General features: G+C 63.0%; 42 protein-coding genes and 3 pseudogenes. 15 read left to right on the top strand and 30 right to left on the bottom strand.

Going from position 1 to position 53,226, the window contains the following annotated elements; all coding sequences use genetic code 11:
• The first annotated feature begins 325 nt into the window (after window positions 1–325).
• Entirely contained in the window at window positions 326–1,357 is a 1,032-nt protein-coding gene (locus tag AABB87_RS22475) for an integron integrase (RefSeq protein ID WP_341973556.1), read from the top strand.
• A gap of 635 nt (window positions 1,358–1,992) precedes the next feature.
• Here AABB87_RS22475 and AABB87_RS22470 read toward each other — a convergent pair.
• Entirely contained in the window at window positions 1,993–2,913 is a 921-nt protein-coding gene (locus AABB87_RS22470) for a LysR family transcriptional regulator (protein WP_341973551.1), read from the bottom strand.
• A gap of 186 nt (window positions 2,914–3,099) precedes the next feature.
• Between AABB87_RS22470 and AABB87_RS22465 the strand changes: the two genes are divergently transcribed.
• Window positions 3,100–4,134, top strand: coding sequence for a zinc-dependent alcohol dehydrogenase family protein (locus AABB87_RS22465; protein WP_341973555.1), 1,035 nt, complete (start codon window positions 3,100–3,102; stop codon window positions 4,132–4,134).
• A gap of 190 nt (window positions 4,135–4,324) precedes the next feature.
• Here the strand turns inward: AABB87_RS22465 and AABB87_RS22460 are convergent, their stop codons facing one another.
• The 5 genes from AABB87_RS22460 to AABB87_RS22440 all read right to left on the bottom strand — a co-directional run bounded on the left by AABB87_RS22460 (window position 4,325) and on the right by AABB87_RS22440 (window position 9,109).
• Entirely contained in the window at window positions 4,325–5,851 is a 1,527-nt protein-coding gene (locus AABB87_RS22460; RefSeq protein ID WP_341973550.1) for a methyl-accepting chemotaxis protein, read from the bottom strand.
• Window positions 5,852–6,057: 206 nt separating this feature from the next.
• Window positions 6,058–6,330, bottom strand: a complete 273-nt coding sequence (locus tag AABB87_RS22455) for a hypothetical protein (protein WP_341973549.1) — start codon at window positions 6,328–6,330, stop codon at window positions 6,058–6,060.
• Window positions 6,331–6,708: 378 nt separating this feature from the next.
• Entirely contained in the window at window positions 6,709–7,707 is a 999-nt protein-coding gene (locus tag AABB87_RS22450) for a PEP-CTERM sorting domain-containing protein (RefSeq protein WP_341973547.1), read from the bottom strand.
• Window positions 7,708–8,179: 472 nt separating this feature from the next.
• Window positions 8,180–8,608: a hydroxyisourate hydrolase gene (uraH, locus tag AABB87_RS22445; protein ID WP_341973546.1), complete on the bottom strand. Its 429-nt coding sequence runs from the start codon at window positions 8,606–8,608 to the stop codon at window positions 8,180–8,182.
• 27 nt (window positions 8,609–8,635) lie between these two features.
• Complete coding sequence (locus tag AABB87_RS22440; RefSeq protein ID WP_341973545.1) at window positions 8,636–9,109, bottom strand: heme-binding protein; 474 nt, start codon at window positions 9,107–9,109, stop codon at window positions 8,636–8,638.
• Between the two features lie 116 nt (window positions 9,110–9,225).
• Between AABB87_RS22440 and AABB87_RS22435 the strand changes: the two genes are divergently transcribed.
• From AABB87_RS22435 to AABB87_RS22425, 3 genes are read left to right on the top strand one after another with little or no spacing between them, the layout of a single operon-like run.
• The gene (locus AABB87_RS22435) at window positions 9,226–9,906 is read left to right on the top strand and encodes a heavy metal response regulator transcription factor (RefSeq protein ID WP_341973554.1); all 681 of its coding nucleotides are present in this window, start codon (window positions 9,226–9,228) and stop codon (window positions 9,904–9,906) included.
• Complete coding sequence (locus AABB87_RS22430) at window positions 9,903–11,354, top strand: heavy metal sensor histidine kinase (RefSeq protein ID WP_341973544.1); 1,452 nt, start codon at window positions 9,903–9,905, stop codon at window positions 11,352–11,354. Before AABB87_RS22435 ends, AABB87_RS22430 begins: the two co-directional genes overlap by 4 nt.
• Before the next feature lie 41 nt (window positions 11,355–11,395).
• On the top strand, window positions 11,396–12,382 hold the full coding sequence (locus tag AABB87_RS22425) for a LysR substrate-binding domain-containing protein (RefSeq protein ID WP_341973543.1): 987 nt from the start codon (window positions 11,396–11,398) through the stop codon (window positions 12,380–12,382).
• A 203-nt stretch (window positions 12,383–12,585) separates the two neighbouring features.
• Here AABB87_RS22425 and AABB87_RS22420 read toward each other — a convergent pair whose 3' ends face one another.
• The 18 genes from AABB87_RS22420 to gcvPA all read right to left on the bottom strand — a co-directional run bounded on the left by AABB87_RS22420 (window position 12,586) and on the right by gcvPA (window position 35,761).
• Complete coding sequence (locus AABB87_RS22420) at window positions 12,586–12,972, bottom strand: hypothetical protein (protein ID WP_341973542.1); 387 nt, start codon at window positions 12,970–12,972, stop codon at window positions 12,586–12,588.
• Window positions 12,973–12,987: 15 nt separating this feature from the next.
• Window positions 12,988–15,549: a TonB-dependent siderophore receptor gene (locus AABB87_RS22415; protein ID WP_341973541.1), complete on the bottom strand. Its 2,562-nt coding sequence runs from the start codon at window positions 15,547–15,549 to the stop codon at window positions 12,988–12,990.
• Window positions 15,550–15,889: 340 nt separating this feature from the next.
• Complete coding sequence (gene glk / locus AABB87_RS22410; RefSeq protein WP_341973540.1) at window positions 15,890–16,906, bottom strand: glucokinase; 1,017 nt, start codon at window positions 16,904–16,906, stop codon at window positions 15,890–15,892.
• The gene (locus AABB87_RS22405) at window positions 16,903–18,072 is read right to left on the bottom strand and encodes a Gfo/Idh/MocA family protein (RefSeq protein ID WP_341973539.1); all 1,170 of its coding nucleotides are present in this window, start codon (window positions 18,070–18,072) and stop codon (window positions 16,903–16,905) included. The genes glk and AABB87_RS22405 overlap by 4 nt, the downstream gene beginning before the upstream one ends.
• Window positions 18,069–19,160 (bottom strand): sugar phosphate isomerase/epimerase family protein, encoded by a 1,092-nt coding sequence (locus tag AABB87_RS22400; protein ID WP_341973553.1) that lies wholly within the window; start codon window positions 19,158–19,160, stop codon window positions 18,069–18,071. Before AABB87_RS22400 ends, AABB87_RS22405 begins: the two co-directional genes overlap by 4 nt.
• A gap of 11 nt (window positions 19,161–19,171) precedes the next feature.
• Entirely contained in the window at window positions 19,172–20,245 is a 1,074-nt protein-coding gene (locus AABB87_RS22395) for a LacI family transcriptional regulator (RefSeq protein WP_341973538.1), read from the bottom strand.
• Complete coding sequence (locus AABB87_RS22390) at window positions 20,235–21,980, bottom strand: amylo-alpha-1,6-glucosidase (RefSeq protein WP_341973537.1); 1,746 nt, start codon at window positions 21,978–21,980, stop codon at window positions 20,235–20,237. The genes AABB87_RS22395 and AABB87_RS22390 overlap by 11 nt, the downstream gene beginning before the upstream one ends.
• Before the next feature lie 5 nt (window positions 21,981–21,985).
• Window positions 21,986–22,822 carry a carbohydrate ABC transporter permease gene (locus tag AABB87_RS22385; protein WP_341973536.1) on the bottom strand — a complete coding sequence of 279 codons (837 nt, stop codon included), beginning with the start codon at window positions 22,820–22,822 and terminating at the stop codon, window positions 21,986–21,988.
• Entirely contained in the window at window positions 22,819–23,835 is a 1,017-nt protein-coding gene (locus AABB87_RS22380) for a carbohydrate ABC transporter permease (protein WP_341973535.1), read from the bottom strand. Before AABB87_RS22380 ends, AABB87_RS22385 begins: the two co-directional genes overlap by 4 nt.
• A 22-nt stretch (window positions 23,836–23,857) precedes the next feature.
• Window positions 23,858–25,150, bottom strand: a complete 1,293-nt coding sequence (locus AABB87_RS22375; RefSeq protein WP_341973534.1) for an ABC transporter substrate-binding protein — start codon at window positions 25,148–25,150, stop codon at window positions 23,858–23,860.
• Entirely contained in the window at window positions 25,147–26,283 is a 1,137-nt protein-coding gene (locus AABB87_RS22370) for an ABC transporter ATP-binding protein (protein ID WP_341973533.1), read from the bottom strand. Before AABB87_RS22370 ends, AABB87_RS22375 begins: the two co-directional genes overlap by 4 nt.
• A gap of 29 nt (window positions 26,284–26,312) precedes the next feature.
• Window positions 26,313–27,098, bottom strand: coding sequence for a sugar phosphate isomerase/epimerase family protein (locus AABB87_RS22365; RefSeq protein WP_341973532.1), 786 nt, complete (start codon window positions 27,096–27,098; stop codon window positions 26,313–26,315).
• Window positions 27,095–28,264, bottom strand: a complete 1,170-nt coding sequence (locus AABB87_RS22360; RefSeq protein ID WP_341973531.1) for a Gfo/Idh/MocA family protein — start codon at window positions 28,262–28,264, stop codon at window positions 27,095–27,097. The genes AABB87_RS22365 and AABB87_RS22360 overlap by 4 nt, the downstream gene beginning before the upstream one ends.
• Window positions 28,261–30,303 (bottom strand): aldo/keto reductase, encoded by a 2,043-nt coding sequence (locus AABB87_RS22355; RefSeq protein WP_341973530.1) that lies wholly within the window; start codon window positions 30,301–30,303, stop codon window positions 28,261–28,263. Before AABB87_RS22355 ends, AABB87_RS22360 begins: the two co-directional genes overlap by 4 nt.
• 473 nt (window positions 30,304–30,776) lie before the next feature.
• Complete coding sequence (locus tag AABB87_RS22350; RefSeq protein WP_341973529.1) at window positions 30,777–31,574, bottom strand: SDR family NAD(P)-dependent oxidoreductase; 798 nt, start codon at window positions 31,572–31,574, stop codon at window positions 30,777–30,779.
• Window positions 31,575–31,615: 41 nt separating this feature from the next.
• The gene (locus tag AABB87_RS22345) at window positions 31,616–32,731 is read right to left on the bottom strand and encodes an ATP-NAD kinase family protein (protein WP_341973528.1); all 1,116 of its coding nucleotides are present in this window, start codon (window positions 32,729–32,731) and stop codon (window positions 31,616–31,618) included.
• A gap of 1 nt (window position 32,732) precedes the next feature.
• Window positions 32,733–34,325, bottom strand: a complete 1,593-nt coding sequence (gene gcvPB / locus AABB87_RS22340; RefSeq protein WP_341973527.1) for an aminomethyl-transferring glycine dehydrogenase subunit GcvPB — start codon at window positions 34,323–34,325, stop codon at window positions 32,733–32,735.
• 35 nt (window positions 34,326–34,360) lie between these two features.
• Window positions 34,361–35,761 (bottom strand): aminomethyl-transferring glycine dehydrogenase subunit GcvPA, encoded by a 1,401-nt coding sequence (gene gcvPA, locus AABB87_RS22335; RefSeq protein ID WP_341973526.1) that lies wholly within the window; start codon window positions 35,759–35,761, stop codon window positions 34,361–34,363.
• Between the two features lie 571 nt (window positions 35,762–36,332).
• Between gcvPA and AABB87_RS22330 the strand changes: the two genes are divergently transcribed.
• Entirely contained in the window at window positions 36,333–36,596 is a 264-nt protein-coding gene (locus tag AABB87_RS22330) for a hypothetical protein (RefSeq protein ID WP_341973525.1), read from the top strand.
• Window positions 36,597–37,236: 640 nt separating this feature from the next.
• On the opposite strand, the gene AABB87_RS22325 is transcribed toward AABB87_RS22330, so the two are convergent.
• Window positions 37,237–38,010, bottom strand: coding sequence for an SGNH/GDSL hydrolase family protein (locus AABB87_RS22325; protein WP_341973524.1), 774 nt, complete (start codon window positions 38,008–38,010; stop codon window positions 37,237–37,239).
• A gap of 600 nt (window positions 38,011–38,610) precedes the next feature.
• The gene (locus tag AABB87_RS22320) at window positions 38,611–39,000 is read right to left on the bottom strand and encodes a bacteriocin (RefSeq protein ID WP_341973523.1); all 390 of its coding nucleotides are present in this window, start codon (window positions 38,998–39,000) and stop codon (window positions 38,611–38,613) included.
• Between the two features lie 622 nt (window positions 39,001–39,622).
• Here AABB87_RS22320 and AABB87_RS22315 point away from each other — a divergent pair.
• Together AABB87_RS22315 and AABB87_RS22310 are read left to right on the top strand one after the other, a co-directional pair.
• A complete protein-coding gene (locus AABB87_RS22315) occupies window positions 39,623–41,008 on the top strand; it encodes a sensor histidine kinase (protein ID WP_341973522.1) in 1,386 nt (461 codons plus the stop codon).
• The gene (locus AABB87_RS22310) at window positions 41,005–43,431 is read left to right on the top strand and encodes a two-component system response regulator (RefSeq protein WP_341973521.1); all 2,427 of its coding nucleotides are present in this window, start codon (window positions 41,005–41,007) and stop codon (window positions 43,429–43,431) included. The genes AABB87_RS22315 and AABB87_RS22310 overlap by 4 nt, the downstream gene beginning before the upstream one ends.
• Before the next feature lie 723 nt (window positions 43,432–44,154).
• Here AABB87_RS22310 and AABB87_RS22305 read toward each other — a convergent pair.
• The gene (locus AABB87_RS22305; protein WP_341973520.1) at window positions 44,155–46,191 is read right to left on the bottom strand and encodes a hypothetical protein; all 2,037 of its coding nucleotides are present in this window, start codon (window positions 46,189–46,191) and stop codon (window positions 44,155–44,157) included.
• A 329-nt stretch (window positions 46,192–46,520) separates the two neighbouring features.
• On the opposite strand from AABB87_RS22305, the pseudogene AABB87_RS22300 reads away from it, so the two are divergent.
• The 4 genes and pseudogenes from AABB87_RS22300 to AABB87_RS22285 all read left to right on the top strand — a co-directional run.
• A pseudogene (locus AABB87_RS22300) lies at window positions 46,521–46,910 on the top strand (tyrosine-type recombinase/integrase); the annotation flags it as partial.
• A gap of 470 nt (window positions 46,911–47,380) precedes the next feature.
• On the top strand, window positions 47,381–47,641 hold the full coding sequence (locus AABB87_RS22295; RefSeq protein WP_341973519.1) for a TIGR03643 family protein: 261 nt from the start codon (window positions 47,381–47,383) through the stop codon (window positions 47,639–47,641).
• The gene (locus tag AABB87_RS22290) at window positions 47,641–49,209 is read left to right on the top strand and encodes a deoxyribodipyrimidine photo-lyase (protein WP_341973518.1); all 1,569 of its coding nucleotides are present in this window, start codon (window positions 47,641–47,643) and stop codon (window positions 49,207–49,209) included. The genes AABB87_RS22295 and AABB87_RS22290 overlap by 1 nt, the downstream gene beginning before the upstream one ends.
• Before the next feature lie 204 nt (window positions 49,210–49,413).
• The gene (locus AABB87_RS22285) at window positions 49,414–50,322 is read left to right on the top strand and encodes a GGDEF domain-containing protein (RefSeq protein ID WP_341973517.1); all 909 of its coding nucleotides are present in this window, start codon (window positions 49,414–49,416) and stop codon (window positions 50,320–50,322) included.
• A gap of 3 nt (window positions 50,323–50,325) precedes the next feature.
• On the opposite strand, the gene AABB87_RS22280 is transcribed toward AABB87_RS22285, so the two are convergent.
• The gene (locus AABB87_RS22280) at window positions 50,326–51,156 is read right to left on the bottom strand and encodes a sensor histidine kinase (RefSeq protein WP_341973515.1); all 831 of its coding nucleotides are present in this window, start codon (window positions 51,154–51,156) and stop codon (window positions 50,326–50,328) included.
• Here AABB87_RS22280 and AABB87_RS23145 point away from each other — a divergent pair.
• From AABB87_RS23145 to AABB87_RS22265, 3 genes are all read left to right on the top strand, one after another.
• Entirely contained in the window at window positions 51,118–51,684 is a 567-nt protein-coding gene (locus tag AABB87_RS23145; protein ID WP_445944902.1) for a YhjD/YihY/BrkB family envelope integrity protein, read from the top strand. The two genes, AABB87_RS22280 and AABB87_RS23145, sit on opposite strands and share 39 nt — an antisense overlap.
• A 228-nt stretch (window positions 51,685–51,912) precedes the next feature.
• The gene (locus tag AABB87_RS22270) at window positions 51,913–52,122 is read left to right on the top strand and encodes a hypothetical protein (protein ID WP_341973552.1); all 210 of its coding nucleotides are present in this window, start codon (window positions 51,913–51,915) and stop codon (window positions 52,120–52,122) included.
• Between the two features lie 111 nt (window positions 52,123–52,233).
• Window positions 52,234–52,584, top strand: a complete 351-nt coding sequence (locus AABB87_RS22265) for an RNA recognition motif domain-containing protein (protein ID WP_341973513.1) — start codon at window positions 52,234–52,236, stop codon at window positions 52,582–52,584.
• A gap of 150 nt (window positions 52,585–52,734) precedes the next feature.
• Here AABB87_RS22265 and AABB87_RS22260 read toward each other — a convergent pair.
• Together AABB87_RS22260 and AABB87_RS22255 are read right to left on the bottom strand one after the other, a co-directional pair.
• Window positions 52,735–53,034 (bottom strand): annotated as a pseudogene (locus AABB87_RS22260) (DDE-type integrase/transposase/recombinase); the annotation flags it as partial.
• 9 nt (window positions 53,035–53,043) lie between these two features.
• Window positions 53,044–53,226, bottom strand: a pseudogene (locus AABB87_RS22255) (agmatine deiminase family protein); the annotation flags it as partial.

Raw genomic sequence — 53,226 nt, 5'->3', positions numbered from 1 at the left:
CGACACTTCTGCCCATGAAAAACGCGGTGACCGCAGCCAGCGCAGTCACCGCGTCAGCGGTTTAGTTCAACTTGGATATATGGAGACAGCAGTGACGCATAACTTAGCTCCCTGTCTCCATAACATGTCCGATGTGACTAGGCTGGAAGCGGCTTGAAGCTTGGCGTTGCGCGGCATATGCTGTACAAAACAACAGCATTAAATAACAGGCAAAAACCTCACTCAGATTCTGAGCTGCATTTCTGGCTGGATTGCTCAGTAGCAACCCACATCGGGGCAGCTTTGTGCATTGGAGATGCACATGCGAGACCCGTCTATCGCACCAATGGGGGAAGTCAGGCGCAAGGCGCTTCGCCCCGAAGTTGTTTCAGCGACCCTGCCTGCGTTGAAGGCGCCGCGGCTGTTGGATCAGCTTCGCGAGCGCATCCGGTTCCTGCACTACAGCCGCAGCACCGAGGACGCCTACGTGTTCTGGGTGCGAGCCTTCATTCGACATCACGGGCTACGCCATCCTCGGGACCTTGATGGTGCTGCCGTTGAATCCTTCCTGACCTGGTTGGCCAGCGAACGCCAAGTGGCACCGGCAACGCACAGGCAGGCCTTGTCAGCCCTGCTGTTCCTCTACGGCAAAGTGTTGGGTGTGCAACTACCCTGGATGGCTGAGATCGGACGTCCGCGACCGCAGCGGCGCTTGCCAGTGGTGATGTCGCGCGACGAGGTCGTCAACGTCCTGTCGAGCCTCGACGTGGAGTGGCGACTCTTCGGGCAATTGCTGTATGGCACAGGCATGCGAATCACCGAGGGCCTGCGCCTGCGTGTCAAGGACGTGGACTTTTCACACGGAGCGATCATCGTTCGCGAGGGCAAGGGCAGTAAGGATCGGGTCGTGATGTTGCCGGAGTCGCTGGTGCCGGGCTTGCGTGAGCAAATGCTGAAGTCTCACGCCGCGTGGCTGCAGGATCAACAGGACGGGCGAGGTGGCGTCGAGATGCCGGACGCCCTGGACAGAAAGTACCCGCGTGCGGGGTCGACTTGGGCATGGTTTTGGGTGTTTCCGCAAGACCATCATTCGACGGACCCACGCAGCGGAGTTGTTCGGCGCCATCACATGTATGACCAGACCTTCCAGCGCGCCTTCAAACGTGCAGCCAAGGCTGCAGGTGTGACTAAGCCGGTCTCTCCGCACACGCTGCGGCACTCATTTGCGACACACCTGCTTCAGTCCGGCTACGACATCCGAACGGTCCAAGAGTTGCTTGGCCATTCGGATGTCGCCACGACCATGATCTACACCCATGTGCTGAAGCTTGGCGGTGGCGCGGTCAAGAGCCCCATAGATTCGATGCGTTTCGATTGAGTGCGTTCTGCTGGCCCGAAAACAGACGGTGGGCAATGACTGCTAACGGCCGTGGCTCAGGGGCAAGGTGCGCGGTCGGGCGACTGCTACGGGCACCAAGCTGCCGAAGGCCCGCCGGCTTGCACCCCGATGGACGGTTCAGTGCCCGGTCCCGCCACTCGGAATTGGCAGTTCGGTCTCGATAAGCAGAGCCCAAGCCTTTCGCCCATGCCGTTTTTTTTCACCCCTTCATTCAGGCCAAAAGACGTCAAAGCGCAAAGAACCGAGCCTGGCTGGCGGGGTCAGATGGGCTGAAAGAGTCGACCTCTGCGGCCTTGGCAGAGCCTAGCTCCGATTTCGAAAGGGGATTTGGGGCTGGCCCCGAGCCCGACGCACCGAACAGCACGGCCATCTCGCAGTTTCACACTTGCAAGTAAACATCGCCCAAACCCGGTGCCTTGGCCGTGCCAAAAGTCTTGCACAGGCCTTGCACCCCGATCACCGGGGGATTCTCTGGAGGGCTCATCGCCAGGCTCCAAAGTCAAGCCTAAATCATCTAAATGACATGTGACGACGCGGCGATGCTGAAGTGACAATGGCGCGCCCTCGGCGGGGTCAGGCCTTGCCTGCGGCCGGGAAGAAGCGCGCCGATTGGCCTACAAAGGCTGCTCGAGTTCACCCATCATGCGCGGGATGCCGGCCACCAGCGCATCGATGGCGACGCGCGTTTTTGAGGGCAGATAGCGCGACTGCGGCCAGACCGCGTGGATCTCAGGGGCTAACACATCGCTGCTGCCCAGCACCGGTTTCAGTTCACCGGCGCGCGCATGTTTGGCCATCAGCCAGCAAGGCAACCAAGCCAGCCCAACGCCGGCCACCGCCGCATCGGCGACGGCCTGGATATCGTCGAGGATCAGGCGCACCCGTGGCTGCGGCTTGAACACCTGACCCGCTTCATCGCGAATGCGCCAGGGGCTGGCTTGGCCGTTGCGGCCATAGGCAATACCGGCATGCAGGGCCAAGTCGGCCGCACTGGCTGGCGCGCCATGCTGCTGCAGATAGGTCGGCGCCGCGCAGATCGCCATGTTTTGGGTCGCCAGCCGGCGCGCCACCAGGGTGGCGCTGTCCGGCGGCGGGCCGATGCGCACGGCCAGATCAAAGCCCTCTTCGACCAGATCGACATTGCGGTCATTGAAGGACATCTCCAGGCTCAGCTGCGGGTGTTGCTCGGTTAGCTGCATGAGCAGCGGCGCGACGCAGTGGCGCCCGAACAGCACCGGGGTGGTCACGCGCAATCGGCCGATCGGCTCGGCTTTGCCGCTGTCGAGTGCAGCGCTGCCGGCATCCAACTCTGCCAAGGCGCGCACGCAGCGCTCGTAATAGGCCTGGCCATCGTCGGTCAAGCTCTGGCTGCGCGTGGTGCGCAGAAACAGGCGCACGCCCAGGCGCTGCTCCAGCCGGGCGATGCTCTTGCCCACTGCCGAGCGGCTCAGGCCCAAACGCTGGGCCGCCAGCGCAAAGCTGCCTGCCTCCACCGCTTCCACAAAGGAGGCGATGCCATTCAATCGATCGCTCATGCTGGCTTCTCATCCGCTCAATTGGTTCCAAAGAGGCTACTCAGATGTTATCAAAATGCGCCACTAACGACATTTTGGAAACCATAAGATGGCCATCAGCGTGATGAAGCGGGCTCAAGCGCAAGCGCCTCGACCCCACGGATCGCGATCAATCATGCAAATGAAACGTCTAAAAAGGATTTGATGATGCAAGCCTATCGAGTCAACCCCGGCCAACAAATTGCCGGCCTGGAACGAGTTGAAGTCGCCGATGCAGCGGGTGCGGCGCATTCGACGCTAGGCCCGTTTGAAGTGCGTGTGCGCGTGCATGCGGTGTCGCTGAACTACCGCGATCTGATGGTGGTGAAGGGGCAGTACCGCGCCGTCAAGCCGGGCGCCGTCGTGCCTGCCTCGGATGGAGCAGGCGAGGTAATTGCCGTCGGCGCGGCGGTCAAACGCTTTGCGCTCGGCGACCGGGTTTTGGCGTCCTTCTTCCCCAATTGGACGCAGGGCGGGCCGACACCTGAGAACACCGGCGGCGCGCTCGGCGGGGAAAGCGACGGCATGTTGGCCGAACAAGTAACGCTGAACGAGGCGGCGCTGGTGGCCATACCCGCCCACCTCAGCTATGCAGAGGCCGCCACCCTGCCCTGCGCCGGCGTGACCGCCTGGAATGCCTTGTTCGTCGAGGGCAGCCTCAAGCCGGGCGACACGGTCTTGCTACTGGGCACTGGTGGCGTGTCTATCTGGGCCTTGCAACTGGCTAAGGCGGCCGGCCTGCGGGTGCTGATCACCTCCTCCAGCGACACCAAACTGGCCCGCGCCCGCACCCTCGGTGCGGACGAAACGATCAACTACCGCAGCCAGCCCGAGTGGCAAGAAGAAGTGCTGCGCCTGACCGAGGGTCGCGGTGTGGACCTGGTGCTGGAGGTCGGCGGCAAGGACACCCTGGCTCGCTCCCTGGCCAGCGCGCGCATGGGCGGAACGGTCGCCATCATCGGCGGTGTCAGCGGCTTTGACGGACAGATCAACCCTGCGCTGCTGATCGGCGGTGCCAAGCGCCTGGTCGGCGTTTTTGTCGGCAGCCGCACGATGCTGGAAGACCTTGCCCGCTTCAGCGCCAACGCCAAGATCAAGCCGGTGGTCGACCGCAGCTTTGGCTTTGAGCAGGCCCGCGAAGCCTTCGAGTTGATGGAACAGGCCGGGCATTTCGGCAAGATCGTCATCAACGTGACGGCCTGAGCGGCTGAGAAAAGCTCTGGCCGCACAGGCCCGCGGCGACCTCAGCACAGGGTCATTCATCGTCTACAGCGTCAAACGCAATAGCGCCGGACTGCTCGCTTTGGTGCAGGTCGATCAAGGGGCGCCCGACTGAGGGGCTTTGTAGATCCTGGCAGAGGTACTGCCAGGGCCCTGTCTGCTCTTGCGGATCTCAGCCGCGCAACTTAAACGCGGCCACCGAATCCACCATCTGCGACGCCTGCTCACGCAGGCTTTGTGCGGCCGCTGCGGACTCCTCCACAAGCGCCGCATTTTGCTGCGTCATCTTGTCCAACTCATTGACCGCCTGTCCGATTTCCCCCAGCGTCAAGGCCTGCGCCGACGTGGAACTGGAGATCTCGGCGACGATTTGCGTCACCCGCTGCACGCTTTGCACCACTTCGCCAATCGTGTTGCCGGTGTCTTGCACCAGCTTGGCGCCGCTCTCGACCTTGTCCACCGAGGTGGAGATCAGGGTCTTGATTTCACGCGCCGCCTGCGCGCTGCGCTGCGCCAGCGAGCGCACTTCGCTGGCCACGACCGCAAAACCACGCCCCTGCTCGCCGGCTCGTGCCGCTTCCACCGCCGCATTCAGCGCCAGGATATTGGTCTGGAAAGCAATGCCGTCGATCACGCCGATGATGTCGGAGATCTTGTTGGACGAGGCTTGAATCTCGTTCATCGTCTCCACCACTCGGCTGACCATCGCGCCGCCCCGGTCAGCGACGACCGAGGCCGTTTGCGCCAAGCCATCGGCCTGACGCGCCGCTTCGGCATTGCTGCGCACACCCTCGCTGAGCTGCTGCATGGCGGCGCCCGTCTGCTCTAGGCTGCTGGCGGCCTGCTCGGTGCGGTTGGACAGATCCATATTGCCGGTGGCGATCTCGGCCGAGGCAATACGGACCTGCTCGGCAGCACTGCGCACACCCGAAATGGTGCCAGACAGCTGCCGCTGCATCTGCTGCAAGGACTGCGTCAAATCGGCCATCTCGTCGCGGCCGACAACATCTACCTCCTGCGTCAAATCACCATCGGCAATGCGTTCGGTCAAGGCCTGCGCCCGCTTAACCGGCTCGATCACCGAGCGGGTGATGGCCAGCGCAATGCCGATGCCAATCAAACTGGCCACGCCCGCCAAGACCAGCGCCAAAGTGACAGTGGCGCGGGCCTTTTCGCTCGCCTCTTGACGGGCCGCTTGCAGACGTTGGCTCTTGTGTTCAGCATATTCTTCGATGGCATCGATATAGGTATCCATCGCCGGAATCAACTCTGCAGCCACCCGAGCACGAATATCAACACCTTCTTTCTTTGACTTGACCAAGTCATCCCGCACCGCTTGGTACTGCTTGCGGGTCTGTGCGATTTTTTCGCTCAAGCGATCGCTCTCCGGCGTTTTGCTGAGCTTGTCTAACGCTTCTTGCGTTTTGTCGATTCGGGCCGACGTTTCCTTGGACTTGCGGGTGAAGGCCTTGGCAAAGTCTTCATCGTCGATCACAAACGTGACGATACGTCGTTGAATATTCGCTTCCGACATGCCGGCCCATTGCCGCGCCAGAGCCAAGCCATTTGAGTCCACATCGACCAAATGCTCAATGCTCGCGTTGAGTTGCTGCACCCGCAACATGCCCACCACCGAGCCAGTCAAGAGCAAGACCATCACAACGGCAAAACCAGCCAGCACGCGTGAGCGCAATTTCATATTTGGAATCATCATCTTCACGCTCTCAAAAAAATACTCAAACAAGAACCCGTCGGGCCGGACAAGGCCGGACCAACTCCGACGGTACTGCCGCCAAATTTTCGAGGATTCGTCAGACAGCCATCGCCTGAGCAAGCATTCGATCAACGTACTGTTTGGCGGTTCTTGGGGTTCTGGCGCTTCGACTCATCCGTCTGTTGATCGGCTTATTTGAACGCGGTGTCAGGATTGGGCACCGAGCCGGGGTCAAACCGAGTGACGCCTATGTTCAACGCAATGCCGAATTGCTCACGCAAGCCGCGCACGCCGGCGTGCAGTGCCGAAATATGTGCTTCGACCATGCGGAGCTCGGAACTACCGAGCAAATACACAAACCCGTCACCCGCCCAGGCGAAAGGCTTAAGCGCCCACGGCCGCCTGCAGCACCTGCCCGCAGGCCTGCAACACAAGAGCGCCTGCATCATGGTCGTGTCGATCATTGATCGCTTTTGAAATGGTCCACGTCCACGTAAAGCGGCGCGCCCGAGGCGCTCTGCAGCAAGTTCTCCAATTGCTCGAACAAGGCGCGCCGATTAACCAGTCCGGTCCAACACGCTACCCAGCAGATAAAGGACCACACACGGCTCATCGAGCCCCCCTGCCCGATCGAGGCTTCGAGCCAGGCGGGTGTTCATCACCTTGAGCAAGCTAGCAATGCTGGCCCGCAGGAAAACTGGCGCGGTGGAAAGCTGAATTGCGTGCGAAATCAGCGCTGCACTAGGGTCAATCAAAGGGCCATGGCGGTGCCTGGCATTCTGGGATTGGGGCATTTTGTTTCGCCCTGCCCCAGCAGGCCCAGCCTTTGCAGGCTCAGGGGCTCAGCCTCGCCTTCTACGCGCGACGGCCACCACGCTTAGACCGGCCGCCAGTAGCAGCGCGCTGGTCGGCTCGGGCACGGCAGACAAGGTCTGAGCTTCAAACACCTGCGAGGCGCCAGAGCCGACGCTGAAGGTCTCAACTCTCAGCGATTGCGAGAAATCGGCAAAGCCGCCGTTCTCGGCGCCGTTGAAGAGGTAGACCGACAGGAAGTAGAAGTACTTGCCGCACATGGGCGACACCAGGGTTTCGCAGCTGATCTGCGTGGGGTCGGCAGTCACGCGCAGCACGGTGTCCACGGTCTTGGCGGTGTCCACGACCGTGGCCTGCGCGCCAAAGGTCGCGAGATTGCGCTGGTTGGTGACCGGCATGCTCTGCAGCTCGGCCAGCAGCGCCGCGCCTTCGGCGCCAGGGTTCAGGCCTGCGCCGCTTGCGAGATTGTTGTAGTCCGCCGTCGTGCCATTGCTGATGGAGCCCAGCGCGAGCGCAGCCACGGCGGCACCCGAAGGTTCGGCACCCAGGCCGCGTGAGCCTGTCGCGCCGAGACGGCCGCTGAGGTGGATGTCGAAGCTCACCGGCAGGTTGCTCGAGGAATAGCCCCAGTACCAGACCTGGGCCTGTGCCACAGCGGCAGTGAGCGTGCTGCTGGGGTCCAAGCGGTCGATGGCACTTGCGGCGGCGCCCACGCCGTCGATGTGGGTCAGCCCAAGCGCAGACGCTGTTCTGCCTCCCGCCATGAGCATGCTCTCGGCTCGCAGATCAAGCTGGGCCGGGTTGGGGACAGCATGGAACTGCTGCTGGGTGTCGTAGATCGAATTGATTGCTGTGCCGGCGGTGGCTAGGTTGCTGCCCAGATACCAACCATCAGGTACCGCTCCGGTGGCCAGGTAGGGCGCGAAGCTGCCCGGCAGAAATCCCGGCACGCTGACTTGAGCAGAGGCGGGCGAAGCGCTGTACAAAGCAGCGAGGGCCAGGGCCGAGAGGTGCCAAGAACGAAGCATGGAGCGATTCCTGTTGAACTGATCTGGGGCGGGATTCTAGGAGCCGAGTTGGCTCGACCTCCTCACTTCACGCTCTCAATCTAGGGGGAGGCAGGCCCTGGGCACCACCGAAGGGTGGACCATCCTGTCGTTCATGGAGATCCCTCTGGGAGGCCTCGACGCGAAGACGCCCAAGGCGGCGATTGAGCAAGGCCTCACGGCGCGCGTGCTTGACCTGGCTGCAGCGGAAGGCACCTGAGGCAGCCGCATGAAACGCCCCGACGTTCGATCTCCTCGCGCACTCGGCGCTCTTGCGCATCCAACGCAGCCGCGCACGCGCCGCACCGTTCGGATCGGCAAGCTGTTGCTCCCTCCCTCGACACTCCTGAACGGCCGCTTTGATGTTGCCGGCCTGCTGCCCCGCCACTTCATGGTTCGCGGGCTTTGCTGCGGCTGAGGTCCGCAAAGTGTGACGACCCGGGCTGCCGTGGCTTCAGTTGCCGCGATAGGTGGAGAAGCCGAAGGGGCTCAAGAGCAACGGTACGTGATAGTGCTGCTTCGCGCTTTCGACCCGGAACACCACCGGGATCTCCGGGAAGAAGCTGGGCTGTTTCTGTCGTGCGTAAAACTCGCCAGTTCGAAAGACCACGCGGTAGTCACCTGCGGCCCATTCTTTCAGCGCAGTAGCGGGCACCAGCGCGCGAATGCGGCCCTGCTCGTCCGTGGTGCCACTGCCCAGCGGCTGCCAGTTGCCGCCGGCAGCACGGCGCTCAAGATCAACTTGGATGCCCGGGCTTGGCTGGCCAGTCTGCAGGTCGAGCACATGGACGCTCAGGGGGTTCGGATCGGCCGCCTGCGCGGCTTGAGTAACACCAGCCATGGCGGCGACGAAGAGAACTGAGGCGATGAGTTGAGGGCGCATATCGAGACTCCAGGGTTGAATGAATAGTCAGGGTTGAGCGGCAAAGATGGCGGCCGCAGTGCCGGCGCAGGCATCGTCGTTCTCCGGCCCGCCACCTCCAGCGACGCCGAGAGCGCCGACCACGGCATCCCCGCGCTTCAGCGGCACGCCGCCGCCCAAAAGCAGCAGCTCGGGCAGGTACTGCAGCGCGGCGGTGTCGGGCTGGCTGCGGGCCTGTCGGCCCAGGGCCAAGGTGGACTGGCGTGTCGACAATGCCGTGAAGGCTTTGCGCCGGGCCGCCTCCAGGTTGTGTGGGCCGACGGCGGGGCTACGGGACAGCATCAGCGTCTGGCCGCTGGCATCGACCACGGCCACCGCGATCTCGCGGCCCAAGCCCTTGCAAGCAGAGCGGGCCGACTCGGCCAGGGTCTCGGCGGCGCGAAGACTGAGCGCACTGTCGGCGTGGGCGCTGCCCGCTAGCAGCCCGGCAAGCAGCAGAAAAGAGGCATAGTTTGAAGGCATGCCGAGACTGTAGAAAGCTCGCGCAGCCGCAACGCTGACCATTCGATGACATCTTTGCCATCGATGTGTGCACGGTCCTCAGGCATTCTTATGACTTGGATGACAAGGAAGCCAAGATGCGCATTCTGGTGGTGGAAGACGAGGCCCGGGCCGGCGAATACCTGAAGCAAGGCCTGGGCGAGGCCGGCTTCGTGGTGGATGTGGCCGCAGATGGCCACACCGGCCTGCACCTGGCCGTGGAGCAGGCCTACGACCTGATCGTTTTGGACGTGATGCTGCCGGGGCTGGATGGTTGGACGGTTCTGCGCCGCTTGCGGCAAACCGCTGCGGGGCGCCAAGTGCCGGTGCTGTTTCTCAGTGCCCGCGACGCGCTGGCTGACCGTGTCCACGGCCTCGAATTGGGCGCCGATGACTACCTCGTCAAGCCCTTCGCTTTTGCCGAGCTGCTGGCCCGCATACGCACGCTCTTGCGCCGCGGGCCTCAGCGCGAAGACGATGTGCTGGACCTGGACGATCTGCGCCTGAATGTGCCGGCGCGCACGGTCACCCGCGCCGGGCACCGCCTGACTCTGAGCGCCCGAGAGTTCAATCTGCTGCACTTGCTGCTGCGGCGCCAGGGCGAGGTGCTGTCGCGCAGCGAGATCGCCTCGCAGGTGTGGGACATGAACTTCGACAGCGACACCAATGTCGTCGATGTGGCGATGCGCCGCCTACGCCTACGCATCAACGACCCGGTGCCCGGCCGTTTGATCCACGCCGTGCGCGGCATGGGCTATATTTGCGAGCTGCGGGAATGAGGCTGCCGCAATCTCTGGGTTGGCGGCTTGGGCTGTCCGGCGCACTCGTGGCGGCCCTCGCCAGCGCCTTGCTGGGGGGCTATTTGTACAGCTCCTTTGAGCAACAGCTCTTGCGCCGCGACGATGTTCAGCTGCTGGGCAAGCTGCGGCAACTGCGACAGCTGCTCGGCCACAGCGGCACGCCCGAACTTTTGGTCTCGCAGGCGGACTACCTCCGAGACACCATGAGCGGCGAGAGCAATGCCTTGATCGAGATTTATGCCGAGCCGTCTGGAGGTGGCCGCCTACTTCTGGCCATCAACCCGACTGGCCTGAGCCTGCCTCGGCAGCCCGCCCTGCCGCTCAACCAAGAAGCCGGCTTGCAGCACCTCACGCACTGGACTACGCCAGAAGGCGTCCCCGCTGCGGCCTTGAATGCCTTGGCGCATTTGGGGGCTAGCGAGGTCGAGATTCGGCTGGCACGGCTTTACCCCGAGCGCCGAGCGCTGCTGGCCGACTACCGCTTACGCATTGCGGCGGCCAGCCTGGCTGCAGGCGGTCTTGCCGCCGTGTTGGTCTTGGCCTTGATCTGGCACGGCCTGTCTCCCCTGCGCAGGCTCCATGCGCAGACGGTTGCAATCGGCCCTCACAGCCTGGCGCTGCGCCTGAATGCGCAGGACGTTCCCATCGAGCTTCGGCCCTTCGTGGAGGAACTCAACGCGATGCTGACCCGGTTGGAGCAAGGCTATGGGCGGCTGAACCAGTTCGCCGCCGACTTGGCGCATGAACTGCGCACCCCGCTGGCCACACTGACCGGGCAAAGCCAGGTGATGCTGAGCCGTCCGCGAACAGAAGCCGACTATGCCCACTTGCTGGAGTCGCAGTTGCAAGAGCTGGAGCGATTGAACCGCATGGTCGACAGCCTGTTGTTCCTGGCGCGCAGCGAGCATCAGGCGCTGGCTGGCGCGTTGCAATGCCAGACCTTGTCGGCCGCCGAAGAGTTGGCCCGCCAAGCAGACTATTTCGCCGATCTTGCCGAAGAGCGTGGCCTGAGTTTGCGCTGTGAGGGAGACGCGCCGCTCTGGGCCGAGCCCATTTTGCTGCGGCGCGCACTGGCCAACCTGATTTCCAATGCGCTGCGGCATGCAAGGCCAGGCAGTGTCGTGGCGCTGACAGCGCGAACGGAACAGGAGAGCGGCCTGAGCTGCGCGGTGCTGGAGGTCGTCAATGACGGCGAGCCTCTGCAGCCTGAGGTACTGCCCCGCTTGTTTGATCGCTTCTACCGTACCGACCAATCCCGCCACCGCGATGCCGGCGGCAGTGGGCTGGGTTTAGCGATCGTTCGGGCCATCATGGAGATTCATGGCGGTAGCGCGGAGGTTCGCCAATCGCCGGGCCAAGGCATCAGCTTTGCACTGCGATTTCCAAGCTCTTCACATACAAGAAGTAGCCAAGGTCTTACGCAATAGCGGCGCAGTGCCTCGGCGCCCAGCGCGCGTTTCAAGGGGCTATGGCGCCTTTGTCGCCGCGAACCAAAGACAAGCGCCACGCTCAAGAGAAAGCCATGGTCAATGCATTAGCATCTCCGCCCATGCGCCGAAATCTTGCCCATCATCTCAATGGCCTACGGTTTTTTGAGGCAGCCGCGAGACACTTATCTTTTACCCGTGCGGCTGAAGAGTTATGCGTGACGCAGGCAGCCGTCAGCCATCAGGTGCGAGCCTTGGAAGAGGCGCTGTCTCTCTTACTCTTTGAGCGGCGGCCGCGGCAGGTCAACTTGAGCCCTGCGGGAGCACGTTTGCTCGCGGTCTTGTCCAGCAGCTTTGATCATATTGAGTCAGTGCTCAATGAGCTGAAGCGTCAAGGCAGCAGCAGCTTGCAACTCGCAGTGACGCCATCTTTTTCGAGTCGCTGGCTGATGCCTCGCTTGCCGGTGTTCTGGGATGCACACCCGGACATCGAGCTTCATCTGCACCACACTGCGCAGGCCGACGCACTCACGCGCGGGGCCGCAGACGCCGCCATCATCTGGACCAGCCTCAACCCCGAGAAGCCTGGTCGCCTTTGGGCCAGGCGCCTTTTCGGCACGGCCTTGAGCCCGGTGTGCGCCCCTGGTTTGGCACTGCCCGAGGCGCCCTTGATAGACGCATATTCCTTGCGCAATTACCCCTTGCTGCATGAAGACAGCTTTGAAGACTGGCAGCGCTGGATGACTGCGGCGGGCGTTAGCGACGCACAGGTACAGCATGGCCCCGTCATCGACGACAGCAATGCGCTGCTGCTTGCAGCCATGGGTGGCCGCGGCGTGGCCTTGGGTCGCCTCGCCCTATTGGCGGATGATTTGCGCAGCGGTCGCCTGATTCGACCGTTCGAGTGCAGCATCGAAGCCGATGGCGCCTATTGGCTGATCACTTCACCGGCCACGGCCGAGCAGACTCGCTTCAAGGCGCTGGCGGCCTTTCTTGAGGCCGAAGCGCGGGCGCTGGCCAAGGACTGAAGGCGCAAAGTAGCTATAGACAAGTTCTATCGCAGCGTCAACAAGCCTTGGCCCGGTTGAACGCCCCGGCGCCAGAACTGCCAAACTTGCCCGCATGCTCGGCGCTCTGAGATACAGCGGGCAAACAAAGGATCTAGGCAGAGAGCTTGCCTAGGCCTCGCCGGCACCCGCCAGCGAGGCCTAGGGGCAAAAGGCCGCCTCGTTCAACCCTCAGCCTTGAAGCCAAAGGCCCGCTCATGCACATAGACCAGCTTGCAGTCTTGCAGGTACTGCGCGTCATGGATGCGCCCTGCGCTCACATAGCCCGTCTCGCCCGAGTTCAAGGTCAATGGCGGGCCGTCGGCATGCAAGGCGCCGGCCGAGTCGCGGGTGAAGAACTGGATGCGCATCTGGCCTTGCACGACCACCGTCATGTCATTGCCAGGGTGGCTGTGCGGCGGCTCGCTGCTGCCGGCTTGCCAGCGCTCCAGCATGACCTCGACACCGTCGGGATTGGCGGGAACGCTGGTACGCACAGTGAAGCCCGCTGGCGCGCCGGGTGCCTCGACATGGTGGGACCAGATTGAGCTCTCGTGTTGTGGTGATTTCATGGGGACGTCCACTCCTTAAAAGGCCATGGTCAGTGACAACTGGGCGTTGCGGCCCAGGATGGGTCGGGCATAGTAATAGTCGCTGCCCCCTGGCGCCTGCACAAACCCCGAGCGCGGGTTGCCTTCGGTCAGGCCGATGGTGTTGCTGAGGTTCTGCACGCTGGCGTTCATCGACAGCTTGGGCGTCAGCTCGTAGCGCATGCTCAGCCCCCAGGTGCGATAGGCCGGCAACTTCACCGAGTTGGATATGTCGGCGTAACGCATGCCCATGAACTGATAGCTCAAGGTCAGTTCGCCTTTGTTGTCATTGAAGTAGACCGTCGGCGCGATGGTGTAGTTCAGCTCTGGGGTGCGCTCAGGGCGGTTGCCGTTCCAGCTGGTGGCCTCTTTGCGCAATTCCTCCAGCTCGTCGCCAGAACCGCGCAATACGCGCAGGTCGTTCACGCTGAAGCGCGAGCGCTGCACCACACCCACGGCATTGAGCTGCAGCCAGTTCATAGGGCGCCAGTTCATTTCGAATTCCAGGCCGTTGGACTTAACACCCTGCAGCATTTCCACCTGGGAATTGCCAACCTCGGCGCCATTCGGATCGCCCTGGAAGTCGGCCTTGTAGTAAGTGAAGGTGCCGGTGAAACCGCGCGTTTGGTAGCGCAAGCCGGCTTCTGCGAATTGAATGCGCGTAACCGGCAGGTCACCCGTGGCCTGATAGCTCTTGGCATAGCGGCCATAGACGGCCATATTGTCATTCAGCAGATAGTTGCCGCCAACGGTCCACGACGGTTCGCGCCAGTCATTGCGGATGCTCTCAACCTGGCCGTTGGTCGGATAGGCCCAGCGGTTGTTGGCAATGATGTTGTCCACATCGCACGCAGCGTCACCGAGCTTGTCGACATCGCAGCCTGGCTTGAAGGCACCAGGGATGGCGGTGTACTCGTTGTAGCCGCTGCGCTGCTCGCGGTATTTGTAGTGCTCCATGCGCACCCCGGCATCCAGACGCAGTCGCTCGTTCACCTTGTACTCGTTGTTCAAATAGATGGACGTCGAATTGTTGTGAAAGGTGGAGTTGCTGTCGCCCCAGGTGGAGTATTCGCGCACGCCGTTCTCGGTGTACGCGCCGACCACCTTGCCGGCGGGGTCCAGGGCCACGATGTCCATGCGGCGTGCATGGGTGCGCACGTCGGTGACGAAGCGCGCGGTGGCTGGGCTGCCATTGGGGCCGATGCGGGTGTCAAAGGCCAAGAGGCCCACTGTCAGGCTGTTGTTAGGCGTATTCCAGCTCAGCGACAAATCGTTCACTGCCTCGCGCTGCGCCTGCTTGTCGGCCTGCAGCACGTTGTCGGACAACAGCCCGTTGCCATTCAGTGCATTCAGTTGGGCCGGGGTAGACAGAACCTCACCGGTGGACACCACCCGCAGCGCCGGCGTGCATTGCCCACCACAGGCGCCCGCAAAGCGGTCCAGCATTTCCTGGACATAGCCAAACTTGGCGGGATCCAGTCGATTGACTGCTGGCCGCAAGCTGCTGTTGCTGGACGAGAAGACCACGCTCGCCGTCACATCGCTGTCGGTGTAGCGACCTTTGGAGCGCAGCGTCAACTCCTTGCTGAGGGCCTTTTCAAAGCTGTAGCCAATGGCGCTGGCTTTGACATGAAAGCCCTCGCGCGAATCGTTCAGCTGGCTGAAGCTGCCGGGCACGAGCGAGGTGCGCACGTTCTGCACGCCCGAGTCCAAGCCGATCATGGTGCCGTAATTGGCATTGATGCCGGGCAGGCTGCGTGGATTGTCTTTGCCCTGCACCGGAATCGGCAGATAGAAGGTGTTGTGGTCGTCGACCAGCTTGGCGTTGATGCTCCATTCGCCGCCCTCAATCTTCTTGCCCACATGAGCGCGCAAAGTGCCACCGAAGTTGGCGGTGAACTCAGGGTTGCGCACGCCGTTATCGCGGCGATAGAAGCCCGAGGCACCGGCAAACCAGCCATCGCCCAGGCCACCCGCGTAGCGCATGTCGACGCGGCGGGTGCCGTAGTCCGAGGTGCTTAGGCGCACTGCACCTTCCGGGGCGCCCTTGTTGCGATAGGTCAGGAAATTGATGGTGGCGCCTGCGCCATTGGTGGTCAGAATGGCCGAGGTGCCACCGCGCACAGCCTCCAAGCGGTCAATGCCGATTTCTTGTTTGACCAAGCCGTCGGCTGTCCAGCTCGGGTAGTAAAACACCGGCAGCCCGTCTTCTTGCAGCTGAACCCAGCGTTGGTTGCCGCCCGACATGCCGCGCACCGAGTAGTTGTTCGACATCTCGCCGCCCGAGGCTTCCACATACATGCCGGGGATCAGTTCCATGGCTTCGGCGGTGGAGCGCGGCGCTTTCCGGTCCAGCTCGTCACGGTCGGCCACGGTCACGGCCACTGAGCTGTCGCGCAGTGTGCGGTTCAGGCCGGTGCTGCCGGTGACAACCACACGGTCGAGTTGGTTGGCATCATCCTTTTTGTCGGACTTCTCAGCCTTGTCGGCTTTGGCGACATCGCTGCTGCTTTGCTGCGCCGCGGCCGGCAAACTGCCCAGGCTGATCAACACAGCCATACCTATCAGGCTGGGGCGTAGGCGGCCGGGGCCAAAGGCCGAGGCACAGGGGGGAAAGGACTGCCCAATCTTGCTTGTCTTGCTCATCATGATCTCCACGTCTTCAGAGGTTTTGCTTTTAGGAAGGAAGGGATAAAAGACGGACGAAAATAGCCCCCCAGCGCGCGCCGGTAAGAGCGGTGCACGTTGCGGTCTTGCTGGATGAAAGGCGGTCACGCCTCGCCCAGGCGTCACCGGTTCAGCTGAGTTGCCTCACGCTGACGCCTTGCACGTCAGCCGCTTCGAGGCGGCGGCAGAAAGCTCTTGGGGCGGCCCTGCGTGCGCTTCCGGTATGGCTGTGTCATAGCGCTCGGCTCGCACCCAGCAGAGCCGGTGGCTCCTGGCTGGCAATCACATAACTGGGCACGGCGGCCAAATAGCCGGCCATGCGGCCCTTGGCTTCAAAGCGCTGTCGAAAGCGTGAAGCACGAATCCACTCAGGGCCCAGGCGCGGCACAATGCCGCCGCCGATGTAGACCCCAGCCCGCGCGCCCAGTGACAGAACCAGGTCGCCGGCCACATCGCCCAGGAAAGCACCGAACAACTCCAGCGCCTCCACGCACTGCGCATGAGCTTTTGCCTGCGCTTGTTCGATCACCCCAGCCGGCGTGATGCCCGCAGGAAGGGCGCAGCCATCCAACTCGCACAAGGCTTCAGCCAGATGCACCAGACCCGGCCCTGACAAGACCCGCTCAGCCGAAACATGGCCAAAGCGCCGCGCCAGCTGAAGGATCAGGCGATGCTCCCGTTCGTTGTGGGCCGCCAGACTGACATGGCCACCCTCGGTTTGCAGCGCTGTCCATTGCCGGTCACCGGTGGACACCAGGCCCGACACGCCCAGACCGGTTCCAGGGCCTAACAATGCCAGGGTGCCGGCGTCCGCCACCGGAGGCTCTGCCCTGGGCCCACCGCAATGCCAGAAGTCGCCTTGCGGCAGCGCCGGAATCGCCAGCGCCAGGGCGGTGAAATCATTCATCACCACCAGTCTTTGCAAGTCCAGCGCGCTGCGCAGCGCTTGGGCGGAAAAGCTCCAGTCGCGGTTCGTCAGGCAGATCTGGTCTTGCAAGACCGGTGTGGCCACGCCCAATGCCGCCTGGCTGGGCGGCGCCAGTCCGTCACGGCCCAGGCCGCTCAGGTAATCCTGTATGCAAGCGGTAAGGTTTGGAAAATCCCCGCAAGGCACAACGCGCACCCGCTCAATCGGTGCACCCGCCCTGCCCTGCCAAGCCAAGCGCACATTGCTGCCCCCCACATCGCCGAGCAGGCTGGGGCCGGCTGGCGCATCGCCGCGGCGGGCTTTGTTACCAATCTCAATCATTCCTTGATCTCCTCGACTCGCGTCCAGATGCCACCGGCGCGATGACTGCGCAAGGCTGCGTCCACCAAAAGCAAGCCCTCCAGGCCATCACCCACCTGCGGCAGGCCCAAGCTCTCCGCCGCCGGCGCCCGCCCTTGCTGGCGCGCCCGGATGTGCTCGGCGGCCTCTCGGTAGAGCTGGGCAAAGGCCTCCAGATAGCCTTCCGGATGGCCGGGCGGCAAGCGGGTGGCGGCGCGCGCGGCGGTGCTGTCCAACCGGCCGCGTGTCAAGATCTCGCTGCTGCCGCCCTGGCGGGTCAGGCGCAGCTGATTGGGCTGCTCCTGGTCGAACTCCAAACCACCTTTGCTGCCGTAGAGGCGCAGGCGCAAGGCGTTCTCGCAGCCGCTGGCCACCTGGCTGGCCCAGAGGGCACCGCGCGCACCACCGACAAAGCGCAGTAGCAACTGGGCGTTGTCGTCCAGGCGCCGGCCCGGCACAAAGCTGCTCAGCTCGGCGCACACCGATGCGGCACGCAAGCCGCTGACAAAACAGGCCAGCTGATAAGCATGCGTTCCAATATCTCCGAGCGCCCCGGCCGGCCCGGCCAGGGCTGGGTCGCAGCGCCAACTGGCCTGCTTTTGGCCCTGCTGTTCCAGCGGCTCGGCCAACCAGTCTTGCGCGTATTCCACCTGCACCAGGCGCAGCTCGCCCAAGACGCCGGCTCGTACCAAGTCACGTGCATGGCGCACCGCTGGGTAGGCGCTGTAGTTGTAGGTGACGGCCAAGAGCCGTTGGTGCGCCTGAGCCAAGGCCGCCAGCTCGCGCCCCTCGCGCACCGAGATGGCCAGCGGCTTGTCGCAGATCACGTCGATGCCGGCCTGCAGAAAGGCCTGGGCCACCGGCGCGTGCAAATGGTTGGGTGTGACGATGGCCACCGCCTCGATGCCATCGGGCCGGTCCGCCTCAAGCCTTGCCATCTCGCGCCAGTCGGCGTAGCAGCGCTCGCTGGCCAGGCCCAGAGCGGCACCGCTGGCTGCGCTACGCTCGGCCGTGCTGGAGAAGGCGCCGGCCACCAGCTCGAACTCGCCGTCCAAACGCGCCGCGATGCGGTGCACCGCACCGATGAAAGCCTCTTGGCCGCCACCCACCATGCCCAGACGCAAGGGGCGCTGAAAGCTGGCACTCATGGCTGCGCCTCCCCGGCCGCGCCGACCATCGCAGAGCCCAAGCCCAGCAAGGCACGCAGCTCTTCGCGCGGGCTGCCGTTGCCGGCAAAGTCATCAAAGGCCTTGTCTGCCACGCGGATCAAATGCCGCTGGATGAAGGCCGCGCCCTCGCGCGCACCGTCTTCCGGGTGCTTCAAGCAGCACTCCCATTCCAGCACCGCCCAACCGGGGTAGCCGTAGCGGGTCAGCTTGGAGAAGATGGCGCCAAAGTCGATCTGCCCATCGCCCAGCGAGCGGAAGCGCCCCGCCCGGTCGGCCCAGTCGGCATAGCCGCCATAGACGCCTTGCCGCCCATTGGGGCGGAACTCCGCGTCCTTGACGTGGAAGGCGCGAATGCGGGAGTGGTACAGATCGATGAAGGCCAAGTAGTCCAGCTGCTGCAAGTGGAAATGGCTGGGGTCGTAGAGGATGCAGGCGCGCGGATGCTGCTGCACCGCATCCAAAAAACGCTCAAAAGTCACCCCGTCGAACAGGTCTTCGCCGGGGTGCAACTCGTAGCAGACATCAACGCCGGCCTGATCGAACGCATTGAGGATGGGCGTCCAGCGCCTTGCCAGCTCGGCAAAGGCCTCGTCCACCAAGCCGGCCGGGCGCGGCGGCCAGGGGTAGAGATAGGGCCAGGCCAAGGCGCCAGAAAAAGTGGCGTGCGCCTTCAGTCCCAGCCGCGCCGAGGCCTTGGCCGCCAGCTTCAGCTGCTCGGCCGCCCAAGCTTGGCGAGCGGCCGGCGAGCCGCGCACTGCCGCGGCCGCAAAGCCGTCGAACGGCCTGTCATAGGCCGGGTGCACAGCCAGCAACTGGCCTTGCAAATGGGTAGAAAGCTCGCTGATCTGCAAGCCCAGCTCGGCCAGGCGGCCACGCAGGTCGTCGCAATAGGTCTGGCTCTCAGCGGCCAAGGCCAAGTCAAACAAGCGCGCATCCCAGCTTGGGATTTGCAGCGCTTTGAAGCCCAGGCTCGCCGCCCAGCGGGCGATGCTGTCCAGGCTGTTGAAAGGCGCGCTGTCGCCCGCGAACTGGGCCAGAAAGAGGCCGGGGCCTTGCAGGGTTTTCATCGTCGTTGTCATCATGGTTTGGGGGCCTTCTCGGGGGCTTGATCGCTTTGGCGCTCGATCAACTCGGCGCGCTCCAAGAGTTGCAAGCGCTCCGGCGCTTCACCGTCCAGGCGCCGCAGCAAAAGGCTGCCGAGCTGGCGCCCTGCGCGGTGCAGCGAGGCAAAGTAGGTACTGATGGGCGGCACGAAGAAGGCGCTGATATTGCTGTCATCGGTGGCCACCACCACCGCCTCGCGGCCGGCCTGCCAGCCCAGCTCGGCAAAGGCCGACAAGGCACCCAAGGCGGTGAATTCATTGGCGCAGACAAACGCCGTGGGGCGCTCTGCATGCTGGGCCAGGTCCAGCACGATGCGCCGCCCGTCGCCGGCCGAGAGGCCGGAGCTGCGCAAGAGCGCGGCGTCAAAGGCCAGCCCAGCCTCGGCCAGCGCGCGCCGGTAGCCCTGCTCGCGGTGCTGGGCATACATCAGCTCGGGGCTGGGGTTGAGCATGGCAATCCGGCTGTGGCCACGCTCAATCAAGCGGCGCGTCGCCTGGTAGGCCATGTCCTCATGGTCGGTGTCATAGCTGGGGTGGGCTTGCGCCAGCTCGCTGCGACCATAGCTGACGAAGGGAAAGTCCTGCGCCAGCAGGTACTGGATGCGCTCGTCCTGCGGGCGAGTTTGGGTCAAGATCAGGCCGTCCACCCGGCGTGACTCGACCAGGGTGCGCAAGCCCTCCAGCGGGTCCACGCCCGGCAGCTGCGGGTGCACCACCAGGCTGTAATAACTACCCGCGAGTGCGGCATAGAGGCCCGAGACCAGAGCCATATAGCCGCTGTCGCTGAAGTCTTGCTGCGCGTCTTCCACCGGCAAGACGATGCACAAGGTGTAGGTCTTGCCGGTACGCAGCTTCACACCGGCCAGGTTGACGCTATAGCCCAGCTCGGCGGCGGCACGCTTGACGCGCTCGCGGGTCTCGGGCTTGACCTCGGGCGCGTCTTTCAAGGCCCGCGACACCGTGCCCAGCGACAAGCCGGTGTGGCGCACCAAGGTCTTCAGGGTGACATTCGCGTTGGCGTTGGCCGTGGCGTCCAGATCATTCGACATCAATAAACTCCTGTGTGGCGGCCAGCGCTTCTTCACGCTTCAGCAAACGCTGAGCAAGCAAGAGAAAGACGCTGGAGGTCCAGGTAAAAGCGGGGTCACGCAAGCCGGCGCCGGTCTGCGCATCGAAGTTCTCGGCCATGCCGCTGCGGGCGGCCATGGCGGTGAAGCGGCGCGCCAGCTCGTCGCCCAGGTCCCTGCGGCCGCAGCGGTCCAGCGCGTCGACAAAGAGCAGCATGGTCGGCGCCCAGATGGGGCCGCGCCAGTAACCATCGGCGCGATAGAAGGGGCTGTGCTGCGATTCGGTGGCCAGGCCATGCGGGCTCAAGAAACGGCCCGGCGCCATCAGGCCTTGCAGCAAGGTTTGGCGCTGCGCCTCGCTCAGGCGTGGGCCCAGGATCAGCGGCAGAAAAGCGATCAGGCTGTCGGCGCCGGGTTCAGGTCTTGCCCCGCCATCACAGAAGGCGATGAAGCGCTCGCCATCCCAGAGCTGGCTCATCAAGCGCGCGCACAAGGCATCGGCGCGCTGCAGCCATTGCTGAGCCGCCTCGGGCTTCTGACGCAAGGTGGCCAGGGCCGCCAGCTCCTCCATTTGCAGAATCAAGAAGCAGCTGAGATCCGGGCTTTGCAGCGGCGTGCCGGGCAAAAAGCTGGTGGCGTTGTCCCAGCCGGCGTCATTGCCATGGTCGTAAGCGGGCAAGCCATGCTGACCCGCATTGGCCATCCAGCTCTCGACCTGAGCGGCTAGCCAACCATAAGCCTGGGCGCAGCGCTCGCCCGTCCAGAAGCTCGGCGCCATGCGACGCAGTTGGGCCACGGTCCAGCCATGCACCGGCGGCTTGGTGAAGCGCCAATAGGCAAAGCGGTCGTTCACAAAATCGGGCAAACGGCCGCTGGCATGTTGATGCGCAAACAGCAGGGCCAGTTGCTGCCAGGCCCGCTCCGGCTGAGTCGCACCCAAGGCCAGGGCATTGAAGCAATGGTCCCAGCTCCAGATATTGGTCATCCAGTTCTTGGACATATACATGGCCGGATAGGCCAGTTGCCCCTCGGCCGGCACCAGGCAAGACCAGGTGATGTAGCCCGCCAGGCTGCGGGCAGCCTGCTGCTCGGGCAAGACCGGCGGGCACTTGGCCAGCCAGTCGGCGAAGTCGGCGGCAGCGCTTTGCTTGGCTTCTTCAAATGCCGGGCAATCCAGGCGCTGTGGGGCAACGCGGTACAGATGCAACGCCGCGCGGAGCCGGCCTTGATCGCCGGGCAGCAAGGCGCAGGCAATGCGTTCGGCACGCTGGCCTTGCCAGGGCGCGTCCAGCTGCGAAGCGCCTTCGGCCAGCGTCAGGCGGGCCGAGAGGTCTTGACTGGCACAGCTGATGTGCAGGGCATCGGGCAGGCGCTGGGCGTAGTCATAACGTTTCGATTGCAGGGTCAAAGAAAGACCGATGCCTTGGGCCGACAGCGCCAAGGTGTCGGCGTCAGCAAAAGCCAAGGCCAGCTGACCGGCCGCGCAATGAAAGCTCAGCACCTCAGGACTCAAGCGCCAAGTGCCTTGCAGCGGCTGGCCCGCAGCGTCGATGGGCGTCAGCCGGAACAAGCGGCCCAGATCGGTGTGTTCATCGCCACCGCGCAGATTGCGCAGCCAGAAGGATTGCTCGTCGGCCAAGTAAGACACGCACAGCCAGCTCTCGCGCCGCGAGAAGGGCACGCGCTGCGGGTCCATCAGTTGAAGCTCGTCTTTCATGCAGATCAACCTTTGACGGCGGCGCTGGTGGCGCCGTCCATGATGTGGCGCTGGGCCAGGAAGAACAGGATCAGCGGCGCCAGGCACAAGAGCACCGTCATCGCGGCAATCGCGGTCACATTGTTCGAATGCAGGCCCTTGAACTGGGCCAAGCCCAGCGGCAAGGTGTACTGGCTCTGGTCATTCAAAAAGATCAGCGGGCCCAGGTAGTCGTTCCAACTGCCCAGGAACTGGAAGGTGCCCACCAGCACCAGGGCCGGCGCCATCAGCGGCAAGTGGATGCGCCAGTAGATCTGCCAGGCATTGGCGCCGTCCATGCGCGCCGCCTCGTCCAGCTCGCGCGGAATACTCATGATGAACTGGCGCAACAAGAAGATGAAGAAAGGCGCGGCAAAGAAATTGGGCACGATCAGCGGCTTGAGCGTGTTGATCCAGCCCAGGGCGTTGAACTCCATATAGAGCGGGATCATGGTCACGTCCCAGGGAATCATCATCGAGCCCAGCACCACCATGAAGAGCGCATTGCGGCCCTTGAAATCAAAGCGCGCAAAGCCATAAGCCACCAAGCTGGAGGAGAAGATCTGGCCGACGGTGGAGAGCAGCGCCACCCAGACCGAATTGCGCAGAAACAGCGCGAAAGGCTGAGCCTGCCAGGCTTCGACAAAATTGCTCCAGCGCGGCTCGGCCGGCCACCAGACCGGCGGCCAGGCATAGAGCTCGCTCTTGGCCTTGAGCGCGGTGAGCAGCGTCCAGTACAGCGGCGCGGCAAAGGCAAAGCACAGCAGGAGCATCAGGCTGTAGAAGGCCAAACGGCGGCTGCGGGTTTGCAGGCTGCTGTTCATGGGCGTGCTCCCTTCTTGCTGGGCTGGCCTTCAGATTTCACTTCGTTCTCATAAAACACCCAGAGGCTGGAGAAGCGCATCACCGAGGCCGAGAGCAACAAAATCAGCGCAAACATCAACCAAGACATGGCCGAGGCATAGCCCATGTCGAAGTACTTGAAGGCGGTGTCGTAGATGTACATGGCGAGCATGTAGGTGGACTTCATCGGCCCGCCGCCGGTCAGCAGCAAGGCCATGGTCAGCTGCTGGAAGGCCGCGATCAAGGTGGTGACCAAATTGAACAAGAGCACTGGCGACAACAGCGGCAGCGTGATGTGGGTGAACTGCTTGAGCTTAGACACACCACTCATCTCGGCCGCCTCGTACAGCTCCACCGAAATGCCCTTAAGCCCAGCCAGAAAGACCAACATCGTTCCGCCCAAACTCCACAGACTGGCGATCACCACCGCGCTCATGGCCCAGTCCGGGCTGCCCAGCCAGTCGATCGCGGGCAGGCCCACGAGCGAGAGCAGATAGTTCAGAAGCCCGTACTCGCGGCTGTAGATCCAGGACCAGATGCTGACCAGGGCCACACCCGAGAGCATGGAGGGCAGATAGAACACGGTACGGAAGAAGCCCTCACCCCGGCAGCGCCGGTTCAGCAGCAAGGCCAGGCCCAAGGCGCCGGCCAGATGCGTAGGTACGTAGAACAGCGCGAAACGCGCGGTCACGCCCAGGGCCTCCCAGAAGTCTTCGTCTTGCGTCAGGATGCGCTGGTAGTTCTGCAGGCCCACAAAGCGCTCGCCGCCCATCAAGGGCCAATCAAAGAAGCTGATGTAGAGCGAGTACAGCAGCGGCCCGACGGTGAAGGCCAGAAAGCCCAAGACCCAGGGCGCGATGAAAAGATAGGGCAAAGCCTGCGACCATGAGCGCTTGCCTTGTGCCTGCGTTTGCGCAGGATGCCGCAGCGAGGACACTGAGTTCATGGGCATCAGCATCTCGCTTTGGGCGTCCATATGTTGAGTCTTGTGCATGGGCTGGGGTCCTCAGCTGTCCTCAACGGAGTCGTCGCTCGGCCTTGAGGGCAGCGCGGTCCAGAATGGCCCCGCTGTCGCCCTGCTTGCTGAGAAAGACTTCTTGGATGGCGTCGCGAACGACATCTTGCGCACGCATCCAGCGCGGATTCAACAAATGCGCCGGGCTCTCCTTCATGCTCTCGGCCATGGCATAGAAAGGCCGCACCAAAGGGTCCTGGGCCAAGCCCTGCTCGGCCGCCACGCTGAGCAAGACCGGTAAATCATTGCCGCGCAGGCGCACCGCCTCGGCACTGCTGAAGAACTGAATGAAGTCCCAGGCGAGATCTTTCTGCTGGCCGCTCTTGGCCATGGCCAGCGCCGAGACGCTGAGCACGCTTTGCGCGGGCCGGCCCTGAAAGCTGGGCAGCCCCACCACGCCAAAGCGCTTGCGGTCTTGCGCCAACTCCAGGCGGAAGGCGCTGCCGTCCAGCAGCATGGCCACCTTGTCGGAGACAAACATCTGGCGCTGGTTGCGCCCATCGCCAACGCCCAGCGTCCCCACCGTGTCGCTGCGCAAAAGCTCCTGCAGATAGGCGAACATGGCCTTGCTCTCGGGGCTGTTCAGATGGCCTTGCACGCTGACGCCATCTGCCCCCAGCATGCGGCCGCCGGCGCTCCAGAGATAGCTTTGGAAGTCATAGGGATCCGGGTTCACATCCAGGCCAAAGCCGTAGGCCTTGGCGGCCGGATTGCGCAGGCGCTGCGCCATCTGGCGCAGCTGCCCCCAGGTCCAACCTTCTTGGGGATAGGCCAGGCCGGCGCGGTCCAGCATGTCTTTGTTGTAGTAGATGACTTGGGCGGTGAAGCCGGCCGGCACGCCGTAAATGCGCGACTGCTTTTGGTCCGCATCCCAGACGGTGGAGAAGCGCCACAGGCCGGGCACGAAGTCGGCCTTGTCGATGCGCGCATCGCGGGCCAGGTAGGCGTCCAGTGGCTCCAGCACCCGCTGGTACTGCGGGAAGTTCCACATATACATGACATCGGGCGGATTGCCCGCGCCAAAAGCGGCCGAGAGCTTTTGGTTGTAGCCACCGCCATAGGCCTCCACCTGCACTTTGACGCCGGGATGGCGGGCCTCAAAAGCGGCGGCAATGCGCTGCTGAATCAAGAGGCTCTCGCTGCCGTCCCAGGTGGCGAAGCGCAGGATGCGTGGCGCCGGCGCGGCCTGCTCTGGGTTGGCGTCAGCACTCGCCCACCAGGCGCCCGCACCGAGCAGGCCCAGCACAGCCAGAATGCCCAGCTTGGCGCGTTGGGAGCCGAGGATTGGCTTCATTGAGCCAAGGCCTTTTCTACCGCAGCGCTCAAGCGCCGCGGCAAGGCTCGGCCATCGGCTGCGAACACCTGCAGATGTTCCAGCTCCAGGCCCAGGCCCAGCAGCTCGCCGCGCTGCACCAGTTGCGCACCGTCGACGCAGACCGTCAGCATTTCACCCGAGGGCAGCTTCAGATGCACCATGCTTTGCGCGCCGAGTCGCTCGACCGACTGCACCTCAGCGCTGAGCTGCGCCGCTGCATCGTCGAGCGCCAGCAGGCGGATGTGCTCGGGGCGTATGCCCAGGGTGAGCGCCGCGCCTTGAGGCGCTAGCTCGGCCAAAGCAAGGGTTGAAAGCCGGGCCTCGGCCAGGGCGCCGGGCACGCTCAGCTGCAAAAGACCGTCGTGCACGCCCGAGGACGCGGCCGCCAAAAAGTTCATGCGCGGCGTGCCGATGAAGCCGGCCACAAACAGATCGGCGGGCCGGTGGTACAGCTCCAGCGGGCGGCCCACCTGGGCGATGCGGCCTTGGTTCAAGACCACCACCTTGTCGGCCAGGGTCATGGCCTCTACCTGGTCGTGGGTGACGTAAATCATCGTGGCTTGCAGCTGCTGGTGCAGCCGGGCCAGCTCGGCGCGAGTGTTCTCGCGCAGGGCGGCGTCCAAGTTGGAAAGCGGCTCGTCGAACAAAAACACCCGCGGGTTGCGCACAATGGCGCGGCCAATCGCGACCCGCTGCCGCTGCCCGCCGGAGAGCTGCTTGGGCTTGCGCTCCAGCAAGGCTTCCAGCTGCAGCATGCGCGCTGCCTCGGCAATGCGGGTCTCAATCTCACCCTTGGAGAAGCGCCGCAGCGAAAGGCCAAAGGACAGGTTCTTGCGCACCGTCATGTGCGGATAGAGCGCGTAGTTCTGGAACACCATGGCCAGGTCGCGCTCGGCCGGGGCCACTTCGTTCATGCGCTCGCCGCCGATCAAGAGCTCACCGCCCTGCACCGCTTCCAGGCCGGCGATGCAACGCAAAAGCGTGGACTTGCCACAGCCCGAGGGGCCGAGAAAGCAGACGAACTCCCGGTCGGCGATGTCCAGATCGATGCCTTTGAGCACATCGACCGGTCCGTAACTCTTGCGCAAGCCGCGCAGCGATAGATCAGCCATGGTGAGGTGGGGGCTCCTGTTCGCTGGGTTCAGTTCAACAACAAGGTTTGCAGATAGGCCTGCCCTGCCGCCGCCGTGCGGGCCGGCTGGCTGGCCTGGTCATGCTCAACGATGAAGGTGCTGAGCACCTGACGCAGCCAGGGCAGCCACGCCGGCCAGTCCAAGCGCCCCTCGCCCAGCGTGGCCCAGCCCTGCTCAACTTGAGCCAGCTCAGCGCCGGGCTTGGCCAGGTCTTTCACATGCACCGACTGCAGGCGATGTGCATAGCGTTGCAGCCAGCTCATCGGCAACTCGCCAGCACGAGCCACCCAAGCCACATCGGGCTGCCAACGCAGGGCCGGCGCGGCCTCCAACACCGTTTCCAGCACGGTACGGCCGTCTTCAGCCAGCCGCTCAAACTCGAAGGCATGGTTGTGATAGGCCAGCGTGATGCCTTGCGACTGCAGGCTCAGCGCATGACTTTGCAGAGTCGCGGCGAGCGCCAGCCAGCCCTCGCGGTTCGTCGGCCGCTCAGGCTCATCCAACCAGGGCATCACCAGCTGGGTGCAGCCGCTGCCCTTCAAGGCGGCGAGCACTTCCTCCATGCGCTCGGCCAGATCGCTCATCTCCACATGCATGGAAGCCAGCCCCAAGCCGGAGGCTCGCAGCGTGGCGAGGAAGGCTTCAGCGCTCAGACCGTGCAGTGCCTCGCTCTCCACCCAGGCAAAGCCGGCTTGGCTTGCCACTTGCAGGCGAGCGGCCAAGTCACCGGCGCTGCGCACCGTGTAGAGCTGCAGCGCGATGCGCGGCGCATGGATCGTTTTGCTGCTGCTCATGCGCTTTGCTCCTGGACCGCAGGCTTGGCCTGGAAATGCAGGCTTTCGGCAAAGCCGGGGTTGACGGGGTCAGGTCTTGCGCAACGGGTGCGCAGCGAGACCGGCGCCTTTTTCTCGGCAGCGCGCAGCACCGCATCCATGGCCTCCAAGACATGCAAGGCCATCTCGCCGTTGGCCCGATGCTGGCGGCCGCTGCGCAAGGCCTCGGCCATATCGGCCACGCCCAGACCGCGATGCCGGCCGGTGAAGACTTGCGGCGTCTGCGACAGCCAGTCGCCATCGGCCTCGCAGCTCTCTAGTGCCCCGCCGAACTGATTCGGATCGGGCAGCACCAGGCTGCCGCGCTCGCCATAGAGCTCGATATGGCTGCTCTTGTGCTTCCAGACATCAAAGCTGGTGCTGAGCGTGATGAAGGCGCCCTGCTCAAACTCCAAGCCCGCCACCAGATGGGTTGGCGTCTCGACCTGGATGCTCTCGCCCTGACGCGGGCCGCGCGGAATTTGCCGAATCGGCCAGCTGGTGTGGGCCATGCCGTTGACGCGAGTGATGGGCCCCAGCAGCTGCACCAGCTGGGTCAGGTAATACACGCCCATGTCCATCAAAGGGCCGGCGCCGGGCCGGTAGAAGAAGGCGGGGTTAGGGTGCCAGTCATCCGGGCCGCGCTCCATCATGGTGGCCTGGCCGGCCACGATGCGGCCGAGCTGGCCACCATCCACCAGGGTGCGCGCCAGCTGGCCAGCGCCGCCCAAGAAAGTGTCCGGCGCGCAGCCGATGCGCAAGCCTTGGGCAGCGGCCAGCTCCATCAGGGCCGCGCCATCGGCAAAGCTGCCGGCCAGCGGCTTTTCGGTATAGAGATGCTTGCCGGCCTTCAGCACCGCCTCGCCCACCGCGCGATGCGCTTGCGGCGGGGTCAGATTGATGACGATTTGAGCCTCACCGGCCAACAACTCATCCACGCTGAAGGCGGGCACACCCAGGGCTTGAGACTGCGCTGCGGCCGCCTCGGGTCGCGCATCGGCCATGCCGACCAGGCGCAAATTGCCAAACTGCGCCAGACCCGCCACATAGGCCGGGAAGATGTCGCCGGCGCCGATGATGGCCACCGGCGTTGCTGCTGCCTGCATAGCCTTGCCCTCGGGCTTGAGATGGAGATCGTTCATCTTCATGCCGGCGATCCTTGCTCGGCCAGGTCCAGCCAGGCCATTTCGTCGGGCGTCAGTTGCACCGTCAAGCCGCGCATGGAACTGGCGGTCTCGGCAATCGAGCGCGGTCCGATCAGGCTGAAGGCCGGGAATTGCTGGCCCAGCACCCAGGCCAGGGCGATATTGATGGCCTGCACGCCCTTCTCGGCCGCCAGCTTTTGGGCGCGTGCGCGGCGCTCAAAGTTCGCGGCGCTGTACCAGCAGCGCACCAGCTCTTCGTCCTGGCGCAGCTCCGGGCCGGCACGGTAAGTGAAGAAGCCACGCGCTTGCGAAGACCAGGCAAACAAGGCCAGGCCCTGCTCGGCCAGCAGGTGGCGCGAGGCGGGGTCTCCCGCCGACACACAGCCGCGCCAGATGGGTGCCTGCATGCGCGCCAGGCTGAGCTGGTTGTTCAGCAAAGAGAAGCCTTGCAAGCCCTTGGAGGCCGCGTAGGCGTTCGCCTCCATCACCCGCTCAAGTGACCAGTTAGAACCACCAAAGGCCTGGAAGCGGCCGAGCTTGCGTTGCTCGTTCAGCGCGTCAACAAACTCGGCTACCGGCACCTCGGGGTTGTCGCGGTGCAAGATGTAGAGATCGGCATGGTCGGTTTGCAGGCGTTCCAGGCTCTCGGCCAGTTCGCGGCGCATGCCCTCGGGTGTGCAATTGGGGGTATGAGCACCCTTGGCGATCAGGACGATTTCGTCGCGGATGCCACGGGCCTTCAACCACTGGCCCAGGATGGCCTCGCTGTGACCGCCTTCAAAGTCATAGACCCAGGCGGTGTCAAAGGTGTTGCCGCCGCGCTCGATGTAGTCGTCAAACAAGGCTGCGGCATGCGGCAGCGTCTCTTGGTTGTCCACGCCCATGATCAGGCGCGACACCTGCTTGCCCTCCAGGCCCGGCACATGGCCATAAGTCATCAGCGCATCGGCGCGGCGCGCAATCGGCAAGCCGGCCAAGCTCAGGCGCCCTTGCATGGCGGCCTCGGCCTCTTTAGGGTAGCTCAGGCCAATCGCCTGGCGCCAGCGATCCATCACCGCCAGATTGCCCAGCGAATCGGCCGGACTCATGGCGGGGTGCGGCACCGCGCCGGCCTGCACGGCTTGGGCAAAGACATCGGCCTCGTAGGCATAGAGCCCACGGTCTGTGCTGATCGTCCAGGTCTGGGCCAGAGCTTCATCCACATACAGCTCGATGCGGCTCTCGCCCGCCTCGGCACCCGCGCCGTACCAAGGCTTGGGCACGACCAAGGCGCCCTTGCTACCGCCAATGCGCAGCGACTCTTCTTGCTCGAAACGCACGGCCGTGCTGAGTTGCGCCACGATATTGCCGGGGAAGCGCATCGTTGCCGTCGCCCATTCATCCACCGGGCCGCTGGCGCTTTGGTACAGCTGACCCATGGCTTGCAACTCGGTCGGCTCGGCAAAGGGCAAGTTCCGCGCCACACCGGCGATCAGCCGCGCCATCGACACGGGGTAGCAGCCGACATCCAGAATGCCGCCGCCAGCCAAGGAAGCCTCCCAGGTGCGCGAGCCGGCCCGTGGCGTGGAGCTGTAGCAAAAGGACGCCTGGATGTGGCGAACCTCGCCAATCGTGCCGGCACGCAGCAGTTCCAGCAGCTTGGCCGTTTGCGGCACGCAGCGGTACATAAAGGCTTCCATCAACACGCGGCCGGCGCGCTCGGCCTCGTCGTAAGCAATCATGGCTTCGGCATGGTTGAGGCCCAGCGGCTTCTCGCACAGCACATGTTTGCCGGCCCGCAAAGCCTTCACCGTCCAATGGAGATGCTCGGTATGCGGCAGGCCGATATAGACCGCCTGCACCGCGGGATCGGCCAGCAAGGCTTGGTAGGAGGCATAGGCTTTGGGCGGGCAAGCCGTCTGGCCATGTTGTTCGGCAAAGGCCCGCGCCTTGGCCGCATCACGGCTGGCCACCGCCACCAAATCGCCACTGTCGGTCTGCTTCAGACCTGCTGCGAAAGCGCCCGAGATGTTCCCGGCGCCGATGATTCCCCAGTTGAGCATGATGTGTAAATTGAAACGTTATGATTTACGAACAAGGCAAATATATTTACGGCATGCAATTCAGAACAGGGGGAGAAACCCGCTGTGACTGGAGGCATGGCCGGAAGGTGAATTCACCCTCAGCAAAGACGTGGCGAGTAAACAATCGCCCGGTGCCACGGGGGTGCGGCTGAGCGAGGTTAAGGAGGAGCTTCGAGCGCAGCGAGGGGCGGGTGGACTGAGCTCGGACTCAATGCGTCCTGAGGACGGCTTGAGCCTAGCGAAGGCTTGGGCCGCTGGCCCAAGCAGGAGCGAAGCCGTGCCCCCGTGGCCCCGGGTCCGCAAGTCAGAGTCCCTGAACTCGCAAAGAAGAAGTTGGGCTCGTGAGAGCCTTGGGTGCTCTGCGCCGCTCATGGCGGCAGAGCGCTTGCGCCTCGAGCAAACAAGCCGCTCCCCGTGCAGAGCGCTATCCATAACAGGTGAACCGAGCGCTCTCACGCCGAACCCGCCAGCCCACCACCATCCACTACATAGGCCGAGCCGGTAACAAAAGACGAGCGATCGCTGGCCAAGAAAAGCACCACCTGCGCAATCTCCTGGGCCTGACCCACGCGCATCAGCGGGCGCGCATTGCCAGCCTCCACCAAGGCCAACTCGGCCAGCCCCAGTTGATGCGCTTCATTGCGCAACATGGCCGTGTCAGTGTCACCGGGGCAAACGCTGTTGACGCGGATGCGCTGCGGCCCATGGTCAACCGCCATGGCGCGCGTCATGTTCACCACCGCCCCCTTGGAGGCGCAGTAAGACACGGCGTCTTTGCCGCCCACCAGACCCCAGCCAGAACCGGAGTTGATGATGCTGCCGCCGCCCTTCTCGGCCATCACCGGCACGGCGTACTTGCTCATCAAGAAAATCGACTTGACGTTGACCGCCATCACCGCGTCCCAGTCGGCCTCGCTGGTATCCACCACATTGGCACGCCGCGTGATGCCGGCGTTATTGAACAACACGTCCAAACGACCAAAGCGAGCCAAAGTTTGCGCCACACTACGCTGACAGTCGGCGGCCACAGCAACATTCGCTTGCAAGGCCAGGGCCACACCACCAGTGGATTCGATCTCGCGCGCTGTGGCGGCAGCACTCTCGGCATTCAGATCGCAAACGACCACCTGCGCACCTTCTTGAGCGAACAGCAAGGCCGTGGCGCGGCCAATGCCAGAGCCCGCGCCGGTAATCAGCGCCACCTTGCCGCCCAGTTCTCCAGCGGGCTTTGTCAAATTTTTCTCTGTCATCCTCTTCTCCTTTTGTCTATGTGTGGAGCCGGCGCCGCCATCTACGCCGCCACCAATCGCAATACGGCTCGGTCGCGCGGGCCCGTCAAAACCTGCACCGGGCCGCTGAACATGGCATCCACTTCAGCACAGGCGCTATCCACCCGCAAAATGCCGCCGAGACTGACCGTCAGGCTTTGCAGCTTGGCGGGGGTCATCAAGACCGTCAAGGCCTGTGGCCCTAGGGTTCGCAAGACGCGCGCACTCAGCGTTGCATTGCCGCGGCCAATGACATGACCCTGGCCGCCGATGGCCGTCAACCACAAGCGCGCCCGCCCCGGCATGGCATTTAGCAACTCTAGCAACTGCGCCTCGTTGGCATCGCGCAACCAGAGTTGGCCGTCCACCACCACATCCAGGCCAATCAAACTGCCATCCAACTGCAGCGCCTGCTTCAAGGCCCAGGTGGTTGAACCCGGCCCGATCAGGTGCACGCCAAAAGCCAGCTCCGAACGCAGACTTTGGGCCAGCGCTGCGGCAGCTTGCGCATCACCGGGCTGGCCGCGGGTCTTGCGCCCTTGCAGCCAGCGCGGATCCACCGGCGAAGCTAGATAGCCAAACAAGCGAGGCAAGACCTGGCCCCCGCGCAGCGCCTCCTCATCCATATCCATCACTTCGCGCAGTTCCAAGGGCCGCGCAGCCGAGTTCAAGAAAGAGGCGGCCAAACGCCCTGCAGCCGCTGGGCTGACGCCAAAACAAGCGGACTGCATCTTCACCCCGGCCGGAATGCCCAGCACCGGAAGCTCAGCCATATCGCCCAAGCCCGCCAGCACATCGCGCGCCGTGCCGTCGCCGCCGGCAAAAAGCAGCAGATCCAGTCCCAAGGCGGCCATCTGCCCCGCCAGGTCCTTTGTATCTTCCGCCCGGCTGGGGCCCGCAGTCGCCAGCCCCAGCACCTGTGGCTGCAGCCCTTTCGAACGCAAGACCTCCTCACCCATGGCCCCAGGCCCGCAAACCCATTGCAGCGACTGGCCTTCGAGCAAGCAGCCAAGGGCCACCAAGGCTCGCTCGGCCGACCAAGTCGAGGCCAAGGCCAGACCATCGCTGCCATGCCGAGCCAAGACGCCGCCCGCGCCCGCCATGGGGTTGATGATCAAGCCGATGCGCTGCGCAGACATCTCAGCCCGCCCCGTGCTCAGCCAATTTGCGCTTCCACGCACGCCAGGTGATGGCCCAGCGCTTGGGGTCTTCCAGATAGGACTCGTCCACCCGGCGCGTCGGGCAGTTATGCGGCGCGCTGCGCAGCAGCTCTGGGTCGCTGCGGGCCTCATCGGCCACCCGGCTCATGATTTGCGCGAACTCGTCCAGATCGGCGCGCGAGTAGGACTCGGTCGGCTCGATGGTGGCCGGCTCCGGCACCACATAAGGGTGATGACTGGTCCAGTAGTGCACGCCATAGTCGGCGGCGCGCAGGCCGATATCACCGGAATGCACACCAGTCTCGGCGCAGAGCTCGGCCCAGCTGTAGCGCACCTGCTCGATACGGCGCTTGCCCGGCGCATAGGGCGCCGTCAAACCGCGAATCTTCAGCAGCTGACTCATCATGTAGTTGTTGTTCAGCACCGCGATTTCCGCCACCTCGCGCAGGCCGGCCGCGCCCAGATTCATCACCCAGGCATAGGCGCGCAGCACGATGCCGGCTGTACCCATGAAGGCGGCCACCTTGCCGATGGACTGCGCATCGCCTTGGTCGATGCGGTAGCGGCCGTCGGCCTCCTTGACCACTCGCGGGCGAGGCAAGAACGGCGCTAGCGCTTGCGTCACCGCGCAAGCCCCCACGGCTGGGCCACCGCAGGCATGCGGGGTCGAGAAGGTCTTATGCAGATTGAAGTGGCACAGATCAAAGCCCGCCTCACGCGCCCGAGTGATGCCCAGGAGCCCATTGGCATTAGCCTGGTCATAGCAGGCCAGCGCGCCCACCGAATGCGCAGCCGCCACGAACTCGCGGATCTTGGCGTTGAAGATGCCGGTGTCTTCGGGGTTGGTGATGATGAGCGCGGCCGTACGCGGGCCAACCGCCGCTTGCATGGCGGCCAGATCGGGGTAACCCTGGGCATCGGGATACAGGGTGATGACCTTGTAGCCCAGCACCTTGGCGCAGGCTGCGTCCGAGGGGTGGCTGAAGATGGTGGTGATGATCTCGTCGCGTTGGTCGGCTTCGCCGCGCGACTCGAACCAAGCGCGGATCATGGCGATATTGGCGTAGATCGCTTGCGAACCGGAGCGCGGCTGCAGGCTGACCGCGTCCATGCCCGAAACCTCTTTGAGCACGCCCTCCATCTCATGCATCACCCGCAAGATGCCCTGCACCGTGCTCTCGTCTTGCAGCGGGTGCAACTCGCTCATGCGGGCATCGCGGGCCAAGTGTTCGTTGACCTTGGGGTTGTACTTCATGGTGCAAGTGCCCTGACCGACGTCCACATTGAAGTCGGCGCCCAGGGTCTCTTGCGAGAGGCGCAGATAGTGGCGCAGCACCCGGTTCTGGCTCAACTCAGGCAGGGCCGGCGGCTTGGCGCGGCGCATGCCGGGCGGCAGGGTGAACAAGACATCGTGGGCGGCGGCCTCGATGGCCGGCTCCAACTCGGGCGTCAGCATGGCGCGCTCGCCAGGCTGGCTGAGCTCGAAGATCACCGGCTCGTCCCAGCGCGCTTGTTGGTAGCGGCGCAGATTGGGCTGACCTTTTGTGAAGCGGTGGGCGGAGATGTTTTCCATCGTGCGGGGATCTGAAGAGTTAGGGCTGTGGGCGTTCATTGAGACAAGACCTCACGCAGGGCGGTCACCAAGGCGTCGATGTCCGCTTGGGCATGCACTTCGGTGAAGGCGTAGAGCGCCGCCTGACCCAGCGCAGGGAAGGCACCCGACAGATCGTGGCCGCCGAAAATGCCGCGCTCGCGCAGCGCAGCATTGATCTCGCTGACGGTCTTACCGCTGGGCGAAAAGTCCAGCACAAACTCTTTGAAGTGCACCGTGTGCGGATGCATCAGGCGCAAGCCCGGCACAGCGCCCAGTTGCTGGCGCGCATAAGCCACCCGCTTCATGATGCCATCGCCCAGCTCCTGCATCCCTTGCGGCCCTTGGCAGGCCAGGAAGACCCCGGCCGTGATGCCCCATAGTGCGGCGGCGGTGCCGACAAACTCATTGCCCTGCTCGCGCTTGTCAAAGGAGGTGCGGTGGTAGGCCACATCACCAAAACCGTATTGGCCCGGCACCGAAGTCGGCGCCAAACCAAACAGGCGCGAGGGGTATTGCAGCACCAAGGCCCCTTCGTCGCGGCTGGCGATGAAGCCACCGTGGCCGCCGCCATAGCTCATATGCATGCCCAGCGGCTGGATGTCGCCGCAGACAATGTCGGCACCATAGTCGGCCGGCGGGGTCAGCACACCCAGCGAGAGCGGGTCCACTCCCACCACCAACATCGCGCCAACCGACTTGACTAGGGCCGCAATCGCACCGCCCTCTTCAATGCCGCCGAAGTAATTGGGCACATCCAGATACAGGGCCGCGACTTGATCATTCAGCTTGGCGCGCAGATCGGCACGGTCCAGCAGGCCGCTCACTGGGTCGAACGCAACCTCGATGAACTCGATCTCGCTGCGGCCATAGGTCTGGATGTGCGAGCGCTTGTCGGCACTGGTATTGCCCGCCAAGAGCACCCGACGACGGCCGGTGGTTCGCGCCGCCATGCAGCAGGCGGTGGCCGCGGCCTGCATGCCGTCATAAGTGGGCACGCTGACCACCTCCAGATTGAGCAGCTCGCCCATCATCGAGCAGTACTCCCACAGCGCCTGGAAGCGGCCGTGGTCGTCATAGGGCTCGCCGGCATAAGCCGTCAGGAACTCGCTACGGCCATTGATCTCATCGCAGATCGAAGGCACATGGTGCTGGTAGCAGCCGCCGCCAAGAAAGCTCAGCACCTCGCCGCAATGCTGGTTGCGCGCCAAGATGCCCTGCACATGGCGCTTGAGACGCGCCTCCGAATGGATGGGCTCGGGCAAATTCATTGGCCGGTCCAGGCGCAAGTCGGCCGGCACATCGGCATAGAACTCTTCCACCGAGGCGGCGCCGGTTGCGGCCAACATGGCGGCCTTGACGGCCGGCACCGAGTTGGGGATGTAGGGGTAGACGAGCTGGGGCTTGGCTTTTCTCATCGCGGCGCTTCGTTTCTCGAGGTCAGTGAATAGCGGGGCAAGGCCTGCATTTCACGCCGCCTATGCGCGGCTGACAAACGAGAAATTGACGCGTATGGATTAGTTGGGCTAATTCATAGTCGGACGTCGCTGCAGCCCCCAGCAGTGCCACCTTGAAGCTCCGGCAATGCAGAGCAACGACTAAATGGTGATGTGCATTGAGATATCCGCTCAATGCGCCGCGCTACTTTTCAACGATGTGCGCACTGTGACGGTGTTTCCAGGACTAGCGGCTGCAATCCTCGGCAATACCGGTGAGCCATTGCTCTGGAGACATGGGCATGAGCACTCATCGCAAGCGCTTCGATCAGCTGCCAATAGGTCGACCTGCAGCCAGGTTGACATTCATGACCATCCGAAATTGGCTGGGGTTCAATCTAAAGCAGCAGTCAAGCTGCTGCATCTCGCTTCTGCTTAGACCGGCCGAATTCGCAACTGCACATCCAGAGACTGCCACCGATGCTCGATGGATGGACTGTATTTTTATACAGTACATTACAACAACCCCAGCAACATCTCCCGGAGGCCTGCCATGATCTTGAATCTGAACGATCCGAACAGCATCGTCGCGTGGTGGAAAGTCTTGCCCGAGCGTCACGGTCCGCAATTGCGAGCCTTTGCTCACCTACGTCCGCAGTTCGCCTTCGCGATCCGCGCTGCTGTACGGGCAATCAAATCGGACCCGCTGCTCAGGCCCTTGTACGAGCGCAGCGTATTGGCCGAGCGCGCTGCGCAGCAAAGGCTTGAAGCTGCCACCGAAACTATCGAGCAATTCGACCCTAGATTGGCTGCGTAAAGCCTTAGGCAGCGATGGCCTGGAAATTGGCGCCAAATGGTCAATCGAAGACACGCTATGAACTCGCCGAATCGCATCGACCACAAACCTTACGTTATGGATTGTCATCCTCGCCATCGCCTTCACGCTTAGGTTTTTGCTCGTAAGCTGACAAAGGCCCTCAACAAAACCCGCGACTGTGCCCATGCATGTTTTCCTGTGCAGGGAGCCGTTGCCAGGAGAAGTCCATGAAGTCCGTGGAATTTTGGATTTGGAAACTACACAAGCCAGGTAGCCTTGAGCGCGTGCAGACTAGTTTCCGACTCACAGAGGCGGAAGCACTGCGCCGTGACGCTCACGCCGAACGGGTGCCCGGTACTTTAGAAGTCCGCGTTCTTCCCAAACACCCCGACGAGTATTTGTCGCGCTTGGTCTTTGAACGTTCGGCGCAAGCCGGGTCCGCTAGGGCGCATTGACTCCAGGCGGACTTCATCCGCCGTTGTAGGCTCGCCTGAAGCGCTTCACGGACGAGTTAACGCTGCCCAGCACTGACCAACAAGAACGCCTGAGTGCCCGGTACAGCCAACTCATCGAGCCTTCAAAAGAAGGCGCATCGAATCGTTTGGGCTCTTGACGCCCCCCCACTGGCGCGATAGACGGATCAGGCCTGTGCATCGTCAATGCACAAAGCTGGCGGACTAATCCCGCTGCCCTGCTGCTCAGGATCAAATGCAACCAAGATGCAAGTGCTCAAGCCTGCGGCCCAAGTCGCATAGCCTTCCGAACTGGGGTGAATGCCGTCGGCGGCCATACCCACCTGGGTTGTCGTGGCAGGATGCCATTGCAGGGTTCTCCCAGCTTGCTCAGACAAGCGCTCGGCTAGGCAGTGGTTCATTTGCCTCGCCCACAGGCCCAAGAAGTATCGCAGCGGTTGTGGTAGCGCCTGGCAGGCATGTATCGGCGGCACAGCGCTGTGAACCAGCAGTGCGGGCGCGAAGCGCTGGTCGATGAGATCAGCCAACCTGGTTTGCCAGACAGCCCACTGCAGCGGCGCACACAAGCCGGTGGCGTCATTGGCGCCCATCGACAGCACCACCACGTCGAACTGCCTGCGAGGGGCTTGGTTTAAGAGTTGAAGCAGGCCAGCTGAATCCAGCCCCTTGGCCGCTAGAACACACCACTCCACCCGGTGATGGTGGCTCAGACAACGCACCAGATGGCCGCAAAGTGCCAGGTCTTGTGTCGGTGCGCCCACCCCGGCAGCACCCGAGTCACCCGCCACCAGCAAGCGCACCAGCGAGCCACTGCCAGCGACACCAGTGCGCTGCCCCGGCGGCTCCGGCAAGCGCAGGGTCACGCGCCGCACGTGGCGTGCCTGTAGCCAAAACAGCGGCCACAACAGCCATAGCAGCAGACGTAGCCAATTGGCCGACATCAACTTGCGGAACTGGCGGTTTGCTTAAGCCAATCGAAGTGTTCGGTCATTGAGCCTCGCGAATCGATGAATCTTTTGGGTAGGGTGCGGCCGTATTGCTGCTCTTGAGGCGCCCATGACTTCCTGACGCCGAGCATGAACCTTAGGGCCTGGCTGCGTGCCAGTCGGTGCGTTCTCGAACAGAGTTCGAGCCAGCCTGCGTTCGCAACCGCACAGACGGTGAGTCTGTGGATTTGTAAATTGAAATTGAGCCGGTGCGCGGCGTTTGTGCTGGGCATGCAAATCACGCAGCCCTCTGTCGCTGCGGCCGCCATTCAGCCAGTCACATACATAGAATAAAAGGAAATCGCAATGACACTTTGCCCCATCGCCATCGCAGTAAGTTGCCGCAAATGCCCCATCGTTTCCGTCTGCCCGGTCAAGACGGTGATCGGAGACTATGTGGCGCCTACGCGGAGCAAACCTGTACCCGAGAAGCCAAAGCGCAAACAGTGACCTGGACTGCGTGACTGGGTCGGCAACCATTTGTGCCAGAGCGCCGGCGCCGCACCGAGCAACGCGCTCGCCGAACCTACTTGCCGCAGCAGGACTCAGCCTGCCCTAGTGGCCTGGTGACGCCTTCACCAGGCCTTCAGTGGCCGGTGTCGCTGCGGTCGCGTCCTGATCCTCCGGGCTGACCAAATTGCCTGCGGCTGCACCACCGAGTGCACCTGCTACCGCGCCCAGCGTGCCGCCGACCACCACGCCCACAGGCCCGGACACCATCACGCCAATGGCGGCACCAGTGGCAGCTCCGACGATGACACCGCCGCCCGTCAGCACCGATTTGCCTTCACGCTGGGCCTCTTCGGCGCTCAAAGGCGCCTGCGCGGCAGGATCGGGGTCTTGCGAGGGAATGCCATGGCCCGGAATGGCTTGCTGGGCCATGTCTTCATCGACAACTGACTCTGTTGGAAGCGGCTTGTTCGAAGCATCAAAGGACGGGTTCATATGCTCTCCTCGGGAAGTGGATGTAGGCGCGAGTTCAGGCTCCCACCTATTCATCCTTATACGGCTGCATGCGTGCCGCAGCCGCCATCTTTGAGGCTGCATGCTTGTAGGACGACATCCAGAGCTCCAACGGAAAAGCGCAGGCGCAACCTCAGCCGGCATCTACTCATCACCCACCTATTTGCAGTTTCGTGGCGAATCTACTATCCGGCTGAAAACGCTTAGTCCTGCTTATCAGCGGCAGGGAGACGTTAGGCTGCATTGAGACACATGATGTTTCAAACTCAAACTCAAACGTCGACGCCAGTGCGTAACGGAAGTCCATTTTTTTTGAGAGCTATTGAGAGTCTTGAGCTGACACCCTAGTTGCACTGACCAGTGGGGGCGTTCTGAGCGCTGCATTGCCCTGCTGTCCCAGCTGTGACGGGCCTTGCCATCGCTTTGGCTCCGTCTGAGTACATCCCTAGATTTGCACTGGCGGGCAATTCCCTTATGCGGCCGAATTCTGTTGCACGGCCAAGCCAAACCTGACACCATCTGCCCGAAATAAGAAGAAAGTAGGGACACGGTGGCCTTAGATTTCGACCATTTGGGATCGCTGGGCAGGGCGACGCTGCAAACCATGTTTGAAGCGGATTCGCCCGTTGGCAAAGCGGTGCTGGATCGGGACTTGCGCTACGTCTTCATCAACCGGACCTTGGCCGCCTTCAACGGCTGCTCAGTCAAAGAACACCTGGGTCGCACCGTTGAGGAAATCCTTCCCGGCGCCTACCCCACATTGGCACCACTGCTTCGCAGTGTGCTGGATGAGGGTGCTCAACAAGCGCAGTTCCGCGTCAGTGTGGAAATGCCCAACGCCCCAGGTGAACTCAGTGAATGGGACGCCAGCTATCTGCCCATCCGGCTCGAAGATGGCAGCGTGGGTGGGGTGTACGTTCAAGCGGTCAACCTGACCGCCAAACTGCGCGCCGAGCAGGCACTGGCGAATAGCGAAAAGCAGCTGCGTCGGGTGTTGGACAGCCTGTTTGCCTTTGTGGGCGTTTTGTCGCCCGACGGTACTTTGATCGAGGCCAACCGTGCTCCGCTAGAGGCCGCCGGGCTAGACGCCCAGGATGTCCTCGGACGCCTTTTCTGGGACACCTTTTGGTGGAACTTTTCGGCAGAGACTCAGGACTGGCTGCGCCAGGCTTGCGCCCGCGCGGCGCAGGGCGACATCGTGCGGGAAGATGTGACGGTCCGCATGCTGGGAGACAGCCGCATGACGCTCGACTTCATGCTCGTGCCCATGCGGGACGACAACGGCCAGATCACACGCCTGATTGCTTCCGCCATTGACATCTCTGATCGGCTGGCGGCGCAACGGCGAACCGAAGCCGCACTGCGGGAGCGCACGGTCTTGTTGCAAGAGGTGCATCACCGGGTCAAGAACAATCTGCAAATCATCGCCAGCCTCTTGAACTTGCAGGCGCGCAACGCCGGGCCGGGCGCGCAGCAGGCATTGCAAGACAGCCAGAGCCGAGTCATGGCCATGGCCCTCACCCACCAACTGCTGTACGAGCGCAATGACTTCTCGATGCTGGAATTGGGGCCATATCTGCGACGCTTGGTGGCCAGCCTCCGCGATGCGCACGGGGAGCTGCTGCGCCGGGTGACGCTGAAGGTTGAGGCGCCAGATTCGGGTTTGAATATTGACCTCAATCTGGCCGTGCCCGTGGCGCTGGTGGTGAACGAATTGCTGACCAATGCGCTCAAGCATGGCTTTGGCGCGGATTTGCACGGCGAGGTCGTGGTGCGCGCGGAAAGAGTAGGCCCACGCATCGCCGTCACGGTGGCGGACACCGGCACCGGGCTGCCCGCCGGCTTCGATGTTCACAGCACCAAAACGCTGGGTTTGTGCCTGGTCACGCTTCTGACCGAGCAACTAAGGGCCGAGATTCAATGGCCTGTGGTCGGGCAAGCAGGCACCGCCTTCACTCTGCATTTGCCACCGGAGACAAAGTCATCATGACTGCGCCAACGCCCACCATGGACGCTAATGTCAGGGCTCGTATTCTGGTCGTCGAAGACGAGCGTATCGTGGCCCTGGACCTGAAGCTAACCCTGGAATCACTCGGCTTCCACGTCGTGGGCACGGCCTCGAGCCAAGACGAGGCTGTGCTTTTGACGATGTCCTACCAGCCCGACCTGATCCTGATGGACATCAACCTCGGGAACGGAGGCGATGGCATTGTGGCCGCTGACGAAATTGCACGGTTTGCCGATGTGCCCGTGGTGTTTCTGACGGCTTATGCCGACAACGACATCTTGCGCCGAGCCGGGGAGGTGGCGCCGTATGGCTATCTGGTCAAGCCGGTCAGGCAGCGCGAACTCAACGCCACGGTGCAAATGGCCTTGGCACGTGTGCGGGCCTCACGCGGCCGAATGGAGGCCGAACGGCGCTTGCGGCTTGCCCTGGACACCGCCAAGATGGGCGTGGTCACCCTGACGCAGGGAACCGATCTGATCGAGATTGACGGGCACTTCCCGCCCATCGCCGACCGCTCGGTGCGCGGCTTGCGCATGGAAGTCAGCGAGTTCCTGCTTCATCTCACCGCGGATGCGCAAGCCAAGGTGCGGCATTTGCTGGAACAAGGCGGTGACCTGCATTTGGTCACGCGTTGGCAGTTGCCGGGCGCCGATTCGCCCACACGCTGGCTGGAGGTTCATGCCAGCCACTTCGCCCAAGAGCGGGCCGTGGTGGGAATCTGCCGCGATGTGACCGTGCAGGTGGAGCAGGAGGAAGCCTTGCGGCAAGCCAGCGTGGTGTTCGATTCGGCCGCCGACGCGATCCTGATTCTGGATACCCAAAGCCGTGTCACGACCGCTAACCCAGCCTTCACGCGCCTGACCGGCTGGCCAACGGCAGAGATCCGCGGACGGCATCCCAACGAATTCCTGCATGCCCGCCGCAACAGTGACCGCGAGTTGCTGGTCGACACCCCGGTGGACTTTCTCGGTCATGCCGAGGTCATGTGCCAGCGCCACGACGGCACGGCCTTCCCTGCTTGGGAACATGTGGCGCCGGTACGCGACGATGCCTTCGTCGTGACCTACCGCGTGCTGACTTTCACCGACATCTCTGCCTTGCGACTGGCGGAAAGCCGGGTTCGGCATCTGGCTTATCACGACCCATTGACCGGGCTTGGCAATCGCAACAAGCTGCGAGATCTACTGGGTGGATTGCCCGAGTCGAAAGTCGACGACGACACGGCCGTGTTGTTCTTCCTGGACCTCGATGGCTTCAAAGTCATCAACGACAGCCTGGGTCACGACGTGGGCGATGCGCTGCTGATTGATATTGCCGATCGCATCCGCAGCGTGCTGCGCCAAGGGGATGAAGCCGTGAGGCTGGGTGGCGACGAGTTCGTGCTGCTGATCAGGTCCGGGCGCGACGGCGATGTGGACGTTTTGGCGCGGCGCCTGCTGGACAAAGTGCGGGACCCCTTGAGCATTGCAGCGGGTTCGAGCGTCCAGGTTTCGGCCAGCATAGGCATAGCCGTGTACCCGCGTGACGGCAGCACGCCGGACGCCTTGCTTCGCTCAGCCGATATCGCCATGTATGCCGCAAAAGCGGCAGGTCGCAATCGCTATGCCCGATACCACGCCAATATGGCCGAAGCTGCCAACGAGCGCCTGACCATCGAACAAGGCCTGCTGCATGCCATGGCCAACAGTGAGCTGAGCCTGCATTGGCAACCTCAGCTCACGCTCGAAGGGCGATCGGTGATCGGTGCGGAGGCATTGCTGCGTTGGAATTCCGAGAAGCTAGGGGCGATCAGCCCGGATCGATTCATTCCGGTGGCCGAAGAATGCGGGCTGATCCAGGCCCTGGGGCGCTGGGTGCTGCGCCAAGCGCTGACGACCTGGGCGCAGTGGCTGCGCGCAGGCTTGGTGCAAGGGCGCTTGGCCGTCAATGTGTCGGCGCTGCAATTGCAGGACAAGCAATTCATTGAGGATCTGGCGCACGAGCTCGAAGCGGCGCAGCTCAATCCCAAAGACCTTGAAATCGAAGTCACGGAAACCGCCTTGCAGCGCGTGCCGAATATCGAGCAAACTCTCGCGCGCATTGCCGAGCTTGGCGTGCGGATTGCGCTGGACGATTTCGGCACCGGCTACTCGTCCTTGTCGATGCTCAAGCTGCTGCCCCTGCACCGCCTCAAGGTGGACCGCGCCTTTGTGCGAGACGTGGTCGCCAATCCTTCGGATCAAGCCATCGTGCGCGCCATCGTCGCCATGGCGGACGCCCTGGGTTTGGAGCTCATCGCCGAAGGGGTGGAGGACGAGCGGCAAAGAGATTGGCTGCTGCACCTCGGCGTTAGCGAAGCTCAGGGCTGGCTGTTTGCTCGCGCCATGAGCGCCCCTGACTTCCTGGCTTGGCTGCGCACGCGTTAGGGCCGCTCAGCTCGGGCGCGCAACGCGAACAGCGGAGCGAACCTGAACTGCCCTAAGTCGGGCAGTGGCGCGCCGAATGCGGCCTTCGCGCACAATCGCCGCCATGAATCTCCGCCCCTCTCGCGTGCCCCCGCCACGGCCATCGCCACTGAGCTTCGGCCTTGCCGCCTTGCTCGTGCTGCTGGTCGCCTGAGGGCGCGAGCAAGGGCGCGAGGGTCACAAGGGCGCGAGGGTCAGGCCTTAAATCTCAAGGCCCCATCTACTCCGCGACGACGTTTTGGCTGGCCAGCGAACGGCTGCTCCGGGCACCTTGCAGCCGCCCGCCATCGTCAGGTTCGTGCCCAAAGCAGAAATCGGCCCCGACGAAGCGAGTTGCCGGAAAGCTGTCGCTCAACGTTCAATTTCAGTGGGCGAGCTAGCGCAGCTGGCGCGGGTCCGCTGCAAAGCAGGGTTAGCGAATCATTCTGCGCGAAGTGCACGCACTGCTGCGGAGGGCTCTTGCTGGAAAGAACGGCTTGCCCGCGCTCGATGCAACCTTCGACACCGACATAGACACCAGGTGAAGCGCAGTTTCCGGCGGCAGATGTGTACGAGCCGTCCCTGGCGATGAAGACCAAACCCCATGAGCCATCATGCAACGCACCGACGGCAGCATAGGTTCGGTTGTAACGTTTGACATGGAACTCGCCTCCATGGCCGTTGCTGCCGCAGACAGGGCATGCCTTACCGCCAGACCAGCATCGTCCCTAGACGACCGCCCTGGCAGTAGCAGTCGCCACCCACAAGCAGTATGCGATTGCCGAAGCTGAAGGCAAAGCTGGTGGACACCAGGCTGCCCTGCACGCGGGCCAGCAGCCGGTAGCCGGTCTTGTCCGGGATGCCGTTGACCAGGGGAACTTCGGCGAACTGCTGGTAGGCGGTCTCAAAAACGTCCTCCGTGAAGACCTTGCCGAACCGCGCCCCGTAGAAGCTGAGCTTCTTAGGGTTGCTGTCCGGATTGTTAAGCCAACTCAAGGAAGCTTGGTTGGTGATCCAGTCGGTGGGTACCAAGCTGTCGGATCGGACGCTACCGCCAGCAGCGGTGAGTACCAAACCGTTGGCCTGCAGCGTGACAACGGTGGGGGCTTGGTTCACCGAGCAGGCCACCAAGCTGGCCGTATCGGTCAACACCGGCGCAACCGTGTCCGTGCAAGGGCCGAGGCTGGCGTACACATCGGCTGCAGCCGCCGGGGCCGCGGCACCCGTGCTGCCGTCGATCAGCAGGTGGCCGGTGGCCGCGGTGGCCTCGTAGCCCTTGCGCCACAACAGCATGAGCCGACTGTCGGAGGCAGTGAGGGCGATGTAAGAGACGCCGGTCGCATTGGAGCCCGACTCGATCAGCCGCGGCGTGCCGACATTGCTGCCATCGGCACCGAACTGGCGCAGTTCAATGCGCGTCTGGTCAATGCTGCTGGAGTCCCAGTAGGTCTGCGTCAGCACCCAAAGCGACCCGCCACTTGCGACAGCCTTGAAAAACTGCGGGCCTGTGTTCGTCATGGTGGCGAAAGGCCCGGGAAGCAGCAGCATGGGCGCATTAGACAGCAAGGTCTGACCATCTGCGGAGAAGCGCAGCATGTACAGGTTGTTGCCGGCACCGATGTAGAGCATTCGCAGCTCGTTGCCCAGGCGCAGAAGAGTTTGGCCGGTGCCGCCTCCGCCGGTCACTGTGTTGGTGTATTGCTTGGCCGCTACGACCGCGCCGCGCGTGTCGAGTTGGGTCAGCGTGAAGCCGGCGGCAGGAAAGGTGTCGGGAAGGTCGGAGATCGTTACGACATTGGCCTCAAAGGCCACGGCACCGTAAGGATAAGGAATGCCCACGGCTGGCGTGCTGCCGGACGCGGCGAACAGGCCTTTGACGGGCGGCGTCGTAAAGCCGACGCCATCACTGATGCCGTCGTAGGTGACCAGCGTCTCTTCGTCGATCACACGCACGTTGGCCAGCGAGGGATGCGGATTGTCGCGCCGCACTTTAACCGGGCCGATACCGGCGGCGTACCAGATGCCAAGGTGCTCCTCGACGATGGGACCGAGCGCGCCCGAGGTGAGCACCACGCGGGCGCGAATCGTCGTATCCGTGTGGATCGTACGAACGCCCGTGCGGTTGGGCAGATCCAGCGTTTCCTCGCCGACCACCTGCACCCATGCGGCGAGATCCATCCCGTCATTCTTTTTGTCGCCATCGGCATCAATGCCGATGTCGTCGATGCGTCGGTCGGCGACGACGTAGCGGTCGTTCGTACGCACAGGCGATTGCAGCTCGACGAAATCCAAAGCCAGTGGCTTGACGCCGTCGGCCAAGTCGATCGCGATCTGCTGGCGGATCGCGCCCGACTGCAAGGAAACCGGGCTGCTGGTGGCGTCGGGGCCTTCGTTGAATGTATTGGTGGAATCCTCGCGCATCCCGCTGCCCTGGGCGACCTGCGTCACAGTGTTGGCGTAGAAGCTGGGGGCCTGCCCACCGCCTTGCACCGAATGCTGGCCGCGATAGGTGTAGACAGATTTATCGCGCAGTGGGCGCCATGGGCCAGCGTCCTCGGCCAACGTCGTTCCGAGGGTGGGTGCCGCTGGTAGCAGGCCGGAGACCGTGGGAGCAGGTGAACCGCCACCACCACCGCCACCACCGCCACATGCCACCAGCAACATGCTGGCGGCGAAGGCCAAAACATGCACGTTCTTGACCATCAAGGTGCCAGCCAGGCGCAGCTCCAGCTTCTTTAGCATTTGTACTCCCTAAGTACCGTTTATTGGCGTGCCGCAAGCGTGCCTCTGTGGGCCGGCCGCGCTGGGACTATAGGGCAGCCAGGAGCTGCCACGCCCGCACGATCAATCCAAATGTAGAGAAAGCTGAACGGCAAGCATCGAGATGGTGTTGAAGGAGCCGTCAGGCTGGAGAGGATGGAGGGCTGAACACGTAATCAGCGATGGGTCGATGACAGCCAGGTATCCAGCTTCGTGCTTGGATCCCAGTGCCTGGCGCATCAGCCTCGCCACCCGGCGCTGCCCCAACTCAATGCGGCGCGTTCGTAGTGGACGCGGGATCAGGAGGCAGGCGGGGCGGCGTCTTCATGCCGGATGCGCTAGAGCGCAAGTACCCACGGGCCGGCTCCTCGTGGGGTTGGTTCTGGGTGTTCTCGCAGGCTGAGCACTCCACCGATCCGAGGACTGGGATCGTGCGGCGCGCTCATTTGTATGACCAGACTTTTCAGCGTGCGTTCAAGCGCGCAGTTGTCACCGCCGGCATCACCAAGCCTGCAAGCCCGCACACTCTGCGTCATGCTTTTGCGACCCATCTGCTGCAGTCGGGCTACGACATCCGGACGGTTCAGGGGTTGCTGGGCCATGCCGACGTCGCCACCACCATGATCTACACCCATGTCTTGAAGGTCGGCGGCGGCGTACGAAGTCCGATAGATGTGCTGACAGCGCGATCAAGCGCCTGAACGCTGCGCACCTATCTCACACAAAGCTGACCCTCGCTGATGTCGGCTTTGGGCATTTTGCAGCCGCCCGCCACCGTCAGGATCGTGCCCTTCACCGATACTCGTTTCCAACATTCATCCAGCAACTGACTACCCTAAAGCCGCCATTCCCTGCCGCCGGCGCTTTGTCCGTTTGGCGTCGATCAAGGTACTTGGTGAGTGGACGGCCGCGGCATTGCGTTGTGGGCCCAGAATCAAATGAAGGTCAAGGCGTCATGCCGTCTCAGGTCCGCTTGGCCGGTGGACTAGCCGCGATTTCCTGCTCGGTCATGCGCAGTTTGAAGTTTGTAGATTTCCTGACCGAGTCGGACGTCATTCGTCACTACCGGGCTGGCTAAGGTTTCGACAATGCCCTGTAGAAACACCGAATTCTCCTGAACGACGAAACTCTCGGCTGTAGAACTTGAATCTAGCTACGCCCCCACCAAGCTATGCCCGCCGAGCTGACGCCACCGTCCCAAGCCGATCTTTCGCGCATCATCGAGATGGCTTGGGAGGATCGCACCTCTTTCGAGGCCATTGAGTCTCAATTTGGCTTGAACGAGTCCGCCGTGATTGCCTTGATGCGCAGCCAAATGACGCCGAGCTCCTTCCGTATGTGGCGTAAGCGAATGGCTGGCCGCCGCACCAAACATGCGGCCCTGCACGGCGTTGCGTTGATGCGCCACCGTGCCACCCACACGCGTCCATAGTGCCTTCTCACGCAGTAGCTGTGCGCCGGCGCGCCTTGGTCTGGTTCAAACGCGATTTGCGCGTGTGCGACCACGCGCCCTTGCTCGCTGCGCAAGCCTGCGAGGACGCTTTGGCCCTCTTTGTGATCGAGCCTGAGTGGCTGCAAAGCCCTGAGTGCGACGCTTGCCATGTTGACTTTGCCTTGGCCTGTTTGGCGGAGCTGCGTTCGGCCTTGGCCGAGCGTGGTCTACCGCTGCTGGTGCGCGTGGGCTCGGCCCTCGCGGTACTGGCCCAACTGCACAGTGAGTTCGCATATACGGAATTGCTGAGTCATGAGGAGACTGGGCCGGGCTGGTCGTATCAGCGTGACTTGGCCGTCGCCGCCTGGTGCAAGTCTGCTTCAATCAGCTGGCAGGAGTTCAACCAGACCGGGGTAGTCCGCCGCTTGGGCAGTCGCGCTGGCTGGGCCCGACTTTGGCAGGAACGCATGGACGCCCCGCCGCATGAGTTTGACGGAAGCATCAAGGCGGCAGCGTCGCTGGATCAAGCTGAACTCCCCACGCTGGCCAGCCTGGGGCTAGCGCCGCATGGCAAAGCCTTGCAGACCGCGGGAGAGCAAGCGGCGCAGCAGCTGCTCAAGAGCTTCTTGCAGGTGCGCGGCTACGACTACCGGCAAGCGCTCTCCAGTCCTTTGACTGCGGAACAGGCTTGCAGCCGCTTAAGCCCGCACCTGGCCTTTGGCACGATCTCCATGCGTACCGTGCACCAGGCCACCGAAGCGGCTATTCGGGGCACGCACGACCGCGCGTTCGCCCATGCGTTGCGCGGCTTTGCCGGGCGGCTGCGCTGGCACTGTCACTTCATGCAAAAGCTCGAAGATGAGCCCGCCATTGAGTTCCAGAACTTTGCTCGCGTTTGCGACGGCCTGCGCGAGAGCGATTTCAATGACGCACACTTTGCCGCTTGGTCTGCCGGCCGCACTGGCTACCCGATGGTGGACGCCTGCATGCGCTCGTTGCTGGCGACGGGCTGGCTCAACTTTCGCATGCGAGCGATGCTGGTGAGTTTTGCCAGCTACCACCTGTGGTTGCATTGGCGGCCGACCGGCATCTTCCTCGCGCGGCAATTCTTAGACTTTGAGCCCGGCATCCACTGGAGCCAGATGCAGATGCAAAGCGGCACCACGGGCATCAATACATTGCGCATCTACTCACCCAGCAAACAGGCGCGGGACCAAGATCCGCAGGGCCTGTTCATCCGCCGCTGGGTGCCCGAGCTGGCCCGCGTGCCGCTGCCCTACCTAGCCGAGCCCTGGCGAATGGACCCGGCCGTTCAGCGCATGGCGAGCTGCGTGATGGGCGAGGACTACCCACTACCAATCGTGGATGACAAGGCCGCGATCACGGCGGCCAAAGACCGCCTGTACGGCTTGCGAAAAACCGAAGCCGCCCGTGCAGAAGCGAGCCAAGTGCAGGCGCGCCATGGCTCGCGTAAAAATGGCTTGCCGGCATTGGGGCAGCGGCGCGCTGCCAAAGCCAGCCCTAAACCTAGCGCGCAGGTAGCACGCCAAGCTGAACTGTTCGATTAGCGGGCGGGATGCCGAACGCGCTGACGACGCGGCCGGGTCATATGCGCGCATCCGAAGGCCCGGGCTGACGGCGTGCTGAGATGGGTTGAGGTTCAGTACCGCCACAGTGCCGCTGCCAGTGAAACAGTTCGGAAAGTCGCCTCGTCCTACAGACCTCGCGACTGTCGGCGGCCATACTCAGCCCGATAGAGATGAGCTCAAAAAATGACGCCGCTGACCAACGCAACCACGCCTTCCCCCACCTTGAATGCCTTGGAGGCGGCGCTCGATAAAAGCCAAGAGGTCAAAGTCAAGGTGGAGGATTGTGCCGACGACTTAACGGTCGCTGGCGAGCTCGCCGCAGCGCGCATCGCGCGGGGGGCAACGATGCTGCCGGCCGACCAGGTTCTGCAAAACAACAAGGCCATCGGGATCAAGGTCCAGGATTGCGCAGACGACCTGCAGGTGGTGTCGGACACCCTGGCCGATGGCGTTGCTGAGGTCAAGGATGTCGAGCAGGCCTTGAGCCTGTCACGCGAGGCCCTGGCTGAATCCGAGTCTGCGCTGGCCGTGTCGCGCCATGCCGAGCGTGTGGCAAGTACCCTTGCCATGCACGACCAAAAGACGGGCTTGCCCAACCGCACACTGTTCGATGACCGCCTGGCTCAGGCCATCGCGGGCGCTGATCGTCACGGCTGGATGCTGGCGGTGATGTTTCTGGACCTGGACCGCTTCAAGCTCATCAACGACAGCCATGGTCATGCAGCCGGTGATTCAGTGCTGACGGTGGTGGCACAACGTCTGTTGAGCCATGCGCGAGATGAAGACACGGTCTGCCGCAATGGCGGCGACGAGTTCCTGTACTTGCTGATCAATCCAGCGAGCCGCGACGATGTCGCACGTATCGCCGGGCAAGTGCAGGCGGCAATAGCTGCCCCAATCGGCTACGGCGCCAAGCAATTCGTCATCACGCCAAGCATCGGCATTGCGCTGTTCCCACAGGATGGCCGGAGTGGCGATCTTTTGATCGCCAATGCCGACGAGGCGATGTACCGGGCCAAGCCGTCGCCTGGCACCTGCGCATTTTTCGAGGCATCAGTGGCCTCGGTCGAACCATCGAAAGCCTCTGACTAAGCACTACGCAAGCAGCTTGGTTTGCGTGGGTAAGGTGAAGTAGAACTTGGAGCCCTGGCCCAGCACACTCTGCAAAGTAATGCTGCCGTCGTGGGCCTCGATGAAGGATTTCACGATGGCCAAGCCCAGGCCGAGGCCCGACCCTGCGCCCGCCTCACTCCCGGATTCGCCTTTGTCGAAGACCTTTTCAATCATGTCGACGGCAATGCCTTGACCGTTGTCGCTGACCCAGCATTCGACGATGCCCTGGTCCTCCACGGCTTGCGCGCCAACGATGACCTCGCCACCCGGCGAGAACTGGATTGCGTTGCCAATCAGATTCTGGAACGCACGCCTAAGCAATCTGGCGTCCGCAAACACGACCAGGTCGACGGGCACTCGATTGAGTAGCTTTGTATTGGCCTGGGCAGCAATCGTCTCAAGATCGTCAAGAAGCGCCTCCACCAGCGGCCACAGGTCAAATCGACGCTTTTCTACCTTGACGCCCATGACCTCCAACAAATTCGTGTTCTCTTCGAGCACCCTGCCAATCAAGTCCTGGAGCTGCTGCACGTTGCGGCGCAATGATTTCAAGATGCGTTGAGAATCCGCACCGAGGACTTGCCCAGACAGACTCTTCTCGAGCGACCGACCCGTGAGCGAGATGGCAAACAGTGGCGTGCGCAAATCGTGGGCAACGAAGGAGAGGTACTCCTCCCGGCGCTCCTTGACCTCGAGCGCTTGCTGAGCTGCATACGTCTGTACGGCTTGGCCAGCGTCGTCAACTTTGTCATCAGCTATGCCTTGGTAGCGACGATGTTTGCGCTGATCTACAAAATCATACCTCGCGTACACATCGCTTGGCGCGATGTGTGGATAGGCGCTTGGGTGACGGCGCTACTGTTCAATTTCGGCAAACTCTTGATCGGCCTCTACATCGGCAAGAGCGGCGTGGCCTCGGCCTTCGGCGCCGCCGGCTCGCTGGCTCGCTGGCCGTGCTTTTGCTTTGGGTCTACTACTCGGCCCAGATTTTCCTCTTCGGTGCTGAATTCACCTGGGCCCACGCGCACAGCTTTGGCTCCTTCCGCCACGCTGCGGCCCGGCAGGACACGGTGCCGATCCCGCCCAGCAAGGCTGGCTCTGTGTCCGGCCCCCTTCCGGCCTTGCCCTAAAGGGGCATGGATCGCCTTGTTGCTGACTCCGGCGGCTCGGCAGGCGCAGCTTCCTCGTTCCCGCACTACTGAAGGATTACCCGCGCAGGCGGCCAATCCGAGTCCGTTGAGCGTTCATGTGCTCGCCCTGCAAACGGGGCCGCCAAGCGGCATTCGTCGGCAGTATTGGCCCTCAGCCACACCTTCCGGGATGGATGGGCTCATTGGTTGAATAAGTACCCGGAGAAATATAGATATCGTTTCATAGGGTGAAAATCGTATAATCAACCCCCTTGTGGCATCGACCCTGGCAAGGCTGTCAAAGCCACGCAGGTCACTGTTCGCGAGTCTCTACATTTTTGGCAGGCCCAGCAGCAGTTGCGCCGAGCCCAAAGTGCTCCCGTCGGGCAATTCAAGCCTGCAATCCTGATTGAACAATATTTCAAATAGCGCCATCCCCATGGGCAAGTACGTCGTTTCGCCCGCGACACACCCGACCGACTGTGGACGCTTTCGCGCCTCTTTTTCGGTTCGCCGGGTTCAGGACAAAGGCCGTTGCAGCCGAGTGTTCCGCTTCGAAACAACCTTTGCCTCTAACGACGCAGCTCGGTTGTTCGCCGTCACTCAGGGCTGGTTGCGTGCGTGCATGCCGCAGCCTCCTGCGTGTTGACGATCTGATCCCATCAGATCCAGTTCAAGCGTTCCACTCGCTGCGGATTTCCCATCCGCAGGTTCGAAGTCCGCGTTCTGACGATGCGGCAAAACTTAGAAAGGCTCGTCTATGAGCAGCAAAATCTACGTGGGCAACCTGCCTTATTCGGTCACTGATTCCAGCCTGAGAAGCAACTTCTCCGAGTTTGGTAGCGTGGGATCCGCCAAAGTCATGATGGACCGTGAAACCGGTAATTCCAAGGGATTTGGGTTTGTGGAGATGGCGTCTGCCGAATGCGCCCAAGCCGCCATCACAGCCTTGCACGGCGTGTCGGTCGATGGCCGGTCAATCGTCGTGACTTTGGCCCGTCCACGCGAAGCAAGCAATGATTCCACGGGTCACGGCGCGGGTGGGTACACCGCCACCAAGCGATCAGATATCGGCTACGGCACGGGCGGCTTCGGTGGCGGTCGTTACTGACCCATCAGCTCCCCTGTGAAAGACCGACTCCATGGAGTCGATCTTTTTTGCCTCGGGGCTTGGCGCCTTGCACACGCAAGCTAGGGAGGCATAGCCCGCGTGCGCAAGGCGCATGTAGCTCCTCGTAGCTGACGGTGTCGATCCACACCGCCGCGGGATAGCCCTGAACTTGGCCGCTTGGTCCAACAGGCGAGTCACGTACAGGCCGTTGATGCCGTAGTCGACGGCGACGTCCACGCACTCGTGGCTGTAGTCGTCCGCCACGGTCAAGCATTTGATGCGCCGACCGTTGGCCAAGCTGTCCGAGACAAAGTCCATGCTCCACACCTCATTGACTCGGCGAGGCGTGCGCAGTGGCGTGCGCCCGCCAATCGGGCGTTTGAGTTTCTTCCGCTTGCGTACTGCCAGGTTGGCAGCGCTGTACAGCCGATACACCTGCTTGTGAGTGACGTAGAAGGACCCGCCTTCAAGTGCCATCTCCGACTGAATCAGCGCCACCTGGGCAAGCGCCGAAATATCGACGGCCGACCGCTGCCAACCCTCATAAGGACGGTACTTTTCGCCACAGGCATTGAAGCGAAAGCCGACCGCCTTTTGCGTGACTTGGTTTTCGTCGACCAGAAAGATCGGTCCGCAGTCGCG

Source organism: Roseateles sp. PN1 (genome assembly GCF_038419725.1).
Lineage (GTDB): Bacteria > Pseudomonadota > Gammaproteobacteria > Burkholderiales > Burkholderiaceae_C > Paucibacter_A.
Note: the sequence above shows the minus strand (reverse complement) of the source record. Positions and strands in the feature narration are given on the sequence as shown.

Excerpts from the sequence above, each read along its gene's own strand:
- AABB87_RS22475 (WP_341973556.1), top strand. The coding sequence starts at position 326 with ATGGGGGAAGTCAGGCGCAAGGCGCTTCGCCCCGAAGTTGTTTCAGCG.
- AABB87_RS22470 (WP_341973551.1), bottom strand. The coding sequence starts at position 2,913 with ATGAGCGATCGATTGAATGGCATCGCCTCCTTTGTGGAAGCGGTGGAG.
- AABB87_RS22465 (WP_341973555.1), top strand. The coding sequence starts at position 3,100 with ATGCAAGCCTATCGAGTCAACCCCGGCCAACAAATTGCCGGCCTGGAA.
- AABB87_RS22460 (WP_341973550.1), bottom strand. The coding sequence starts at position 5,851 with ATGAAATTGCGCTCACGCGTGCTGGCTGGTTTTGCCGTTGTGATGGTC.
- AABB87_RS22455 (WP_341973549.1), bottom strand. The coding sequence starts at position 6,330 with ATGATCGACACGACCATGATGCAGGCGCTCTTGTGTTGCAGGCCTGCG.
- AABB87_RS22450 (WP_341973547.1), bottom strand. The coding sequence starts at position 7,707 with ATGCTTCGTTCTTGGCACCTCTCGGCCCTGGCCCTCGCTGCTTTGTAC.
- uraH (WP_341973546.1), bottom strand. The coding sequence starts at position 8,608 with ATGCGCCCTCAACTCATCGCCTCAGTTCTCTTCGTCGCCGCCATGGCT.
- AABB87_RS22440 (WP_341973545.1), bottom strand. The coding sequence starts at position 9,109 with ATGCCTTCAAACTATGCCTCTTTTCTGCTGCTTGCCGGGCTGCTAGCG.
- AABB87_RS22435 (WP_341973554.1), top strand. The coding sequence starts at position 9,226 with ATGCGCATTCTGGTGGTGGAAGACGAGGCCCGGGCCGGCGAATACCTG.
- AABB87_RS22430 (WP_341973544.1), top strand. The coding sequence starts at position 9,903 with ATGAGGCTGCCGCAATCTCTGGGTTGGCGGCTTGGGCTGTCCGGCGCA.
- AABB87_RS22425 (WP_341973543.1), top strand. The coding sequence starts at position 11,396 with ATGGCGCCTTTGTCGCCGCGAACCAAAGACAAGCGCCACGCTCAAGAG.
- AABB87_RS22420 (WP_341973542.1), bottom strand. The coding sequence starts at position 12,972 with ATGAAATCACCACAACACGAGAGCTCAATCTGGTCCCACCATGTCGAG.
- AABB87_RS22415 (WP_341973541.1), bottom strand. The coding sequence starts at position 15,549 with ATGGCTGTGTTGATCAGCCTGGGCAGTTTGCCGGCCGCGGCGCAGCAA.
- glk (WP_341973540.1), bottom strand. The coding sequence starts at position 16,906 with ATGATTGAGATTGGTAACAAAGCCCGCCGCGGCGATGCGCCAGCCGGC.
- AABB87_RS22405 (WP_341973539.1), bottom strand. The coding sequence starts at position 18,072 with ATGAGTGCCAGCTTTCAGCGCCCCTTGCGTCTGGGCATGGTGGGTGGC.
- AABB87_RS22400 (WP_341973553.1), bottom strand. The coding sequence starts at position 19,160 with ATGAAAACCCTGCAAGGCCCCGGCCTCTTTCTGGCCCAGTTCGCGGGC.
- AABB87_RS22395 (WP_341973538.1), bottom strand. The coding sequence starts at position 20,245 with ATGTCGAATGATCTGGACGCCACGGCCAACGCCAACGCGAATGTCACC.
- AABB87_RS22390 (WP_341973537.1), bottom strand. The coding sequence starts at position 21,980 with ATGAAAGACGAGCTTCAACTGATGGACCCGCAGCGCGTGCCCTTCTCG.
- AABB87_RS22385 (WP_341973536.1), bottom strand. The coding sequence starts at position 22,822 with ATGAACAGCAGCCTGCAAACCCGCAGCCGCCGTTTGGCCTTCTACAGC.
- AABB87_RS22380 (WP_341973535.1), bottom strand. The coding sequence starts at position 23,835 with ATGCACAAGACTCAACATATGGACGCCCAAAGCGAGATGCTGATGCCC.
- AABB87_RS22375 (WP_341973534.1), bottom strand. The coding sequence starts at position 25,150 with ATGAAGCCAATCCTCGGCTCCCAACGCGCCAAGCTGGGCATTCTGGCT.
- AABB87_RS22370 (WP_341973533.1), bottom strand. The coding sequence starts at position 26,283 with ATGGCTGATCTATCGCTGCGCGGCTTGCGCAAGAGTTACGGACCGGTC.
- AABB87_RS22365 (WP_341973532.1), bottom strand. The coding sequence starts at position 27,098 with ATGAGCAGCAGCAAAACGATCCATGCGCCGCGCATCGCGCTGCAGCTC.
- AABB87_RS22360 (WP_341973531.1), bottom strand. The coding sequence starts at position 28,264 with ATGAAGATGAACGATCTCCATCTCAAGCCCGAGGGCAAGGCTATGCAG.
- AABB87_RS22355 (WP_341973530.1), bottom strand. The coding sequence starts at position 30,303 with ATGCTCAACTGGGGAATCATCGGCGCCGGGAACATCTCGGGCGCTTTC.
- AABB87_RS22350 (WP_341973529.1), bottom strand. The coding sequence starts at position 31,574 with ATGACAGAGAAAAATTTGACAAAGCCCGCTGGAGAACTGGGCGGCAAG.
- AABB87_RS22345 (WP_341973528.1), bottom strand. The coding sequence starts at position 32,731 with ATGTCTGCGCAGCGCATCGGCTTGATCATCAACCCCATGGCGGGCGCG.
- gcvPB (WP_341973527.1), bottom strand. The coding sequence starts at position 34,325 with ATGGAAAACATCTCCGCCCACCGCTTCACAAAAGGTCAGCCCAATCTG.
- gcvPA (WP_341973526.1), bottom strand. The coding sequence starts at position 35,761 with ATGAGAAAAGCCAAGCCCCAGCTCGTCTACCCCTACATCCCCAACTCG.
- AABB87_RS22330 (WP_341973525.1), top strand. The coding sequence starts at position 36,333 with ATGATCTTGAATCTGAACGATCCGAACAGCATCGTCGCGTGGTGGAAA.
- AABB87_RS22325 (WP_341973524.1), bottom strand. The coding sequence starts at position 38,010 with ATGTCGGCCAATTGGCTACGTCTGCTGCTATGGCTGTTGTGGCCGCTG.
- AABB87_RS22320 (WP_341973523.1), bottom strand. The coding sequence starts at position 39,000 with ATGAACCCGTCCTTTGATGCTTCGAACAAGCCGCTTCCAACAGAGTCA.
- AABB87_RS22315 (WP_341973522.1), top strand. The coding sequence starts at position 39,623 with ATGTTTGAAGCGGATTCGCCCGTTGGCAAAGCGGTGCTGGATCGGGAC.
- AABB87_RS22310 (WP_341973521.1), top strand. The coding sequence starts at position 41,005 with ATGACTGCGCCAACGCCCACCATGGACGCTAATGTCAGGGCTCGTATT.
- AABB87_RS22305 (WP_341973520.1), bottom strand. The coding sequence starts at position 46,191 with ATGCTAAAGAAGCTGGAGCTGCGCCTGGCTGGCACCTTGATGGTCAAG.
- AABB87_RS22295 (WP_341973519.1), top strand. The coding sequence starts at position 47,381 with ATGCCCGCCGAGCTGACGCCACCGTCCCAAGCCGATCTTTCGCGCATC.
- AABB87_RS22285 (WP_341973517.1), top strand. The coding sequence starts at position 49,414 with ATGACGCCGCTGACCAACGCAACCACGCCTTCCCCCACCTTGAATGCC.
- AABB87_RS23145 (WP_445944902.1), top strand. The coding sequence starts at position 51,118 with ATGTTTGCGCTGATCTACAAAATCATACCTCGCGTACACATCGCTTGG.
- AABB87_RS22270 (WP_341973552.1), top strand. The coding sequence starts at position 51,913 with ATGGGCAAGTACGTCGTTTCGCCCGCGACACACCCGACCGACTGTGGA.
- AABB87_RS22265 (WP_341973513.1), top strand. The coding sequence starts at position 52,234 with ATGAGCAGCAAAATCTACGTGGGCAACCTGCCTTATTCGGTCACTGAT.